Below are 57671 nucleotides of genomic sequence, written 5' to 3'. Positions count from 1 at the left end.
TATTTAAAAAAAGATTTCCTGATGAGATCCAGAAGATTTCAGGAAATAATGAACAAACACCTACTGGTCCTTTGGAAAGAGACCCTTCCGTCGCCATCCAAAAGGATGATCATATAAGTCTTTCCGCATTATTGGATTCCGGTTTACCTATTGATTATCTGGTTGAGGATACAAAGGTAAATCCGTTCGGTTTTAATATTTTACATGAATCATTTTACGGGCTTGGTGCAAAGTGCGGACTTCTTCTATTGGAGAAAGGGGCAAATCCGAACTTTTTGGATAAAAACGGAGAAACTCCTCTCTTTAAAATTTGCCAAAATAATGAAATGGCGCTCAAAGACAAAGTCTTACTTCTCGATGCGATATTGCCTTTACACGCCAATGTTGATCATCAGTCTAACAGTGGTATGACGTCACTACATTGGTGTTCTATGTTTTGTGAACCGACTATAGCAAAAAAACTCATCCAGTCAGGTGCGAACATTCATCTCCTGGATAACCAAGGTTTTGCTGCATTGCATGAAGCGTGCAGATATGGAAATACATCCGTACTAGCTTTATTATTGGAAGCGGGCGCTGATGCAAAACTTTTGGGAAAAAATGGAAAAAGCGGAAGGGACTTTGCCACTCACGAACTTGAAAACGCGGAATTGGAAGGGGATGAGGAAAAAAAAGCCAAGTTTCAAAGGATTCTTTCTTTACTTGCAGTTTATGGTGGTTAGTTGGTTTCGTTTCTGCATAGATGATGATAATATGACATAATCAGGGAAGCGGGTCTTTAAAGCCCCCACCCTGTTTAGGGTTGGGGGGTGAGGGTCGTGGGCTGCAAACTCCCACCTAACACAACCCCGCTAAATAGTCCTCCCTTTCCCCGAACTCCTACAAAATTTTTCAAATACATTCGCCTTTTTGCCTTAGCTTAGGCAAATGTATTACCTTGTTTGATATTTTTGGTAACCGCCAATCTTATCAGAAAATACAATAACAAACCGATCGGCCCGAATAGAAAGGTAAGGATTTGGCAAGGAAGAACGAACCATCTTGAGACACCGAGAGACTTTGCATTTTCGATTTCCCAGGTTCCTATAAACAGATCAAAAGACAGATAATGAATCCAACCGGCGAGTAGGGCCCGGTCATTCATAAATAACTTTCTTACGTCTGTAAGGCTGCTAAAGCCGCCTTCCGCTTCACCAAAACTGGTTCCGATAAAGAAAGCATACAGTCCTCCGAAAGCAAGGGTTGAGATTAGGATTGTAGTGATGTTCTTTGTATATTTCCAGTTCGGTGCAATGATCAATATAAGCCAACCGATCACTGCAACCTTGCTTGCTATTTGAAATACCGTTTCTGGATTCATAAAACTTCTCCTGGTTTTGAAATTTGTTTTTTTAGTTTAAAATTCGAGACAATCAAAATGATTCCTAAAATGGAAAGAGACAAAGATGTCGAGTATGCAATTTGGAATTTAAAACTAGGGACGAACAGAGATTCACCGGCTAATGCTTGTATCTGCATTAGGATTGTCGTTGAAAGATATGAAATTCCGAACAGTCGTAACGATACAATATCCGAGAGATTCTTTTTGTATCCTTCTCTCATGGAAAAAATCCAAGCCAGGACTGAAAAAAATTGCATAGCATGCATTCCGAAAAAGTGAGGAACCCGCATATCACCCGCTACTTTACTCCATCCGAAAAAACTGATCCCTTGTCCGCCGTCCGCCCCTCCGAATGTATGACCGCCGCTTGCGGTAAATATTCCTTTTTGCATTTCAGCAATTTGTTCCGGTCTGGGCTCCGTCATAACAAAACCTAAGATCATTCCGTAGGCTGCGATTCCCAGTCCCCAAACCAGACTTTCTCTTAATAAAGGATGGATTCCTGATTTACGGATTACAAGGACTGCAATCAAAAGATGAGCAATCCAGAATATAGTGATACTAATTCCCATTAAGGAAAAAATAAAACCGTTCAAAGGAGTGCTTACGTTGAAATGGCTTTCTATACCTCTACCGGATTGGAGGTAAATGCATACGATTTCAAGTAGGGAAGTGACCGTGAGTATCCAAGACAAACGATGCGCGGATTTGTTTGAAAGTCCGGAAATTTGTAAAATCCATACCAACGTGAAGGAATAGAGAGCCACTGAGATTGAAAACTTGATCGGCTTTGTCCAAATCGGGACGGAAAGTATCATTCGTTCATCTAAGAAATACAAAGGAAGAAGAAAGACCAATGCAATTCCCATAAGCATCCCGTTTGCATATAACGGGTTTTTTCCTTTTGAGGCGAGGTTTGAAATAAAAGACATGGTTGACTCCTCTGCGTTTTGAATTCAATTTGATGTTGACAGTGTATATATGTAAGTAGTCGATGTCAACATAAAAAGTAGACACTGCAAACATTTATGAAAAAAAAAGAAAACAAAACTTCCAAACAGACTTCCGAGTCATACCACCATGGTGACCTAAGAAACATGGTTCTCTTGCATTCTGAAGCGATTTTAGAGGAAAAAGGGGTACAAGCCTTGAGTCTCAGGGATGTCGCTTCAGATTTAGGTGTAAGCCATTCAGCGCCTTACCGGCACTTTCCAAGCAAACTGGATCTTCTCTTTGCTTTAGCTACCCGCGGGTTCTCCGATCTGCGTGATGCTATGGACCTCGCGTGGAAAGAAAATGAAGGTGCTATCCCGAAACTGAATGCCGCAGGTGCCGCTTATATCCATTTGGTTCTTCTTCATCCCAGAAGGACGGAATTGATGTTTGGTGGAGAGGTGAATTGCGATATGGAACCTCCTGATGACCTGCAACAAGTAGGCAAAGAAGCCTATATGGGTTTATATAGAATTGTAGAGATGGGCCAAGCCGACAATGTTTTCAGAAATGATTTCACCACGGAAACCCTTGCTATGAGCGTTTGGAGTGCTGTGCACGGGTTTGCGGTGATTAATGAAAGATACTGGCGTTTAACAAAAACAGAAGAAGAGAGGGAAATCATACAAAAACAAATGAATTCTCTTTTGGAGATAGTAGTGCATGGGATTCGGATCAATCCGTAAAATAAATCACCCTGCTTGTAACTTTTGAAATCTCTCCTTTGTTTTCTACAACGACTTCCATTTCGATCGGGTAATCTTTTAATATCATTACCAAACCTATGCCTGAATGGTGGGGATCATTTTCATTCAATTCTAATTTTTGAATATAAAGATCGTCCAGATTTTCCGACTCGAAGATTTCCTTTAAATTGACTTCATAAGTGTCCAGGCTTTTGTCATTTGTGTAATTGATGACAACCATTTCAAAACAGCTGGTTCGATACGCTAACTCGAGATCAATATCCGCTTTGTCATTGTAGGAATATTTTGCAGCATTTTCCAAAAGTTCGTTGAACACAGTTGAGATGGAATTCACAATTTCCGAACTTCTCATTGCTTCCGGAGTTGCCGTTTCATTGGGAATGAAAGAAAACCCGTAAAAATAAGCAACAAAGTCGGAAAGAATCCCAATCCGTCTCCAGTGGGACATTAAGTCTAACGGTTTCAAATGAACCGAGATCCTGGAATCTGCTTCTGTTTTTAAAATGTCTATTGATTTTAGATTACTGTACTTTCGCATAATGCTCGTGTATAACGAAAATAGGATATAGTATTATTTCAAAGCCGCAAGCGCTTTTTCTAATGCAAATCGCATTAATCGTCTTTCTTCCAGATCTGTACTGATTTTATCAAAATGTAGCGGTTTCAGCAAGAATCCGTTACTGTCAAATTTAAGGAATGGATTTTCCTTCTTCTCTTGGTTTTCTTTTAAACCTATCACTTGGTAGGTTTCTATGGGAGTGTGAACACCTTTAACTACAATTTCCCCTTTCGGTCTGGTCTCGATAAATTCGTCTATCAGGGACTTAGTTGCATTGGAGATCAGTACTCCGCCGGGTTCAGATGCATGTTCCAGTCGGGAAGCCACATTCACAGGACCGCCAATGATGGTGTAATCCATCCTTTCATTGGTTCCGAAGTTACCAACCGTAACATAACCTGTATTAATTCCAATTCGACAAGTCAAGCTGTGGTTGATCCCCGATTTTCTCCAATACTCATCCAAAGCAGGAAGACTATCTCTCATCTCAATTGCCATTTTTACACAATTCAATGCATGAGCAGTATCGTTTTCGAAAACCGGTGCCCCAAAGAAGATCATAATGGCATCGCCGATAAACTTATCAATAGTTCCACCGTATTTGATGGCAATGGAGGACATTACATCCAGGTACTTGTTCAAACAATCGGAAAGAATTTCCGGTTCGATGGAATCCGTGATGGTTGTGAAGCCGACAATGTCCGAGAAAAAGATAGTGAGTTTGCGCCGTTGGTAAGAATTGATTGATGATTCGTCTTCTTTGGAACCGGTGATCATCTCATGGAGCTGAGGAGAAAGATATTTCCTCATACGATCCATAAACATTTGGATCTTTTTATTATTTTCCAGAAGTTCGTTTTCCACTTCCGTGGAATGATCTATAATGTTTTGGTAAAGTACTTCCAGCTCGGCATACTTGGCCTGTTCTTCCTCCAGCAATGCTTTTAGATCTTCGCTGCTCACAGGAATCTTAGACCTTTCTTTTCATTACCATTACGGTAATATCATCATACAATTGCATTCCGTCGATAAATCCGTAGATGTCTTTGTAAATTGCTTCGATAATGGCATCCGTAGTGGGAAGACCGGAATGTTTTTCCAAGGACTCAACCAAACGTTTGGAACCGAATTGTTCTCTGTTTGCATTTTCCGCTTCTGTGGCACCGTCAGTATAAAGAAGCATAATGTCTTTCAGGCCGAGCTCGATTTTGTGCTCGTAAATGAATTCGTCAATGGATTCCGTCAAACCGACTAACATACCATGATCGGTCGTATCGATGATCTCTGTCTTCTTTGCCGCCTGTCTGTAAATCAGAATGGTCTCATGTTGGCCGGCTGTTGTAAAAACACCGTCTTTATAGGAAAACAAGGATAGAGTGAGATTTCTAATGTCTTTCATCCTTATGTGAATATTTGAAAATAAGATAGAGTTAATGGACTTTAGAGATTCGCGTAAAGATTTGGTTTTTGCCTGCAAAGTTGTGATAAATGCAGATTGAGTCATAAGCATTACAACACCGGAAGCCAAACCATGATCCGTTACATCTCCTATACCGATATAGATCGTGCCGTCTTCATGAGGAATGACATCGTAGTAATCTCCACCCACTTCGTTAGCCGAATCCATTCTTGCTGAAATTTCCAATTCTTTGATTTCAATTAATTCTTCCGTACGAGGGAGAACCATCGCTTGGATTTGTCTTGCTACATCCAACTCCATTCCCAAACGCATGTTCTCTTCCAGGATGGCTTGTTTTTCCGTATTGGAAATCAAGTCTGCCTGTTCTTGCGTTGTACGTGACGTGTTTACGATTGCGTATAAAATCAAACCGCCTGTAACAATCATATAGAGCAAGATAAGAAAAATTCCCATCGGTACTGCATTGACTATGAAGAAGGAACCTTGCTCTTCCAAAAAGTGAGGTTTCAAAATATCCGACATCTCCATCAATTTCTCATTGAATTGGGACATCTGCGGAAAAAATACGATCGTTAATGCGGCATATTCAATGAATAAAACGATCAATGCGAATATAATTGTTTTCGTATTATTACGAATTGATGCCAATGCAATGAGAATGAAATAGACATAGACCATCGGAGCGGCATAAACCAAACTCGGGTTCTTTTGTGTATAAGCGCTGTACCCTGTAACAAACGTTAGAAGTGAGATTTCTAAAAAAGAGGAAAGAAATTTAAAAATATTTAAGTAATTGCCTGATTTTTTTAGGGAGTAATAGACGATAAAATTATAAGCAAGTAAAACTAAAATAGCAGCCAGTTGAAAATAGAACTCGATAACGGGTCTGCCCGATACGAGGCCGAGGGTGGCAAAGATTACTAAGAAGCCAAGGAAGAAGAAACGGAATTTCGTAGCGAACGTTTCCGCACGAAATTCACCTTGGTAAGCAATCTCTTTGAGTTGTGTTTTGTAGTAATCGGAGAGGACGAATCGGTTTTCGGTAGCGGGGGCTTGCGACATAGGTTACAGGTTTCTTTCTTTATATTTCGATATTGAGAATGAGGAAAATTAGCTAATAACGTCATACATTTTGCATAAATTGCAAATGATTTTTCATTTTTTTAGGAGGAACCGCAAATGGGTCAAATTCGGGTTCGGTTGGCGCAAAATTCAGAAGATCGGGAAAAAATTTTCCAATTACGTTATGATATCTATGTTCAAGAAATGAACAGAAAACAATCCTTTGCTGACCATGAGAAAGCTAGAATTCATGAACCGTATGACGACACTGGTCATTTATTTCTTGCCGAAGATGATGACCAGGTCATAGGAACTGTTAGAATCAACTTCCGCAAGGATGGGGAGCTGGAATGTGAAAACCTCTATGACATGGGTCATTTTCAGCCTTTCTACCCCAATCAAGTATCCATGTCTACCAAGCTTATGGTGCGTCGGGAATACCGTTCCTCTGCCGCAGCAAGTATGCTTTGCATGAAGATTTATGAACATGCCCGGGAAAATGGTATACTGATCGACTTTATCGACACAAACCCGCATCTCGTGCGCTTGTACAGCCAAGTAGGATACAGATTGTACAAAAAAAATATAGATCATCCTGATTACGGGAATGTGATTCCTATGGTCTTTCTTCTGGATGATCATGAATATTTAAGACAGATTCATTCTCCTTTCTTAAGACTTGCCAAAAGATATCCGGCGGGAACGGAACTTGCCGATTTATTTAAGGAACGGTTTCCCGATTACAGAGACATTCGGCCTCTTTTCTCCATGGAAGGAGAAGAAGTCTGGAGCAATATCGTTACAGATATGGCCCTTCCTCCCAACCAAGCGCTTTCTTTCCTGTTCAATTTTACGGAACAGGAAGCTTCCAAACTTCTTTCCATGTTGGATTTAATCGTTTATGAGCCGGGGGCCGTAGTGTTCAAACAAAACCAGGAAAGCCAGGGTTTGTTTTGTGTTCTGGAAGGTGCCGTATCCGTGCTTGTGCAAAAAGAGGATGGTTCCTATTCAACGATTGCCGTTTTAAACCAAGGGGAGATTTTCGGTGAACTGGGGTTTGTTGCCAAAACACAAAGAAATGCAACGATTGTTGTCCGGGATAAGGCCAAACTGTTGATTTTAACCCCGAACGAGTTTCAAAAACTGGAACTACAAAGCCCGAGTCTTGCGATGAAATTGTTAACGAACTTGTTTGTGATTTTGGGACAGAGATTCAATGAAATGTCCCGCCGCATGCTCGATTATCGTAGATTGTACGAGATGGGCGGTGTAGAGACGTAGAAAATTAATAATTAAGCTATTTCCAAAACAACCTGGTCCCAAAGTTTCTTAAAATTGGAGAGAGACTTGGATTGCCAGGATACATTCAAAGAACCTAATATTTTAATTTGGTAAGAAGCACTCTTTCTGGAATCAATAATGAACATGGACAGTGTGGTAATCCCGGAACTGTTCACAAATTGAAGCTCTTTGAAATCCATCGTCAAAGATACGCCTTGGCATAGTTTGGCGACATCACGTAAAAAGTTTTTAATTGGTTCGTATGCTGGTAAGTTTTGAAGTCGAATGGAACCGACGAATTTCACCGTTCTCGTCGCCTCGTCAAATTGAATGTGGTAGTCTAAGTCTTTGATTTCCATGAATTTTGCGCCTGGTTATATCTCTTCTACGTTGATGATGGCTCGCACCGTTATTTCATGAGTATCGGCATCAATCTCATTGAAACTGTAACCGAACCGGACAGGATAGTCTTTCAACATCATGAGAAGTCCAAGTCCTGACTTTGTGTCGCCATCTTCTTTCGATTCTAAAGTAGAAAAATAAAGCTCTTCTACGTTTTCCGCTTGTAGTTTGCTCACGAATGCCTCAAAGGATTCGCGAAGGTTTTTGGAGGCGATGTTGGAAACATCCACCTTCAAAAGATTTCCGTAATGTTTTAGCTCGATTTGGATGCGTCCTTCTCTCGCTTTGGAAAACTTGGATGCGTTTTCCAATAGTTCATTGATAATTGTAGAAAGTGAATTCGCTTTGGTATCACTTGCTTCATAACAATAAGAATAAAAACCGGCAACAAAATTGGCAGTAAGACCGCATCGACGCCAGTAGGTAGTCATATCAATTGGCTGAAAGATCAATTTTAACTGCCCGTCAGCTGGCAAATTGTCTGGTATCGTTTGAAATTCACCGATTATTTTCGGTACTTTCTCGTTCAAATTCCGCCTCCGTTATTTCCGATACAAATGAGTTTCTAATTTCAATGAAAAACGTACACGATTGGACATGTACTCCGATTGGCAACGAGAGTATACATCCTGCATACCGTCCGGGTGCCCCATAAATGATAACATAGACCAACCTGTCATCATTCCTAAATGAATGGTCGGGTAATCTAATTTCGGTTTGTCGTCATTGCCATCGTTACTCGCAATGAAGTCGGTTCTGGCTTCCAAGGTCAGGCCCAGGTCTTTGGCAAAGCCCGGAACCTTTTCCATCACATACCTATCAGCAGGATGGATTTCTGCGTGTTTTGCAACCATTTCCAAAAGAACGGGAGGCCCTTCGAAAGTTTTATCATTGGGGCAGGTGATGAGTAACTTTCCACCAGGTTTGAGGACTCGGTAGAATTCTTTCATTACCTTTTCAGGCTCTTGAATATGGATGAGAACCATGGAGTTAAATATAAAATCAAAACTGTTGTCCGGGTAATCCAGATTATGCAGATCGCAAACCTTCCAATCTATTTTGGGGTAGGAGAGTTTGCAATATTGAACCATTTCTTCCGAAATATCGCATGCGGACCAAACTAGGTTCGGGTTTTTTTTGGTGAGAAAACTAGCTAAAATTCCCGGACCAGCCCCGGCGTCCAATCCCTTGCCTGACTCTTTTTCAAAATGTATAGAATCAAAGAAAGGATCCAGAAGCAAACGAAACAAGTTTGCTTGAGCGGAGAGTCTGGGCATCTCGTCATGGATGGAAATTTTTTGTGTATAAAAGTTTTCGCTCAAAGTTAAAATCTCAAATCAAACGCGATCTAGCTCTAGAAAAAGAATCCTTTTTTTTTAATTTGGTCAACTGAATTCTCAAAGTTTTTTCGCCAAATCGTTATAATTGTTAAGAATAGACCAATTCCCGTAAAAAGACAAGAAAAATTAGGAAATCGAACCCTGGAAGGCGTATCAAAAGGATCGTTTAGCAGTGGCTAAACTCTCTCCTTACGTTTTTCTAAAAACAAGGGAAGATTACATCCTTCTAAAGAGTTCCGAAAAAACCTGAATCCAGTATTTAAACGGCTCTTGTCTGAATATTTGTTATGTCTCATCTTATTTTGGCACAAATCGAAAGCATATCCTTTCAAAAATAGTCATTCCACCGATTTTGCGACGACTCCATCTATATCGGGTCCATTTGTATACGCGTGCGGGTACACATAGCCGGCAGAAGTAGCGGGGTTTGTAACTGCAGTTGCAGATATCATTTTAATATATTTGAATCCGTTCGTTTGGATATTGGTCTTTGCAGTGTTATTGCAAGCAGGGTTTACTGTGTCCGAGTCACTCAAATCGTCCAAATTGAATCCGTCACCGCCACCTGTAAGGAAACCGCTTCCACTAGCGGTAAACAGTTGGTCCAAAGTGAATAATTTCGAAGTCATGTTGTAAATTACAGGGCGAAGGCCGCCAAAACCGGGCCAGTAAGCGATTTTATTATTGTCGGAGCTCGGAAGACCTCCTCCGAATCCGCTTAAATTAAATCCGCAATATATAGAGCCATCGAAGGAAACTTGAACCACCATCGGGTCAAACGCATAACGATCGCTAGTGTCACTGATCTTGAACGGGTTTTCGTAGACGATGAAATCCGTTCCGGAAACATTTTTTACCGTTTTTCCTCCCCAAGAGAGGATCATTGTAGCACCTGCTCCCGTTAGGTTAAGTGAATACACATCGAGAGAGCCGGATGTTTCTCCACCACCGCAGATTCCGTTGATGGCTTTTGTAGGATCGTTGAATCCGCTCACTGTAGAATTTGCCGAAACTACGGTAGTTGCAATCGGGATATCGGAAGGTAAAGAGGAAGGCGGACAGGTACCGGTGGCAGAGCTGGTAGAGGATGTTTGGGTCAAAAGTAACAATGGTAGTAAATCGGTTTCATTATTCTTTTTTTCCCCCGAGCAAGACAGAAAGAGAATTAGTACAAGTAAATGAATTAATTCTTTAAAGAATGATTTGATTTTAAACTTCATTTTTTTTCTCCGAATGACCCTGTTTTACAAAACAGGGTCAAAAAATTTAGCTTAGTTCCAGCTTGTTGGATTGGAAGATACGAAGAGAGCTTTACTCCATCCGAATCCACTGCATCCGGTTTTAGTCGGATCTGTAGAACTATATGTCGACAGATTGGCATTTTGAGCTTCCGCTAAAGTTGCAAAGTTGGGAAACACAGTGCAATAGTAGAAACATTTTGTAGCAGAGTTTTCACAACCGGTAGAAGTAGGTTCGGTCCAAAGAACTTTCGTGTATTTACTCGGGCTGAATGAATCAGTCGGTGTATATTGATAAATCAGAGTTCGTGCAGAGCTATCAGCAGATATGATTCGCGTATAACTTGAACCAGACGCCCATACTCCGAAACCTGTCGGGTCCTGTGCGATGGAAACATTTGATGTGAAGCTTGTGCAAGTTCCACCGCTGCAAAATCCGCCTTTCCAATAGCCTCGGATTTCTATTAAGGAATTAAGAATTGAGGATTGACCTTGTGCTTGTCCTTGTTGTTGACCGATAAAAAGACCTGTTAGCAAATTCGAGTCTGCATCGGATTTGTTTACTTTTCCTGAATCACAGGCCGTAAAAAGAGAAATTGCCAACATAGCAATCGTTAGTTTTAAAATTGTTTTCATTTAGATTCTCCTAAATCTTTTTTTGAATTTAGGGGAACGCCATTTGGAAATAGGTATATCTTCGTTGTTAAACGAGGAGCCTTGACTTCTAAGTAAGAGAGAGTAAGTAACTTTTTTTCCATTCGGGTGCCCCGATTTAGCCTTCGGGGCCCCTTTACCTATGTCTCTAGAATAGAGTCATAGGTAAGTGTGCAAAGTTCCCATACCTCGGAGTGTTCTTTGCGGGGAAGATCTGGCTTACCATCTAACGAAGCATAGGCTTCATTGACGTATCACAGTTGCGGGTCAGCACAGGGATTGCACCTGTTTCCTCCCTGAAGGATAAGGCCAGATTCGTAACCATACAGTTTTCTGTCAATGTTCAAAATCTAATTAGATTTTGTTTTATCAGAAAGAGATTTTAAGAATGTTACGATGGAATCAATTTCCAAATCGGTCATCGGCCGGCTCATTTCATATTGATTCATTCTTGTTACCGCTTCTTTTAAAGTTCTAACGCTTCCGTCATGAAAATAAGGAGCGGTCAATGTTACGTTACGAAGGGGAGGAACTTTAAAAAAAGATTTATCGTCTTGATTTCCGGTAAACTCGAATCTGCCCAAATCACTCGGATTATAGGAATAAAAAGAATCCAATTTTTTAAACTGAGTGCCGCCTAACAGATATCCGTTATGGCAATTTGTGCAACCCAGATCCAAGAAGGTTTTTAATCCTTGTTTCTCTTCATTATTCAGTGCACGCAAATCCCACTCTATAAAATCATCAAATCTGGATTTGGAAATCAAAGATCTTTCGAAAGCAGAAATAGCTTTTCTCAAAGAATCGATACTGATTGCAGGTGAATCGGGAAAAGCGCTTTGAAATAAGGACGCATAATCGGAGTTATTTTGTAGTCTCAGTAATAATTCCGCTTCCGAAGGCAAAGCCATTTCCAATGAATCGAGAAAAGGCGCTACCGCCTGATCGAATAAACTTTGTTTTCTTCCGTCCCAAAAAATAATAGGAAGATACCCCACGTTGAGAATCGTCGGTGCATTTCGTCTTCCTTCCTGACCGAAGGTGCCACGGGATGTGGATTGACCGTCCATGCCCGCGGAATTTCCATTTAACGGGTGACAGGTGTGGCAGGATTGAACATGATTGAGAGACAAGGTATTGTCTCTGAAAATTTTGTTTCCTAATGTGATCTGTGCCTGAGTGTCCGATTCCGAGCCGGGAGTATTTGCCGGCAATAACCCGATTTTTGCCTTGGCTTCCGCTTGGATTTCCGCTCCGCCGGGCAGTTGGTGCAGATAGGCAATCAATAAGTTTGTACTGTCATTACCTTGATTTTTGCTTCGTGTCGGATCAGGGTTACATGCTGAAAATAAACAAACAAGAGTTAACGACAGAAATATTTTGCAAAACTCTTTGTTGGAATACAACTTCATTTCCAGAAACATAGTAACCAAACAGAGAAAACTACCTAAAATGGTCAAATCATCTTTCTGTCCAATTTTCGATCGTTTACACATTTTGGTGTAAGGATCAGTTTTTTTGTGGAAAAAATTTGCAACCAAGTCACTTTAATTCGTTCGAACGATAGTAATAGGAAGGATAGAGCTTTGTATTATTTAGGCAGATTTCTCGGATTGATATTTATGTGGGCGCTTGTCAAGCCTATGCGACAGATTTACGGACGTAAAAAATGTACGTATGAAAATGAGCATATTCTAAAAGATTTCAAGGGCAAGTCTGTGATTTTGGTTGCCAATCACATCAAACCAAGAAATAAATTTTTGCGTATGGTCACTATGCCTTATGATGCATTTATGATTCGTGCCATGTTAAAGAGACATGGTATTTATACTACAGCGCTTACTAGTTTTGACTCTGGCAAAAAGGGGAAAAAAACTCCTGCACAAATCAGAAAGGAACAATTGGTAAAAGGCATCGTTACTTCTCTTGACCTAATACCGATTAATCGGAATCAGAGCGATCCTGAAACTATCAAAGAGGTTAAGAGGCGCATCAACCTTGGCAATCTCGGCTTGGGTATCTTTCCCGAAGGGACTTGGTTTCGTGGTTTTCGTAAATCCAGACGTTTGCAAGGTGGAATGGCGGTTCTTAGCAAAAGATACAATCTTCCCATTTTGCCGATGTACATTGAGGCTTATAATTTAAATAAACCACTTCGCATCACAATTGGAAATCCGATTTGGGAACCGATGGATGCAAACTTGGTAATGGAATACATTGCCAAAGAGCTTTTGCGGCTGAAAGAAAGAAGAGCGATCGACGTTGGAGTTGATGTAGAGATTGCGGGGAAGGGGAAATAAGTGTGGATTTTGGTATCCCCGCCCTGAATTGGGAGGGGTGAACCACCCGCCACCCAATGGGTTTCATTTAGCATATATCAGGCGATGTTGCAATCTTCTTTTGTAACTTCGGAAATTTTTTGATTTTTAGTTCGCCTTTTTGCCTCTAACGAAGAATGGCTCGTTAGAATGTGTGGTACCTCCCACAAATTCTAACGAGGTGAAGTCCCTTCGAGCAGAGTTTTAAAATAAGAAATCCCTTCTTCTATTGGGTTGTCGCTTCCGCGTCTTTTCTTCAGCATCCCCGTCATATCCAAAACCAAAAGCCCGTACATCCAACCCCACATCATCCGGGCAATCGCAGGATATTCTTTTTTGGGATAACGAATCTCTCCCAATTCAAATCCTTCCCGAAGAGTTTCTAAAAAGAAACGATAACTTTTAGGAAGCTGAGGAAATGCCTTTCTATGTACTGTGTTGTAATCCGTATTGAACATAACTTTGTGAAGTTCTCTGTTTGTACTCGCAAAATAAAAATAAGCGCGGGCAATCGCCGCCAATTTTTGAAAAGTCGTATTTGCGTTTTCATCCGGGATGGATCTTCGTAACATTCCCAGTAGTTCGTCTTCACCGTGTTTGATGAGATCCTTGAGCAGGTCGACTTGGTTTTCGTAATAAGAGTAGGGACTCGCCACACTGCAACCGAGACGATGTGCAATCTTACGCATGGAAAGACCTTCCAATCCTTCTTCCCGAAGAATCAGAAGGGAAGTTTCGCGGATTTCTTCCCGCGAAAGGCTATTTCGAATACGACGTGTACGGTTACCTAATTTCACTAAGGAATCACTACTCTACTTAGATTTTATTTTAAATAGTGAAATGGGAACAAGCCTAATTTCTTATAAAACGGATTTGTGAATTATTATTCTATGAAATCGGAAATGGATATTTCTCGGAAGCACCCGCTAGTTTACATTAACATATGTTTGTATTTCAGGAAGAAAGGTCGAATATTGAATCACTTATATCCGCCCCTTCACTAAATCCCTTAAGATTTTGATTAAACTCCCAGAGCGGAAATCCTTTGAAGCAATCCGGAATCCGAGGAAACAAGACCCTCTTTGATAAACCGGATTGCTTTTTCGATCACATCAGGAGAACGCAGAATCATTTTATGGCCTAGTCCTTCCGTTGAGATGAGCTCTGCAGATTTCCATGACTTTACTACTTCTTCGCCCTTCGAATATGGAACTTCGGTATCATCTTTATCATGAATGACTAAAAGTTTTGTATTCAAATTTTTTCCAAGTTCGGCGGTATTCAAACGTTTTAAAGAAAAATTAAATCTTTTTTCTATTCTTACCCTCATGCTTTCCATAATATTGAAATCGAAATTCATATAATTGCAAAATTCATATCTGAAATCTTCCAATTGTAATGGCGGAGCAATATAAACAGCTCGTTTTACTTCAAGTCCCGTTTCCATCGCTAAGGTTGCGATCGCTCCTCCGAAAGAGTGAGTGAGAAAAGCATAAGGTACGCCTATAATCTGTGTAAGCTGAGTCAAAGCTCTAGCGGAAAGTGGCAAACTGCTATACCTTCCTTGGGAAGCACCATGACCGGGAATATCAAAACTGACTATGGAATAACCTCCAGCTAGCAATGGTTCAACGAACCTGGTTAAATTTCCGCTATGACCATTCCACCCGTGAATCAAAAAAATCAATTCACCCCCTTGGTCCCAATGCCAGTAATGAATTTCCCTGTTACCCATTTGAAAGGTTTTTTCCATTCCGGTGGCTAGAACGTCTTTTTCTTTTCGGGAAGGAAACGATCTTGTAGGTGTAAAGAAGAGGTTCTCAGCTACTGCGCCAAAAAATTCAGGTCTTCTTTTTGCAAAATCCAATTTCCTCTGAACTTGATTTGGAAAAGATCGAACGTTCGTGCTTATTTCTAATTCCATAATTTACTCCTTATATTTGAAATTGCATCTGTAATGTTTTAATTTATTTTTTTGATTTTCATTGTGCCAAAGATCTCTGAATCAGTTCTTCGAAACTTGCTTTGGCCCTTGCTTTTGATTTCGCATCTTGGAAAAACCGATGGTAGAGTTGAAAGCCCAGTACGATTCCCCATAGTTCTTGGATAAATAAATCGGATTTGAATCCGGGTTTTAGGATTTTGCTCTCTTTGACTTCGGATAAAAATCTTTCGATTAACCTCAACAATTCCAATTCCACTTTCAGCAGATAATCTCTTACGACTCCCGGTTTGTCATCGTAGTTGGAAAGACTTCCCAAAACCACGCAACCTCCCGGCAATGCATCTCCTCCGACCCAATCCAACCAGGCAGCAAATAAGGTTCTGATTCTTTTGAGACCGGGCTCCGACTTCAGTGCAGGATAGATAACGTTTCTTCGAAACATTTCCGATCCGACTTTTAGCACTTCGATTTGAAGGGTTTCTTTGGATTGGAATTTACCGAAAATCCCGCTTTTGGACATATTCAGATCTTCCGCAAGAGTTCCTATGGTAAGCCCATCCAAACCTTCCTTGCTTGCGATTTGGACGGCACGGTTCAAAATGACGGATTTTGTTTCTTCGCCCTTGCCCATATTTCAATACGAACGATCGTTCTTTTTTTGTCAAACAATTTTCACATTTCCCGATCGGATTTCTCCTTTTGATAAAAAAACGCCCTTTTGGTTCTCTGGGGAGGGAACCAAAAGGGCATCCAGTGATGAGTCAAAATATGATTCTATTCAGTTACGAATATAATCCAAAGTTGTTAGAAGGCGCCGTTGACTTGCAGATAAGCCATCCCTCCGTCGGTTGCCGCCTTATGTTTTCCCAATATATAGTTGGGGTTGATCCCGAAGCTATTGCTGTTCGCATCATAAGTGAAAAGAGCATTTCGGTAGTTGGTAATTGCACTGCCTGCACGGAGATAGCCTACACCCATCCATATGGATACGTTATCGTTGATTTTACCCATCCAGGTTAAGTCGATCTCGGTATAGATATGTTTTCCCAAAGAATAACTTTGAGTGTATACGTTGTTGGTATAACTTTCCGTACTTCCTTTTGCTGTATCAACGGGTGAAGAATTTGCGGATCCGATCGTTGATACGGAGTTAGCTGCACCGCTGACTGCATACCAAGCATCTTGTTTTTGCGCTTTGTCATTGGCAAAATAGGAAACCTGAAATGTTCCGTATTCGTCGGTTTTATAAGAGATACTTGCACCTTTTGAGATCAGGTTTTTGGTATCTATGTTTTCCGAAATCCCCGCGACAGTATTGAAATAAGGAATCACACCGAATCTTGGGTTGGATAAAGTTTGGAACGTAGAAGCACTGCCATCGGAACGGTTTGCATCTCCGGAAGCATATTGAATCTGGCCGCCAATTCGAAGTTTTTCGAAGAAGGTATAACCTGTTTGAGCGAAATGAAATTGCCCCGTATATTTTTCCCTTTCCGTTTTTAAGTTTTGGTAAGCGGTAGGTAGGTCATAGCCTAACATTTTTTCCCGGATTCTTTTTCCTGTAAAACCTGATTGCCAGGCACTTTCCAAAGTCCAATCCCAGGAAGATCCTTTGGGCAAATTGTTGTTTTCAGTTCGATTGGTTAAACGAAATCCCGCAGTGTACAATTCTTCATTTTGTTTGGAACGATTCATGGCAAGAGGATCGTCTGCGGATGCATTGGGGAGATTGGTCGTGGTGTTGTATGTATTGGGTTTCCATTTGCGAACTACATTGATGCTGTAGACATCCGCAGTCACTGCATCCAGAATTTTGACCGAGCTATAAGTTCCGAATAATGTGGTATCTGTTCCTTTGGATGCGGAATTGAGAGTGGGATCGTTTGCGGAAATAACTCCGTTCGTTCCGCTTTGGGTCCAAAAAGGTCTGGCTGCAAACAGATGGACTTTGAAATCTGAACGTTCCAACATGATCCTTGCACCGTCATAGGACAATCCGTTGATCGTCCAGTTACCACCACCTATCATCCGTTGGTCGCCATAGGCCCAAATCTGGCGGCCTACTTGAACTTTGATATCCAGAGGAAGTTTTTTCAGCATGAGAAACGCTTCTCTGATATCAGTGCTATTCAGAGCTGCATTGCTCTGTCCTGCGGCAATTTGAGTCGGAGTGTTATTGAAAAAATTGGCCCGGATGTCTCCGGAGGAGGCGGGAGCTTCCCCTCCCCAAACTCTTGCATCCTGCACTGTTACTTTTGCAGATACATAAGGACTAGGATCAAATAGAAAGAAAATGGAAGTGGTTTGAACGGCTCTATCTATCACTTCTTTATTGGATTTATCAAAATTGAGATTGTTTCTGGATTCGAAACGGGGACGAAGATAAGCACCCACTCTCAGAACATCGTTGATCCAGAGAGATTCGGATTTGTTGACCGACTTGGCAAGTTCAGGCTCCACAAACATATGTCTGGCAAATTCCGGGTCGATTCCTTTCTCTATCATGGGGGATTTGTATTTTTCTTTCGCAGGCGGCGCTGTTGTTGCCGGTTCTTCTGCGCCCAAGGAAAGAGTGCAAATCAGTAATGCACATAGAATAATGCCGGGAAAAGAGAGCGGGGAAGGAATTTGTTTAAGATTCATTGTATCTCCAGAATTATAAAATTAGACAATCTGTTTTGTCCAAAAATATAAACTTAGACAAAGTTATTGTACTTGTATAATTTTGCCAAACTTTAAAATCAGTCGATATGGGATGGCTCGGAACAAAATGAATTGGCGAAATAGGATTTCACTTTCCTTATTTGCAATTTTCTCCATGAGCTGTGGGGACTTGGGACCAAGCGGGGAGTTTGATCAAAATATATCCAAGCAGGTTGAATATCGTTACGATGGTCACCTGAGCCTTAAGTCCTGTTCCTTGGATTCCATCGAGGAATTGAAGCGGGTTGAATGGCACAAGAACTTGGGTAGCTCCGTTCGTTCCAGAAGAAACCCCAGGGGAAATTGGCTTCGTTTTACTTTATCAAATCCTTCCGAATTGGTTTTGAAAAGAACCATTTTGGTTCAGTGGATCAATGTCCCTGTAGCCGAACTTTGCTCCGAGTCTAGAACAGGGGAAACAGAGGATTCCTTCAGCGGGTATTCTACCGAGTCAGGCCTTTTTGGATTATTATCCCCTTATCCTCATTTCAATATTGATCTTTTACCAAAAGAAACCAGAACATTCTATCTACGAATTGAATCGAATGAAGACTTAAATTATCCGATTCGGTTGATGTCAGGAACCGGTTATTATTGGTTTAAGCAGTTTCGCTGGACTGGTTTTATACTTTTATTCATTATGATGGCTGTCTTTCTGGTTTGGGCAGGGATCAATTTTCGCAAGAAACAAAGATTTGTTTATATCGGTTTAAGCATTCATTATAGTTTATTCACTCTGCTTGTTTATTTCATCCACGGCAAAGAGTTTGCGGATGTTTTCGGGAATGAAAACAATCTGTTTCGTCATGCTTATTTTATTTTACTTTGTCTGAATCATTTTGCTTTTTCCGCTTATCTACTGTTATGGGATCATTTTCAATCGGGAAATTTGACTAGCTCCAAGACATTTTGGCTTACTTCTTTATCCGGTCTCGCTTACCTATTGGTTCCCGTTTCTCAGTTTTGGTACGAACATCGTATCTTGTTACTGTCCTTCGTATTCGGATGGATGATTTTTTATTTTGTAAAAAGCCATTTTGCGTTAATGATTTCCAATCATCGGAATAAACTGGGTTACGTAACTTCTTGGGGAATATTTCTGTTTTTCTTTTTTCTGATGACTCTTTTTCATTTTGATTTTTATCCTTATCATTTTTTCACAAACTTCGGTGCAATCTTCTATCTTCCTTTTTTCACATCATTTGCATTTTTACAGGTGGACAAAATGGAAACAGATACTTCACAAATCATTAAAAAATCGAATTTAACCCAGATCGATGTGGTTCAGGTTACTTCCGATTTGAAAGAGATGTTGGAAAAGGATAAGATTTTCCTTTCGGAAGATTGCAACGAGGAACAAATTGCTCAATCTTTAGGAATCGGATATCACCAGTTAAGTGAACTTGTAAATTCGGAATTCAAAATGAATTTTCCTTCTCTGCTGAATTATTACAGAGTTTTGGAATCGAAACAATTATTATTACAAGAACAAGGTAAGAATATTTCGGATATAGGGAGAGAGGCTGGGTTTGGATCTCGGTCTGCTTTTTATTTGGAGTTTAAAAAACAAACCGGTATCAATCCAAATGAATACCGCAAACAAGAATTAGGGCAAAAGACAAAAGTTAAGCGAATTAATTAAGAAAAAGTAAGTAATCAAGGATTGTTTATGACAAGTACATCTATACCTGATGATGGTCTACAAGGTTTAAGGAAAAACTGGAAATCGGATTTAATATCCGGCTTCATTATTTTTTTAATCGCATTGCCGCTCTGTTTGGGAATCTCTCTTGCTTCCGGAGCTCCTCCGATGGCAGGACTTTTCTCCGGAATCGTGGGGGGACTCATCGTTTCTCTCTTCAGTGGTTCTTATGTTACGATCAACGGACCTGCAGCAGGTCTCATTGCCGTTGTTCTTCATTCCATTACCGTGCTTGGTGGTGGCGACAACCGATTGGGATTTGAATACACTCTTGCGGTGATTGTGATCGCCGGTGCCATTCAAATCGTTTTGGGACTACTGAGAGCGGGGAACCTAACGGTTTTCTTTCCCATCTCCGTTGTTCACGGAATGATGTCTGCTATCGGTATCATCATTATATCCAAGCAGTTCTATGTTGCTTTGGGAATCACTCCTGTGGCAAAAACGATCAGTGGATTGATTTTGGAAATGCCGTTCAGTCTGAGTAAAATAAATCCGAAAGTTGCGATCATAGGGATTTCGACGATTCTTGTTTTGGTCTTACTCGGTAGAATCAAAAATGCTTTTATTAAAAAACTTCCGGCTCCTCTGATTGCAGTAGTTATAGGAGTGGTGCTCGGGATTGTATTCGATTTGGAAGACGAACATTCGTATTCTCTTATGGATCAAATCTACAAAATCGGCCCTACAAGCCTCGTTACTCTTCCTGCACATATCACTGACGGAATCATTCACCCTAACTTTGATAAGATCGGAACCGGGGTTTTCTGGCTGATGGTAGTTACGATCGGACTCATTGCAAGTATCGAATCTCTTTTGACTGCATCCGCCATTGACAAAGTAGATCCATATCGCAGACGTTCCAATATGAATAAGGAACTCGTAGCGAAAGGTATCGGTAACTTTTTTCTAGGATGGATCGGTGGTTTGCCGATCATTGCGGAAGTCGTCAGATCATCGGCTAATATCAATAACGGGGCAAAAACAAGATGGTCCAATTTTTTCCACGGTGTGTTCTTGCTCGTGTTCATTGTTCTGCTGCCCGGACTGATTCATAAGATCCCTTTGGCATCTCTTGCCGGGGTTTTGATTATGGTCGGGGTAAGACTTGCTTCACCGGCTGAGTTCATTCATGCTTATAAAAAAGGTTGGGATCAAATCGTTGTATTTCTCGTCACTGTTTTCTTTACGGTTTTTGAAGACTTGCTCGTGGGTGTAGGTGCCGGTATTGTTACAAAATTGATCATCCAACTGATATTAGGTGTTCCTTTGCGCAATATGTTTGTTTCCGATGTGGAGATAAATGAAAAGGCAGATTCTTATACTTTGCATATTCGCAAAGCATTGATTTTTTCAAATATGCTGAGTGTGAAAAGAACCCTAAACAAACTGCCGAGAGGAAAGTCGATTGAAATCAAATGCGAGTCATTGAAATTTGCAGGGTATTCCGCACTGGATTTTTTGAACGATTTCAAAAACGATTATGAATCCGATGGCGGAAAGGTAATCATTTCCGGAGTGGACGATCTGAAACCGATTTCCAATCACCCTCAGTCATCCAGAAGGTTGGTCTGAGTCGATAAAGATTTTACAGATCAAAAATAGATTGTCAAAAATCTAAGTTTTGCATAGGATTAGCCCGGCTCTAACCTATGCAAAACCTTCGAGTAGCATTTTTCCGATTCAGGATTCTTTTTTTCTTATTACCGATCTTTCTTTTTTCTCCGAACCTTCTGATTTCAAAAGAAGTTCCGAAACTTTCCTCCCATATCATTGACGAAACCTGGACTTTAACACCCGGATTTGAAAAAGAAATTAACGATCTCCTAGTTCAACATGAAAAAGAGACTTCCAATCAAGTCGTGGTCTTACTTACCTCTTCTTTAGAAGACGAAAATCTGGAAGAATACTCTCTTCGGGTCGCGGAGACTTGGAAGCTAGGCCAGAAAGGAAAGGACAACGGTGTTTTGTTATTCATCGCCAAGGATGATAGAAAACTCAGAATAGAAGTCGGTTACGGATTGGAAGGTACTTTAACGGATGTTTTGTGCCATAGAATCATCGAACAGGAAATCAAACCATCTTTCAAAGCAGGTGATTTTGAAGAAGGGATCCGAAATGGTGTTCATAAAATATTAGATGCTATTGCGGGAACTTATACGATTCCTCCTCCCAAGGACTATTCTTATTTGGGACCGTTTGCTTTTTTGGGAGAGATGGACGGAGGTGGGGAAAACATACCTATTACCGTAAGAATTTTCGGTAGCATTTTCGTTTTTGGGATCTTGGGAATATTCACTTATCTTGCTGCCAACATTCCTTTTTTCGGTTGGGTTCTTTATTTTTTTCTATTTCCTTTTTGGAGTCTTTTTCCCATCGCCTTACACGGACCAGATATCGGCATTAGCATTTTTCTGATTTATGCAATCGGTATAGGTTTATGGAAACTTTATCATCTGCTTACACCACATGGTAGAAAGCGAATGAAAGAAAAGGAAAGTTCATTCGGCAGTTCCGGTGGGGGAAGTAGTTCTTCTTCTGGTGGCGGTTGGAGCAGCAGTAGCAGCGGCAGTAGTAGTTTCGGAGGAGGCGGTGGTAGCTTTGGAGGTGGCGGAAGTTCGGGAAGCTGGTAATATCTATCAACACTATCGACCGATTCCGAGTGATAATTTTAAGATGGATTCTTTCCCATGTTTTAAAATTCTAGAAAGGGACTAAAAATAACGGATTGTCTTCTTTCGTTATTTGGGAACCTCCCTTCCTAAACTTGGGTAAATAACATAGTGAATCTTTTCTTATTTCGAAAATCAGTATATATTGGTATTTCTTTATTCGGCTTTGTCTCGTTGCAGGCGGAAGCAATCACGCTTGTATCTCTTTGGAAAGACGCACTTCGCGGAAATCCCGATCTGGCTTTTTCCAAAGCGGAATTGGAGAAAGCGGTCTTTCAATATGAAAAAAGTTATGCCGGGTACTTACCTACGCTTACGGCACAAGCATCTGCAAGACAATTGACAAACAACTTCAGCGGATCGGGAACTTTGGTTGATCCGAATGTCACTGCAAACCAATCGCAAGGAAACTCTTCAAGTAGCACTGGAACTCAATCAAACAACAGCTCCACAGGAGCATCAAACAGATATTCTGTGGGGTTGACTGCCAACCAAAATCTTTTTGCAGGGTTTAAGGACAAAAGTTCCGTCGATCAGGCAGATGCTCTGGTGCAGGCCGCAAAACAAACATTAGAAGATACAAAGATCAGAATCTCATATGAATTGAGAAATGCATACGCGCAAGTCTTATATGCAAAAAGTTTGGCCTCTTTAAGCACCGAAATTCTGGAACGCCGCCAGAGAAACCGTAACTTGGTCAAACTTCGTTACGAAGGCGGAAGAGAGCACAAAGGATCTTATCTGATGAGCGAAGCCGCAACAAAGCAGGCGGAATTCGAATTGGAACAATCCAAAAGAACGGAGTCCGTCAATTTTGCGGAACTGAAACGTATTCTTTCCGTAGAAGACGATAAAATGAAATACCAGTTAGCTGGTGATTTAATGACACCATCCGTGCCTAAATTGGAAAACTGGGAAGAATTTGTTGCAGGTCATCCTCAGTTGATGGCGGAACAGGCGAAGGTAAGAGCGGCACTTGCGGGAGTTTCCGTAGCGGAAAGCAAGTTTTATCCAGATATAAGTATGAGCGCAACGATCACCCGCCAAGACGATGTTTGGTTGCCAAAACCGAAAACATATTCTTTCGGATTGAATTTCAGCTATCCTATATTTAACGGAGGCAGGGATTATTATGATGTGAAGATTGCACGAACGGAACATGAAAAGTCAGTTCATCAAAGGGATAGCAAAAGAAATTCGCTTACATTCTCCTTGCAACAGTCCTATCAGAATTTAAGAAATGCGATTGATAATGTGGAAGTATTGGAAAATTACTTTCATGCGGCGGAGACTCGGGCAAAGATCGCCCGTTCGCAATATTCAAACGGGTTACTCAATTTTGAAAACTGGGACATCATCGAAAATGATTTGATCAACCGGGAGAAGACCTTGCTCACCGGCAAAAGGGAAGCAGAGCTTGCCAATGCAACCTGGCTTCGTAATATTGGTAAGAGTATTTCCAATGAATAAAAAATGGATTTTCCTAATTTCTATTTTAACTATTGCTTTTTCTACATTCGTTTATTTTAAATTCTTTGACGGAAAAAAATCCGGAGTCAGTTACCAACGTCATACTGTTAAACGGGGGGATCTGAAAGTATTTGTGCGGGCTTCGGGAACTGTACAACCGCAAAATCGTTTGGAAATCAAACCGCCGATCGCAGGAAGAATCGAATCCGTTTTGTTGGAAGAAGGAAATACAGTTTCCAAAGGTAGAATTCTTGCCTGGATGAGCTCCACGGAGAGGGCGGCACTACTTGATGCGGCAAGGGCCAAAGGGGCCAGTGAGTTGAAAGAATGGGAAGATCTGTACAAACCCACGCCTGTGATGGCACCACTTTCAGGCCTTGTCATTGCAAACAATATCCGCACCGGTCAAACTGTAACACAACAGGATATTTTATTTGTACTGTCTGACGCTTTACTTGTACAAGCAAAAGTGGATGAAACGGACTTGGCTCGTGTTAAAAAAGGACAGAAAGCGTTACTTACCATTGATTCTTTCCCCGGCGAACCGGTGCTAGGCTTTGTTTCCCATATCGCTTATGAAGCCATCACTGAAAATAATGTGACTGTCTACACTGTGGAAGTGAAACCTTCCCGCGTTCCCGACTTTTTTAGAAGTGGAATGTCATCCACAGTCGATTTTATTTTTGCGGAAGAATCAAACATTCTCCTGATCCCGAACGAATCCATTTTAAAAGAGAATGGAAAATCTTTTGTGTATTCCCCTGACCATGAGAAAGAATCTTCCCCGTTGAAAAAAAAGATTGAGATCGGTCTGTCGGATGAAGGTTTTACCCAGGTGAAAGAAGGTTTGTCAGAGGGAGAGGTGATATTGATTCAAAAGATAGCACCTAAAACCAAACAACCGCAAAGCGGTGGTCCTTTTCAGGGACCGCGCATGCCTTCCAGGAGATGACCTTTTGGATGTCATCAAAATCACCAATCTCGTAAAGACATATAACGCCGGTTCGATTCCATTTTCCGTATTGGACAATGTTTCCCTTTCCATCCAGGAAGGAGAATTTGTCGCTATCATGGGAGCCTCCGGTTCCGGAAAATCCACCCTTCTGCAAATCTTAGGCTTGTTAGACGGATTTGATTCCGGCTCGTATGTGCTTTTCGGAGAAGAGGTTTCCAAAAAGACCGGGGACGAACTTTCTTTTCTCCGTTCCAGTCGGATCGGATTTATTTTCCAACAATTTCATTTACTCGCAAGGACTACTGCTTTGGAGAATGTCGGTTTGCCCGGATTGTATTCGGGTTCGGATCAAGGACAAGAAAGAGCTTTTTCTCTTTTGGACAAGGTGGGTTTGGGAGACCGAGCACACCATAAACCGAATGAACTTTCGGGGGGACAGCAACAGAGGGTAGCGATCGCAAGATCTTTGTTCAACGGTCCAGGACTTATTTTTGCGGATGAACCGACGGGAAATCTGGATTCCAAAAGCAAATTGGATATCATGATGGAACTGTCCAAACTCCACAAAGAGGGCAAAACGATCGTTATGGTAACTCACGAACACGAAATGGCGGAGTACTGCGATCGTTTGATTCATTTTTCCGACGGAAAGATTGTCAAAGAGGAAAAAAGGAATCGAACCAAAAAAACAGATTCCTTTTTCAGTTTTCCTCATTCCCAAAGAAAGATTTCTTCCATTTTATTCGGATCCCTCCGCTCTGCCGTAAAAACACTGATTGCGAACAGAGCCCGATCCTTTTTGTCCGCGCTTGGAATTTTATTCGGAGTGGCAGCTGTTATCGCAGTGATTGCATTAGGTGAAGGTGCCAAAAAAAGTATCGAAGACCAGTTCAATTCCATGGGTTCCAATTTGCTTATCGTAAGAACAGGCGGCTCCAGGTCAGGCGGAGTTTCTTTGGAAGCAGGAAGCGTGGCAAAGATTGATTTGGGAGATGTGGAAGCCATTAAACGAAAATTAGTTGGTGTCCTGAATATCAGCGGTACGATCACGGGCCGTGGTCAGTCAGTGCATCAGAATCGCAACTGGAATACTATGATTATGGGAGTTCAGCCTTCCTATGGAGTATTGCGCAATTCATTGCCTACTGTGGGAAGATTCTTTACGGAAGAGGAAAACAATCAGAGAAGTTTGGTCGCTTTGATCGGAGCCACAGTGTTACGGGAATTGTTCGGAGAAGCGGATCCTCTTGGAAAATACATTAAAATCAATCGGATTCATTTTAAGGTGATTGGAATCCTTCCTGAAAAAGGAAACGGTGGGTTTAGGGACCAGGATGATGTGGTTTTGATTCCCATGCAAACGGCACTTCGCAGAGTGATGAACCGGGACAGTATCGATTCGATTGAAATGGAATTGGATCCGAATATCGATCGTGATATTTTTTCGTCCGATCTAAGAACGTTATTGCACCAGAGGCATAATACAAATGAAACCATGGGGAATTTATTTCAAATCATGAGTATGGCCGATATCCAAGCTGCTGTTTCGGAAACAAGCCAGACCATGTCTTCTCTTCTTATGGGAATCGCAGGAATTTCTCTTGTAGTCGGTGGAATCGGAATTATGAATATTATGCTTGTTTCCGTCAAAGAAAGGACACGTGAAATAGGTTTGCGTAAGGCACTAGGCGCCCGCAACAACGATATTAGGATTCAATTTTTAATTGAATCCGTCTTAGTAAGTCTCATTGGTGGAGGAGTCGGGGTTTTTATAGGGGTGTTTACCATTAGCATGTTACAAGAGTTCGCCGGTTGGACTGCGATGATTACCTCTTCTTCCATTGGAATTTCTCTTTTATTTTCCACGACAATCGGAGTTTTGTTCGGTTGGTGGCCTGCTGAACTTGCTGCAAAACTAAATCCTATCACTGCATTAAGATACGAATAGATGAAATACAAAGCCTTACCCAGAAGAGAACCGAAACAAGTTCGTTCCAAAGAACGTGTCCAAAAAATTTTGGATTCCACCATTCGATTATTGCAGGATGTGGGTTACGATTCGATTACCACGGACGCGATTGCTTTGGAATGTGGGATCTCTGTGGGTTCTTTGTATCAGTTTTTTCCAAACAAAGAAGCCATACTGTATTCTTTGGCGGATGCAAGTTATATCAACATACACGATTATTTTTTCTCTTTGGTAAGAGAAGAAATGAAAACTAGGAAAAAATTCGATGAAAAACTGATCGAACAATTGTTACTGATGTTTGAAAAGTCGCTTGTAGAAGTGAAATGGTATCATACGATTGAATCTATCGTTCACACCCATCCTGAACTGCAGAAGCTGGATCAAGAGAGCAATATTAGATTTGCGAGCTCGCTTGTAAACGAACTGCTTTTACCTCTTTTTCCCAAATTGAAAAAGCAGAAAGCTATGGATGTTGCTTTTATTTCAGTAGAAGCGGTGGATTCCGTATTCAAATCTTTGTTGCGGGAATCGAAAATTTCCAAGATGAGAAAGAAACAAATCCTCGCGGAACTCGGCCGATTCTTATATTCCTATTTCAGCCAGCTAAAATAACCTTCCCGATCCGAAACTTATAAAAAGCTCCAATTTTTCATTGACTTAATTGCAGGAGAGTTTTAAATTCTGATAAATGTGAGGGATACCTCATATTTGGGGAAAGCCTGTATGAAACTCTATTTTCTTTTACCTGCAAAGTTTCTACTATTTATCCTTCTCGTAGGCACAGTTGCTTGTAAATCGGATGAATCCGGGAACGTTCCTTTTGTTCATGTCACAATGATGGACAACACGTTTTATCCACCGGTGATTCGGACTTCGAAAGGAAGTAAGATTCGATTTGTAAATGAAGGGAACAACCCTCATAATGCTGTGGCATTGGATAAATCTTGGACAACGGAAACTACTTATGGTCAGTCCGCGATGTTTCGCGGCGCACAGACGGACGTATATTACCCGGAAGAAGGAGTGTTTCCTTATTTCTGTACTTTTCATGCATCTCCGGACGGTAAGGTGGGAATGACAGGGGTTGCCGTTGTAGGGAATGCGGTTTATTCTTCACAAACTAATGCAAGTAAGTCGAAAATTTCCAAAACCTGGTCCGGTGTAACTCGTAAGGTCCCAAGCCAATATCCTACGATTCAAAATGCTGTTGATGCGGCCCTTCCGGGAGATTTGATCCTGATTGCAAAGGGAATTTATAAAGAAGAAGTTGTGGTAACTACGCCTTCCCTGGTGATCCGGGGAGAAGATCGTGCAGAGACCATCATCGACGGTGAGTTTTTGCGCGGCAACGGAGTCATGGTGGTAGGTGCGGATGGAGTGGCTGTAGAGAACCTAACGGCACGTAATGCTACATTGAACGGAGTGTATTGGACCGGCGTAAAAGGATACCGCGGATCTTACCTTACCGCTTATAACAACGGTGACTACGGACTCTATGCTTTTGATTCCGTGGATGGACTTTTGGAACATTCATTCGCTTCGGGATCTCCTGATTCGGGCATCTACATCGGACAGTGTAATCCATGTAAGTCGATTATCTACGATGTGATTTCGGAAAATAATGCTCTTGGGTATTCAGGTACCAATTCCAGCGGAGACCTTTATCTGTTATCTTCCATTTGGAGAAGAAACCAGTTGGGAATCGGACCGAATACATTGGATCGGGAATTGCTTCCTCCTCAAAAAAGTATTGTAGTGAAAAAGAATTTGGTCTATGATAATAATAATTATAATGCACCTTCCAAAAGGCTGGAAGTTCCTTCCATCGGAAACGGAATTGGTGTGTTAGGTGGTCTGGAAAATCTGGTTGAGGGAAACGTAGTGTTCAATCATAAAAACTACGGAATCCTGGTGACTCCGAATATCGATGAGAACATTTGGATTTCCAATAATAATAAGATTAAAAATAACATAGTTCTGTCTTCAGGAAGAGGGGATATCACCATGAGCGGGCCTGTGAGTGTTGGAAATTGTTTTGAAAACAATACCATTTCCCAGTCGAGTCCTCCTTTTTTGGATACCTTGCAACCTTGCACGGGGATTCGATACCCACTAACGGGCGATATGTCCTCTACGATCGGTCTACTTGCACTTTTCGTTCAGGCAAATATGGGAGATTTTGAACTTGCTTCCTATAAAAATCAACCCATACCTCCGAAACAAAAAGAAATGCCAAAAGACCTATTGGCAAAAATCGAACCGGCAAACGATGTATTCGAAAAGAACAAGTATCTGATTGATAAGGCGGAACTTCCTCCGGAGACCAAACAAGAATTAGAAGCTTTTGAAAAATCTTCCAAATTTCATGTTTCCGCATTCCGAGTGCATTATCCTGCAACTTTCAAAACATGGTTCTTCCATATTTTCGGATATCTATTGCCGTTTGGAATTTTTGCTTCTTGGACAGGTCTTGCCCTCTTGGACAAATTGAATCGAAAAGGTTCCTCGGGATTGAAAGCGGATCTGTCATTTTGGGTGATTTTACTTCTGCCTTTTATTGGCGCTTTATTCATTCTTTTTTCCAAGGAAAGCCTGGTATCCAAAAAAGTACGAAATACTGTCGTCTTCGGAGGAATCGGTTTGTTTTTATCAATTTTAGTTATGACCATCTATGCAATGTTTGCTGTGACTGGACCTGCGGTATAATAAGGAGATTCAATATGGAAACTACAATTTCAACACCCGGAGCTTGGACTTATTTTATAGGTTCTTATGCTTACTATTTACCTTTCGTTTTAACATCCATTTGGGCACCGATCGCACTTTTTGATCTTTCCGGAAAAAAAGATCTCTCAAGTTCCAAGATTTATCTTTGGGCTCTTGCGATACTCATTGTTCCTATTTTCGGAGGTGGCGCCTATCTTTTATTCGGCGAATCTGGCTTTGATAAAAAATTTCGTCTGACTGCGGTGCTTGGCGGACTTGCGGTTTTACTTGTTGTTTGGATTTTAAGTATTTTATCTCAAATATAATTCGGATTTTATACTAGGGAAACGGTCTTGGATCGTAAAAGTTTTTTAACCACTCTCGGTTTCGGTCTTTCCGGGTTCATAGGGGCTTTGTTCGGCTCCTATTCCCGGAAAGACGGATCAAGCTATGGCGGGAACGGAGAAATCTGTTCTTCCCCGACTGCTAATGTCAGTAATGCGGCGAACCTACAACCGACCTCGAACCTCTATGGTGGAGGCACGGGAGGTGGAATAGGAGCGAATGGAAGTTTGAGAGCCACCAATTCCTACGGGAGTATGGCTCACCCTCCTTTTCATATTACAAATGAGTATACGGAAAGGTTTTATTTTCCTCCTAATTTTAAAACTTCCAATTTAAAGACAAAAAACTTTGAATTGAATGTCTTTCCTTTGAATGTGGATATTGCACATAACGTATCTTATTCGGCATGGACGTTTGACGGATTGGTTCCGGGTCCGATTCTTCGTGCCAGATTGGGAGATGATCTGATCATCAAGGTTAAAAATTCAAGCCCCGACCCTCACTCACTTCATTTTCACGGAACTCATGATCCCGGAGAAGACGGTTGGGAACCGATTGTTTCCTTTGGGGAGAAGACTTATAAAATCAAAGCAGGTCCCGTTGGGCTTCATCCGTATCATTGTCATGTTCCTCCTCTGACGATACATACAGCCAAAGGTTTGTTTGGTGCTTTGCTTGTCGATCCTCCGACTCCGAGGCCAGCAGCCCATGAATTTGTACTTACTTTTTCAGGTTGGGATACGAGAGGAGCGGGTAAAAACGATTTTTATACCTGGAATGGGGTGTCCGGACTTTACGACCGTTATCCGATAAAAGTTCCTGCGGGAGAAAGAGTTCGGTTTTATATTCAAAATCTTTTGGAATTGGAACCGGTTTTTACATTCCACCTGCATGCCCAAACTTTCGATATCATTCGGAATTTAGGAAGCACAAAACCGGACGGACATTCGGATGTGATCACTCTAGGTCCTACGGAAAGAGCTGTGATCGAATTCACTTTGCCGAAAAAAGGTCGTTATATGTTTCATCCTCATCAAACTCATATGGCTGAAAATGGAGGAATGGGTTGGATCGTCGCTATATGAGTTTTTTTTCGAAACCAACACTGTGGAAATATTCCGCTTTGCTACTTGCTTTTATATCTGTCTTTCACTGTAAAAATCAGTTTTCTACCGGCAATAAACTTCCAGATTCTTTTTTAAATTTAAAATTGGTAAATCCCGAAGGACAATCTTTAGATCCGAAGTTTTGGACTAATAAAAAATCCGTATTGTATTTCGGATTTTCCCATTGCCCGGATATGTGTCCGATGGCACTTACCAATTTAGGAAGAGCATCACAAATATTAGGTGATAAAAATAAGGAATATCAATTTGTTTTTATCACTCTTGACCCAGATCGGGATGCTCCCGGGGTTCTTAAAAATTATATCAACCGATTTCCCGGCAAAAATCTGACTGCCCTTTCTCCCGATTTGGAAAGCCTGAATAAAATTGCAGATCTATTCGGTATAATCCGTAAAAAAATAAAAACAAGCGGATCTTATGCGATAGATCATTCCAATTTGATTTATGTAATCGATGAAAATCTGAACCAAATTGTGAAAATGCCAGGGGGAACCTCGGCTACCGGGATCGCTACGAGTTTAAGAGAATCGGGCTCTCCGAAATAATATCTTCTATTTCCAAACTGATCCTGACTCCGCTCGGGAAATTTTGCACAATTTCGAAATGGGTTTTCTCATACAAATGTTCGATTCTCTCTTTGATATTTCCTAATGATCTTTCCCAAAGTTTATTCGGGTTGGATAGAATTTCTTTGCTCAGTCCCGCTCCGTTATCATAAACCAATAATTGAAATTTTCCTTCGGGAGTCAGACTTGCTTTGATGTGGATCAACCAATTAGACTTGGCTGAAGTTCTAAAACCGTGTTTGAAAGAGTTTTCAACTATCGGCTGTAATACGAGAGGAGGAAGAAATACGTTTTTGAAATCCCCTTCTTTCCGAAATTCAATCCGAACCGTATCATAAAACCGTAATTTTTGCAAGTGAAGGTAATCGTCCGTGAATTCCCATTCTTCCTCAAAAGGAATCAGATCCCTATCCGTTTTGTCCATGAAGTATCTGTAATTATTTGCCAGTCGGAGAATCGCATCACCGATTAACTCCGGTTTAGTTTTATGAAGTGCATGGATTGTGTTTAACGAATTGAATAAATAATGAGGACTCATCTTCGATTGCAAAGTCTTTAGTTGCGCTTCCTTCAGGGATTTTTCCGCCTTTAAAAGAGTCGCTTTATATTCTTGGATTTGTTGCCCATTGGAAAAGATTGATTTTTCGAGAGATAGTCCTTGTGCAAAAACACCTATCAGGATTCCCCAATATGTAACCGGAATTCTGCTGGAGTCATTACTCAAAGTAATATAAATTTCTATAATCACTAAAAATAGCACGATGATAAAACTGATACAATGTCCGAGACCCAACTCGTCTCCTTTCCTCCAAGCATGATAGGAGACAATGATCGGTCCGAGTATATTAATGATTGTTAAAGAAATGAAAAAAAAGCGAACTTGGATGAAAAACTGAAGTAATTCCGGTGAGCGATCAATTTGAAGACCTAAGATAGAATTGAAAATAGCCATCGCAAGATTGATATAAATGAGTATATTGAGAATATTCCATTTCCCGGCTCCGAAAAGTCTACGTAGACCGGAGTGCATCGAAATAAATACGAAATTCGGTACGATCATGGAAATCAAAATCAAGGCTTCACTATTATCCAATATGAATCTGATAAAATGATTTCTCGTTATCTCGGTTAAACCCACTAGGAATGAAAAAATGGCTAGATCGATCAGTTTGTAATATTTTTTTTTGTATTCAATAAAATAAACTAATGCACATAAGGTGCCGACTACAATGAAAAAACTGGAAAATATAATGGGAAGCAGATTGATTTTTGCAAAATTTTTATAAATGGAACTTTGCGAATCGATACGATTATCGAAGGCGGTAAAACCGAATAAAAATCCTTCTCTATGTAAAAATCGAACATAATAATATTCGGTTGGAATGTGGTTCAGTTTGATCCAGCTGAACTCACCTTGCAATTGCGAAGGCAACTTTTCGCTAAAATCCATCTTTCCGCTTTGAAACAAAAGTTCGCCCGAATCATTGAAAACTTGAAAATTGGCTCCTACATGTTCGACTAAACAGTAGGGATCAGGTATTTGATCGATATTCTTGGCTTCGAATCTCATCCAGATATACGAATTTTGGGCGATCTCCTGCAAATCGTTTGTGTCTGCCCAGAGTTTGAGTGTTCTCCAATTCAGGTATTTGATTTTTTTAAAATCATAGGAATCTCCGGTCGCTTCCAGATCATGCGCTATGTATTCCGAGTCCGCAGTGATGTTGATATAATGATGAGAAGTTTCTTTGGGAGTTCTATGTTCAAACCACAAATTAACATTGAAATAGGTTTGAGCTACAAATAAAAGTATGCCTATTAAACTGATGAAAAGTGCAAAAATAGACAGATATGGCTTGTCTAATAAATAAGATCGAAGCCAATCCGTTATTTTTTCCAAATTCAATTAATCCTCTAATGAGAATACTATCGGCATACGATGGGACATTTTTCTCGGTTGTCCTTGCACATAACCAGGGCTAAATCTTACTCGATGGATGATTTTCATCGCAGCGTCTTCAAATCCGTATCCTTGTTTGCCGGAAACGATTTTTGCAGATTGCAATGTTCCGTCCTCATTCACCTGCACAAGAACTATGACGGTTTTTTCCGTAATATTCGCTGCTTTTGCCTGGGGAGGAAAATAATCACGAAGATTAAAATCAATAATGGCAGTTGGCGTCTTGTCTCCGTTATATGAAAATAGGTATCCGTCTTTGTCGGTTCCGTTTCCTGCAAGTTGATTCGGGTTGATGTCCGAGTCATCGGGTGCGTCGTTCTTATCTTTGCTTGTGCCTTCCACCCATTCCTGTTTTTCCACGGGAGCCGGTGAAGAAGTTCCTCCTATCAATTCGGGAGGAATTTCTTCAAAGTTAACATCCACATCTTCAAACTCCGATGTTTCCAAAGGTTCTTCCGTCTGCATCTGGCTGATTTTATAACCTGCATACGTCCCCGTATGAACAAACAAACTGAATGCTAGACATAGATGAAACAGTCTTTCCTTATTGTCCTTTAAGGACTGGAGGAATTGGGAAATATAATCCTTGTAAGTTTTCATTTTTTTACACTAAGTGCAATTTTCGTAACGCCTGCTTTGCGAATCACTCCCATCAGATCAGTAATTTTTCCATAGGGAAGATTTTCGTCGGCGGAAAGAGTGAGACGCATATTTGGTCTGATTTTAGAGTCTCTCTCCAGGTTTTTTACAAGAGAGGAAATTGTACTTTCCTTTCCTTCTAAAAAGATAACACCTGTTTTTGTGATGGCTACTTGGACTGATTCGGCAACATTCGGGTCAGCTGCTTGTACTTTCGGTAGATTGATATTCAAACTTTCCTTTTTCAGAAAATTTGCCGTTACCATAAATATAACCAGGAGAACCAATATCACATCCACCATCGGTGTGATATTTATGCTTCCGATTTCTTCTTCTTGTGAACTTGATGCAGCCATGGATTTATCCTTTTGTTTTGTTCAACAAAAACGAATGAAATTCCGTTTTTAGAATTTCAAGATTTTGTAGTATAACCTTTGCTTTGCGGGAAAAGTAGTTATTGGCCATTACCACCGGAATCGCTACAGCAAGACCTGCAGCAGTTGCGAGTAAGGCAGTCGAGATGGATCGCATAACAACTTCGGCACCGGAACTTCCCAATGTTCCCAAACCGTAGAATGCTTTAATCACTCCGAGTACGGTTCCCAATAGTCCGATGAAGGGCGCGTTGTTTCCCAAAGTATTCAAGATGGGCAGTCTTTTTTCCAACTCCAATTTTTCCGATAGGATTTGGCCTTCCAGGCTTTCATCCAAACCTTTTCTACCGAGGCTCAATTGTCTGAGTGCAAATTTAACGAACCTGGAGTAGATGGAATCTGCGTTCGTTTCCGTTTTCCAATTCACTTCCGAAGCTTCTTGTAAAGATGTTCTTACTTCCGATAAAAAACTATCGTTTGTTTTGCCTAAAGACTTTCTGAAATATAAAAGTCTTTCCAAGAAGACAGCGAGTGCCAGGATGCTGGCAAATCCCATCGCTAAAAAAATAAACTGTTCACCTAATTCTACGTACTCTTGCATATTATTCTCCTATTTGAATAAAATTATATAATAAAAGGTTATTGATTTCAGAATCGTTTACCAGGTTGTCAGTTGTTTGGATACAGGAACGTATGCATGTTTTCAAATCCGCACTGGTTGAAACCGAAGCGAGCAATGCAGTTGTTGTTTGTGTTTTGCAGGAACCGGAATTGATCTTGCTTCCCCAATCTTTTTCCTGACAGTCGAAGAGGCATGCTTGTGCACGCTCCGACATATTATTAAAAGTAGTTTGTCTTAAGTTTTTACATTGCGCTTCTATCGCAGCATCGGAAAGAGCGATGCTAGTAGTAGGAACTCCCATGGAGAGTGCAAAACATTCCGTATTTCTCGTAATTGCCGCGGAGCATGAAGCGGTAGCAGACGGATTTGACATCGCCAATTGCAATAAGATGACTCTCGCATAATCATCGTCATACTTGCTCTCTTCCTTGCAAAATGCGAAACCGGATAGTATTGCTGTTAGATAAAGTAGTTTGGTAAATTTCATTAGAAATGAACCTCCATACCGATATTAAAAAACGGAATGACCGTGCCACCAGGCAATTCCAATGTTCCGAAGGTCTGGCTTGGAGTCGGGTTGGTGGCGGAGAAAGGTCTGGAGTTGTCGAATCCTTCTCCGTTCGTATTTTTTCTCAGGTATAAATTCACGATTTCCACATACCAATTCACATAACCCCAGGAATAATTTTCAAACTTGTCGATACGAACATCTAATCTATGATAGTCGGCACCTCGTTTTACGTTTCCGTAATCGGATGAATACGGATTGTTGGAATAAGTGGGGTTCCAATAAGTTAGACCGTTCAAAGGATTTGAATATCTACCTCCGTCGTCTCCGGTAATCGGTTGGTAAGGAACGGATGTAAGATAACTCCATCTTCCTCCGATTTGGTATTCTTCCGTAAATCTCCAACCGTAGATCACATTGACAACATGGGTTCTATCCCAAGTGGCCAGCTGTTCCTTCGAGTTGGGAAAGTATTCCGCGATAACTTTTTTCTCTATTGTCGAGTATTGAAAATTGTCTCCATCATATGTTTTGTTGATATTATCATTCACAAAAGACTGAGACCATGTATAAGAGATCCAACCGAACCAGTCTCGTATTCCGGGTTTTGAATTTTTTCGAATCATTACTTCGTAACCATGGGACCAACCGTTCTGTCTGTTGGAATAGTTCAAAGATCTGTTCGTTACCAATGGTTGGGCGAGTAACCTTGATTTGTCGGGGTTCATTCCGAGAGGAGTTGAAATATAAGGATCACTTACGATTGTATCCCGAAATTCGTTCTTGAATGCTTCGAACGTAACCTGCCACACCGAATTGAACTTTTGCTCGAAACCTGCACTTACCTTTCTTACTTTCTCAAATCTTAAATCGGGGTTTCCCGTTTCTTTATTGAATACTGTGGTCTGAGGAAAGCGTGCAAGATCACCGCCGCTTCCGAAGATAGTTAAACCTTTTCCGATTTCGGGAAAAGTATAGGAAGCGGTGGCTCTGGGAGCCAATGCCCCGTTGTTTGTGATTTCCAAATGGTCGTAACGGACTCCCGGTTCGATTAAAAAGTTCCCGAACTTGAAGTGTAATGTAGTATAACCGTTGTAATATCCAGATAAACCTTTTACACTGAGAGGCTGGGAAATAAAATCCGGATCGGCAGTGTTATATGGGTTTGGCGATACATTCGTCGGATCTTTCAGTTTTACCTGATCTCCGTAATCTCTAAATGATAATCTTCTGTATTCCGATCCGAAATCTATTTTTAGAAAATCGGTGGCTTGCCAGTTTGCATCCTGTCTTACCCCTACATAAGTAGGTCGCACGTATTGTTTTCCCTGAATGCTTCCCACTCCGACATTATACTGAGTGATCGGGTCAAAGTTAATCAATGTAATGCGGTTTTGGAATTTGTCTCCCGGAACCCAAGTGTAACGTAACGCAGTAGTTCTGAAACTCTGTCCGAAATTCGCTCTTGCTCCGGAAAAAGTGGAGATGGGATCTTTTGTAGGATCATTCACGGCTTTGTTAGGAATGTCGATTGCGAAATTATCCTGAGCAGTCAAGTTATAAAGTGCTACCTGGTGTTCGGGAGTGAAATTATAAACCAGTTTGATCTGGGAATCGTTGTATCTGGGAAGTCGGATTCCTTCCGGCAAAAGCCCGGAAGCTCCCAATGTTTTGTCCAAGTAGCCTAATTTTCCCGCTATGGCAACATAACCTTTTCCATTGGCAAAAGGAGTCGCACTGTAAGCGGTAGTATTCCAAAGGGAAACTTGAAACGCACCTTTTGCCTTTTGAATCGTATCGACAGTTTCGATCTCGATTACCCCACCTGTCGCGTTGTTAAAGTTAGCTGGAAATGCTCCTCGATACAAGTCGATCGACTTGATCAAGTCGTTATGAATGACTGATGTCAATCCGTCCAAGTGGTAAGGATAAAGAATAGGAAGGTCGTCGTATAAATACGTATTGGATTGCGGATCAGCACCTCGGATGATGATTCCGTTGGCTCCCCCTCCGAATCCGATATTGGGAATGACTCCTGGTAAAGTTTCCAAAGACCGCAATGCTTCCCCGAATGTTCCCGGCATCCTTTTGATTTCTTCATAGCGGACTTTGGTTCTGGATGAGACAGTTTTTTCCCTTTCCCCTTCCACTACGATACCACCTTTAGGAACTACTTTTTTTTCCGTATAAACGGTTCTTTCTTCGTCCGTCGCACCTACGGAAAGTTTCATTTCCTGCATACCGGTATCTCTGAGTAGTCTTAAAGTATACTCTCCGGGTGCGGGAAATTCCAAAGTAACGTTACCTTCTCCGTCGGTTTGAAAAAACTTTTTCGTTTCAAAAACCATAATGGATAGATTTTTCTCACCCTCTTCTTTCTTCTGGTTATACAATTTTATTTTTACACTGACCGCTAACAAGGGGGATCCCATTAGCATGAATGTAAATATTAGAATAATATATTTATTTAATTTGTTGTTTGCTGAGTTCATTGAAGTTTGCATACCAAGGGATATTTCCGGGGTCTTTTTGAAGGTAGATCAAAGTACAGGCGATCGGAAAACCGACAAAAGGACAGCCGACTCTGGTAATGGATATCGAACATAAATCCAAATTTCTTTGCAAAGGAGGATTTACGATGATAAGCGGAGGATTGGGAATGGGGGTTCCACATTTTTCGGCAGCAAATTTTGCAGCCGCATAAACTTGGCTTTGTGCTTCGTTTACAGGAACCGTATCTTCCTGGGAGGCGCATTGCATAAAAGTCCCCAGAAAAAACAATAAAATTAGAATTTTGATATATTTTAATATCATTGTTTTCATTTTCCTTTGGGAGTCTCAACGACTTCTTCTAGTTTGGGACTGCCGACCACATCGGCGCTCACCGACACTATGGTCACGAGTCCCAGAGGGAAATAGGGTTTGTCTATTCTTTGGATTTGAATATTGATCAGGGTTTTGCCTTCGGGATATTTTTCGAGGACTTGACTCAAAGCCAATTCCACGTTCGGCTCCCGTGTAACAGGGATCATTCCCAGGATGTAGAATGCGGAATCCTGTCCGAATCCTCTGCCTAGAATCACATAATCATTGCTTCTTATGATGGTGGCAGAATCAAAAAGATGGATTTCTTTTTGCAATTTTGCCCCCAAACATGCATTAAAGACTGTAAGGCAGAATAAAAGAAAAAGTATATTGATGCGAAGTTTCATACTCTCTGGCCTAAATGTTATTTTTTACCTTTGGTTGTGGCGGGAGACTGCTGTGCGGTGAATTTCACCAAATCTCCTTTGATTCCGAATCGATGTCTTGTCACGGGTCCGAAGACGGATTTGTCATTCCAATATCGGATATTCACCACAGCGTCGGCATCTTCTCCTTCCATAAGGGATTGAATCACATGATCTGCGGGAGGAGTTGTCGTCGGGATTCCGAAGATTCCTATATCAAATGAAAACCATGAAAAATTTTTCTCTACGGATTTGACCGTTTCATAAGGAATATTTGGCAACGGGCGATTGCTTGCTGCGATTCCTATGGTAGAGGATGCGCAATTTGTGAAAAATAAATAAGAGGCGAATAGGCACAATAGTAGAGAGGTTTTTTTCATTTTTAATAACTCCGATCTGAAGGAAAATTCCTCCGATAGGAATGACTGTCAATGGTTAAAATCAGATAACCGTCATTAACTACTTGAAAGGGAATGAACGCTACGTACTTAGGAATAAACGAAAATTAAATCACAATCCGAGGGTTTCTTTCAGTTGTCCCGCGAATGCGCGGCCAACCGGTAGAACGGTTTCGTCTTCGTTTTTCAGTTGGAGAAGGTAGGCTCCACCTTTATCATATCTCAAATTTGTAATATATTTTATATTTACAAGATATCCTTTGTGAATCCGTATAAAAAGTTTTGATGGTAGCTTTTCTTCCAGATCTTTCAATAATTTGGGAGTTTCGTAGTCTCTTGCATTCGTATGGATGATGGAGGATTTGTTGTTTGCGGAGATAAAATGGATTTCTGTATAAGACACCAAATGGGTCGCTGATTCGGATGTAAATGTTAGGTGGTCATTTGTGTCGGAATCTTCTTTGGTGAAAGGCATTTCCTTCCAGTATTTCAACGCCTTGTCCACCGCTTTTCTGAATCTGGCGAAAGAGAATGGTTTTAATAGATAATCAAGTGCTTCCAAATCGAATGCTTGAACTGCAAATTCGCTATAGGCAGTCGTTAGTATGAAAAACGTTTTGGGCTTTTTGATTGATTTCAGAATTTCTATCCCTGATTTTGCAGGTAAGTTGATATCTAAAAAAACCAAATCGAATTCTTTCTCTTCCAAAAGTTTGAAAGCTTTCTCTCCGTCTTCTGCAATGCCGGCAAGTTTGAGCTCGGGGCAACCCAGTATATAATCCATCATCAGCATACGGGCAGGATATTCATCTTCTATGATTAAAACCGAATAGGATGATTCCTCGCCCATATGATGATCATATAATTAACTTAGTCCGTAGACTGCAATTTTTTCTTTTCTTCCCCGAAGTTCCAATTCTCCCAAGGATTTCAAACTTGCTTTTGATTCGGAGGAAAGTTTGTTGTATGCGGTTTCACTGAGTAAGACGGTGGTTCCCAATTCTTTTGTTTTCCCTTCCAAACGGGATGCAGTATTGACCGTATCTCCGATCAAAGTTCCGTCCATTCTGCTTTCCTGGCCGATGGTTCCGATCAGAACCTTGCCATAATGAATTCCGATTCCTATTTTCACAGGGGTTTCTTTTGTTTCTTCCCGTTTGCGATTGAATTCTTCCAAACCGAGCATCATATCTTTTGCGGCTGCGAGTGCGTTTTCGGAAGAGTTTGGGAAAAAGGCCATAATCGAATCACCGATGTACTTATCAATATAACCTGACTTGCGTTCGATGGAAGGCGCTGTGAATCTCATAAACGCGTTTAGAAAATCAAATGTAAGTCTTGGGTTTAATTTTTCGGAAATGGATGTAAAACCTCTGATATCCAAAAACAAAACGGCGACTTCTCCATCTACGGCATCACCTAGAGAAACATCCCGCACATCCGATTTGTTCAACAAGGGAATGATTTGGGAAGGAAAGAATCTGGAAAATGCTTCGGCGAGGCTTTTTTGTTCTTCCAAAGACCGCGTTTGGATTTCCACTTTTTCCCTTTGAACGATATTGATTCGATCTGCTAGGGAAAGGGAAAGAAAAATCGCTTCCAATACCGAGCCTATCTGCAAAGAATAATTGGTGAGAAAATGATAAGGAAGGATTCCGAAATTGCGAAGTCCCACAACAATTGCTCCCACTAGAACCACGGAAGAACCTAACAGAAAAAAGCGAGCTTGCGTATAACCTTTTGCCCACGCATACGAGGAGACTCCGAATAAGGTCAGAGAATTCAACACTGCAAAGAAAAGGGTCAGAGTCACTGCAAGTCGGTAATATCCGAAAAAAGAAGGGAGGATCACCAAAGCGGAAAGACATGCCAAAATGGTAAGATAGATATTCAATTTCGGCATTTTGCTTTTTGCTTCCACGAATTTTCGAGCAAATAACAAACTAAAGGTGCAAGAAAGTCCGATCGAAACGGGAAAAGTCTGATCCGCCCATGCGGGCAAATCGGGAAAAACATAAGCGTGAGTGAATCCCCAGATTCCCGATTGGATCAAGGTCAGAAATAAAATATAAAAAATATAATAAAGATAACTTCTGTCTTTTATGCTGAAGAATAAAAACAAATTGTAAAAAAATACAACTCCCATGACTCCGAAGTATGCTCCGAATAAAATGGTTTTGGCTTCCTCTTCCTCCAGATAGGTTTCTTTTTCCCAAAGTGTAAGTGGCAACAGGACCGAGCCCTGGCTTTCAAACCGCATAACAAGATCATAATGGCCCGGCTTTGTAAAAGGAAGTTGGAATAAAAAATTTCTATGTTCAATCAGCCTGGAAGAGAACGGTAGAATTCTTCCCGTATGTTTTGAGAGAATTTCCTTTCCGTTGTAAAAAAAATGCAAATCAATCGAATCGATCAGGGAAACCAGTTCCAGCCATAGTTCTTCTTCATCTCCTTCTGCAACTTGGAAAGACCAATGAAGCCAGTAGGCGGAAGAAGAATAACCGAAACCGAGTGATTTTCCGTCTGCGGATTTTGCATCTTTACCTGTTTTGGCTTTTTCTAATATACTGGATAAGGTTTCCGTTTTATTCCGATCTTCCCAATATGTTGCCCGGGGACTGAGAGGAAGTGTTTTTAAATTTTTTTTCCATTCGATGGAAGCGGTGGATTCCGCAAATACTCGCGTTGTAAATAAAATGACAAAAGCGAAGAACAAGGTTTGAAAAGATTTTGACAAAAAAAAATTCATAGAGGCGATACTCTATCTCATTTTATATTGTACTCAATTCTTTTTTTCATTGTTCTTTTTGGAGAACTTCTTTCAATCAGAATAGATGTTTCGTTCAAGTATTGGAACTTTTCGATTTCAATTTGCCGATCTTAAGACACTGCTTGCAAAAGCGACTCCCCTTCGGTCAGGAGATCAGCTGGCGGGAGTTGCCGCTGAATCCGGCAGAGAGAGAGTTGCTGCACAATTCTGTTTGGCCGATCTGCCGTTAGACCAATTTTTAAAAGAAGAAATCCTTCCCAGTGAAAAAGACGACGTTTCCGCACTCATCCAAAAACAATTCGATCCGGTCGCATTCAAAAAAATAAATCATCTTACCGTCGGTGGCTTACGGGATTTTATCCTATCGGAAGATTGTGATTCGGATTTTATTGCTAGCATTCGTTATGCGCTCACCCCGGAGATGGTGGCGGCAGTTTCAAAGATCATGTCTTTACAGGATTTGGTTTTGGGTGCGCAAAAATGCAGAGTGGTCACAAAATTCAGAAACACAATCGGAGAAAAAGGAAGGATCTCCGTCCGACTGCAACCGAATCATCCTACCGATGATCTTACCGGAGTCGCCGCAAGCATTCTGGACGGTCTTCTCTTGGGAGCGGGAGACGCAGTAATCGGTATCAATCCCGCTACGGACAATCTTCCTACTGCGCGAAAGCTTCTCCACCTAATGGACTCCATTCGAACCAAATATGAAATTCCCACTCAATCCTGCGTACTCTGTCATGTCACTACTTCCATGGAACTCATGTCGGAAAATGCTCCTTTGGATCTGGTGTTTCAATCCATAGGAGGCACTCAAAAACTAAATGAAAGTTTCGGAGTGAGCCTTGGTATTTTAAAAGAAGCAAGAGAACAAGCATTGTCTATGAACCGTTATACGGTTGGAAACGATGTAATGTATTTTGAAACGGGACAAGGCAGCGCTCTTTCGGCAAATGCCCATTTCGGAATCGACCAACAGACTCTGGAAACCCGTGCCTATGCTGTGGCCCGCGAATTTTCTCCCTTACTTGTCAATACGGTCGTAGGTTTCATCGGCCCCGAATATCTTTTTAACGGAAAACAAATCATTCGTGCTGGTCTTGAAGATCATTTTTGCGGGAAAATCATGGGTCTTCCCATGGGAGTTGACATCTGTTATACGAATCATGCGGATGCCGATTCCGACGATATGGATTTGCTTTTAACCATGCTTGGCGTCGCCGGATGCAATTATATTATGGGAATCCCCGGCTCGGACGATGTGATGTTGTCTTATCAAAGCACATCGTTTCATGATGCTTTGTACCTCAGACAAAGTTTGAATTTAAAACCAGCGCCTGAGTTTGAAGCATGGCTTCAAAAGATGGGAGTGGTGGGAAAAAACCAATTGCCAACTTGGAAAGAGGACTCTATGCGACTCCTTCCCGGGTTTGCGGGAGAATTTCATGGGTAACGATTCTTTATCCTGGGAAAAAATCAAACAGCACACTTCTGCAAGAATCGGTCTAGGTCGTGCAGGCGGTTCACTTCCCACAAAAGAGATGTTAAAGCTAAGATGGGATCATGCCGGTGCAAGAGATGCCGTATGGGAAACTTGCAATTGGAAGGAAATCATCGAAGGTTTGCAGGAGCAGGACTGGCCCGGGATCATTGAAGTGAATTCCTGTGCAGCTACCAGACAGGATTATTTGCTCCGCCCGGATCAGGGAAGACGTTTGAGCGAAGATTCCGTTGGAAAACTCAAATCCCATTCCTTGCAGAAAAAGAATTATGATCTATCCATTTGCATCATAGACGGTTTGTCTCCTTTGGCGATCCGCAAAAATATAATTCCTTTTTTAAATCTCTTGGGGCCAGAGCTGAAAGTATTATTTAAAAAAATCGCTCCTATTGTTTGTGTCACGAACGGGAGAGTGGCTGTCGGAGACGAGGTGGCCGAAGTTTTCGGAGCAAAGATGCTCATCGTTTTCATCGGGGAAAGACCGGGACTGACATCTGCGGACAGTTTGGGAATTTATATGACTTATGAACCGACGATCGGCTCGACCGATGAAAGACGAAACTGCATTTCCAACGTTCGTAAGGAAGGTCTGTCTTATGAAAAAGCTTCGGAAAAGTTATCGTATCTGTTAAAGGAAGGACTGGATCAAAAAAGATCGGGAGTTTTGTTGAAAGACAGAATGACGGATGCGATAGAAGGGTTCACCGGCTCTTCGGAAAAGCAGTTACCTAAATAATTTCGATAATAACATACGTTACATCATCTTTCAGTTCTTTGTCCGAATATTTTGTAATTTCTTCCTGTACTACTTCGGCAACCGCTTGAATGTCTTTTGATTTTGTTTTTTTGAGAAGGCGGAGTAGATTGGATTCTCCGAACAATTTTCCGTCGGCTCTCGCTTCGGTCACTCCATCGGTATAAAAGAAATATCTGTCACCTTTTGTAATCGTTTGAGTCCAGTTTTGGAATTGGAACGATTCCCTCCAGCCGAGTATGGAACCTTTTAGATTGAGAAAACTGAATTTGGAATCATCTCCGTTATAAATCAAAGGATTCGGATGTCCTGCAGAAGATATGATGACCTGGTTTTTTTTTGTATCAAATAATGCACATGAGGCGGTAATGAAATATTTGCTCACCAAAAAAACCAAAGCTTGGTTCATTTTGAGAAGAACTTTTGCAGGGTTTTGGGTTTCTTTGGCAATTTCCCTGAATTGGACCTTTACCATGGAAGATACAAGTGCTGCAGGTACACCGTGGCCTGCCACATCCGCAATTAAAAACAATAACTGATGTTCATCGACTTCCACCCAGTCGTATAAATCTCCTCCTACCTGTTCCATGGGAAGGTAAGTGGCGAATAAGTTCAGACCTTTGACGGAAGGAGAATCTTTTGGTAGTAAGTGGCCTTGCAATTGCGAGGCAAAAAACAGATCCTGTTCCAGATTGTTATTTTTTTTACGCAATTCTTCAGTGCGGATTTGCACTCTTGCTTCCAGATCTTTGGTAAGTAAGGAAAGTTCTTTTTCGTTTTTTGCATTTCGAAATGAAATCGTTACAGCGGAAAGAATCATCAGAACCAAAAATCCGTATTGGCTTAAGTAAATATTTTTTCCCGTAGTGATATCAATTGTGATGTCCGTTACACCACCGATACATAGAAATAAAAAACCGATTCCCAGAATACTTGCTTCTTTTTTCTTTTGTTTTGCTGCACGGATTACGCCTGTTATTACAAAGGCGACCAAAAAGAGCAGGGAAAACTCCCAAATCCTGAGACAAATAATCCTGGTTGAATATTCTATATTGAACACTTGAATTAATGCAAGAATGACAACGAGTCCGACCACTGCTATTTCCTTGTTACGCAAAGGATCCCGGAAGATAGAATAACTAAACAGTAGTAATGCGGCAGGAAGTAATGTTTGGAAAATAAAAAAGACCCGGATCAGAGTGTTGAATTCCAGTCCTGAAAAATTGTGAGTTACATTTAAAAGAGGGAGTCTCCACAAAACAAAACACATACTGGAACAAAGCAGATATAAATTGGCTTTCGGTTGTCTTCGAAGCAGAATGGAAAATATCTGATAAGCTCCGATCCCGAAAAACAACATGATGATGCAAAAATCCCTTCCGTCCTCTTTGATGATATGGGAATACAACATATCCAAATTTCCGATTTCAGGGATTGTGCGGAATAATCCTCCGGGGAAAGTTTGGTTCTGGTAGTAGATCTCCACTTCCAATGTATTGAGCTCTCCTTTTTTAAGAAGGGAGTCGGGGAGATAATACAATCTCTTCAAATACCAGTTAGGTGAATACTTTTCCCCTGGGGGAAAACTTCCAGTTTTTCCGATCAACGTTCCGTTTAAAAAGATTTTATCCGCTTCCTGAACCCGGTTTAAGTAAATGCCTTGTGCAAGAATCGTTTCAGTTTTCGGAAAAAAAAATGTAAAGTGGTACTTACCATGAGTGGGGGGTTTGAAGCCTTGTGACGCTAGACTTTTCCCCACTTGGATCGGCACAGGTTCTAGTCCCTCTGCTGCGAATGTCCAGCCGTCCGGTGCTGAAGTAGTTCCAGCCGGCTTGATTACCAAAGGATTTGCCTCTATCGCCATAATAAAACCGGTAAAAATTGTCAGAATGGCAATATAAAACATAGGGGTACTTCGTTCCAAGACGCTATTCCAATTTGGGAAAATAGCAAGACCAAATTCACAAAGTTTTTTTAAAGACCGCAAAACATCGTCGAGTGGGTACGATTCGAAAGGTAGCATTATTTGCGGAGAATTACTTAAAATCGGAGCCTTTTTGCTATAGCCGGATTTTAATTCGAATTGATCTTCTCAATTTATCGATAACTTATAGTAAATAAGCGTATCTACTATGTCCTTTTTCTCCTTTACTAAAAAAATATTTAAGTCTCTATTCGAGTTGGATGAAGATCGTAAAAAATATGCAAAAGAATATTTGGACGACTTACACAGGCAGGCGAGACTTTTGCATCTCCCCGGTTCCGTCATAGGACTCTTTGTTTGGTTGGGTTTTGCTTTTGATACGGATCAAAAATTGCATCCTGAATTTCCGGAATTGTTCTATTTCCGAATCGGACTCTCTCTTATCTGTTTGTTTTTTTTAATGCTCTATTTTGTTGATAAGTATTTTAAAATCAGAGTGAGGGGAAAAGGACTCGGCTGGGCGTATTTTTTATTTTTTTATCTCCTTAATGCCACTGCGTTTCTCACAGGCAGAATTGCGGATGATCCGACTTACGTTTCCGGGCTTCAGATTGCGGTTATGACCCTCGTCTTTATGCCTTTTCAAAGACGAACCATCATTTTGTTTTATATCGGATCTATTTTTTGTTTTTTAACATCCGTTCTGATTTTTCATCCCGATCTTTCCACTGACTCCGCCTCCTATTCGATGCAAAATCTTGCGATCAGTTATCTTGTGGGTTTTTTTAGCGGATTCATCATAGAAAGGTTTCGTTTTACCACTTTCATCAGCCGTCATAGGATTTTGGAAAAAAACAAAGAGATATCTTTGTCTATGGCGCAGATTCAGGATTTAAAAACGAAACAGGATGGGGATTATTTTCTGACTACGCTCTTATTCGATCCTTTGATCGGGAAGGAAATGGAAAGCGGGTTCGTTAAGATCGATTATACGATCCGCCAGCATAAAAAGTTTTCATTCCGCGACAAGGAATACGAATTAGGCGGCGATTATGTCAGCGTATACAATTTGATCCTGCAGGGGAAAAAATACAAAGCGTTTGTCAATGGAGACGCCATGGGCAAATCCATTCAGGGAGCCGGAGGAGCTATCGTACTCGGCGCGGTTTATAATTCCATCATCATTCGTTCCAAAATGGATCCCAATTCCTCCAACCGAAGCCCTGAACGCTGGTTAAAGGATTGTTTTATGGATTTGCAGAAAGTATTCGAGACATTTGACGGAGGAATGCTTGTATCCGCTATTTTCGGGCTACTGGAAGAAACTTCGGGCGCATTGTATTATATCAATCTGGAACACCCCTGGATGATTTTATTCCGCGACGGCAAAGCGGGCTTTATAGACAACGAACATCATTTTTATAAGTTAGGTGTAACCGGAATTCGGACTCAGGTCTCCATCAGCGTTTTTAAGTTGAAACAAGGTGATAAAATATTTTGCGGCTCGGACGGAAAAGACGATATCGTCATAGAAGAAACTTCCGGCGGAAAGAGAGTTATCAATGAAGACGAGACTCAATTTTTGCAAAGATTGGAGGAAGCAAACGGAAATCTTTATGAGATGGAGTCCAGATTGAAATCATACGGTTCTTTTTCAGATGACTTCAGTTTGATTTCATTGGAATATACCGGTGAAAATCATTTTAAACTGAGTAAAAATTATTTTGAAGCAAAGGATGCAATGCTTGCTCACGATTTCGAAAAAGCATTGAGTCTGCTGAACGAAAGTTTCAATCCTATCGCCGCTTCTCCGAAAGAATTGAAACTTCTTGCACGATTGTATGAAAAAAAGGAAAATTTACTCCAAGCTTTGGAATATGCCGGCATGGTTCCGGAAATAGATCCTTCGGATACGGCTTGGTTGCTCCATACTTCCTTACTGTTCAAAAGAGTTTTCGCCCAAACAAAATCCATGACTTATCTGGGGGAGGCACAGGAATTAAGCGAGAGAGTCCGATTGCGCGATCCGAGGAATGTTAAAAACCTAATTCACCTAGCAGATGTTTATCGATTGCAGGGAGATAAGGAAAGGGCGAACTACCTTTTGGGCAAAGTGGGCGTGGAAGAAGAAAACCATCCCATTTTAAAAAGACTTGTAAATAAAATCATCTGATGGCAAATCTTCGATTTGTCAGATAATATTCATTACTATGCCGGAGGCTGATATTTTCCCGAATAAGGCGGATATGATCTCAGGATTCAAATGAAAACAGGCAGCCGTTTTTTCCAAAGAAACTCCGATCAGGTCGCCTTTTCGTAGTAAGTCGATAAAAAAATATTCCACAGGTTCCAGAGAAAGAACGTATAAATCCGAATTTTGTTTGTAAAGCAGCAAATATTCCTGATTTTCAATTTTGGAAAAATCGGGAGGTTGAGTTGATTTTCTGTTTTTCCAAATCGGATAAATCGAAAATTGATTTCGGATGAGCTTTATGTTTTTGCCGAATACGAAGATTGAATTTTCCAAATCGATTTGATTTCCGATTTTCGAAAAGTCGAAACTTTGGTGCTCTTCCTTATGAAAACTGTCCATAAAGTCCGCTTCAAACTTAGCCAAATCCTTCAGATAAGGTAATTCGGGATAAGTTTCTATCAGAAAATCTGGAAAATTTTCTCCGTAGTCGGATAGATCGTAAGACTTATGATGGGTCTTTTTTATAAATGTTTCCGCAACGAAAGTAAACAATTCATCACCTAATACATATTTTACGGCTTCGAAATTATCCGCCAATACCTCCTTCATCCGGTAAAAGTATGCATTTTTATAAACGGATATTGCTTCTTTCGGAGATAGATTACCGCAAGCGGTAATTTGATTTTGAAAAGGAATATCCCTGTCATACAAAATACTGTCAGAGTACAGATTCTGAAGTTTTTTCAGCTTCATTTTTATGTCCTCTTTTTACAATCTTCCGCGCTTTGTTCAGCTCTTCTTCCAACCGATAAAACTCGGGAACATCTTCGTCCCATTCAATCATGATAGGAACATTCTCCGGGATATATGCTAAAGATGTTTCAAATAAATTCCAGACTTCCTGATGTACAGGTTCCGCATGAGTATCGAAGAGGAAATTTCCCATGTCGGTAAAACCCGCCAAATGGATCTGAGCTATACTTTCTTTTGGAATGGATCTGACGAAATCCATGGGATCAAAATGAAAGTTTTTTGCATTTACATAAATATTATTGATGTCCAGGAGCAATAAACATCCGGTTCTTCGGACCAATTGACTTACAAACTCGCATTCACTCATCGAAGAAGATGTATAGTTAAAGTATGCGGAAATATTTTCGACTGCGATCTGTCTATGCAGTTCATTTTGTACATTATCTATATTCTTTGTTATTGCCTCCAGACACTCTTCATGATAAGGAACGGGAATCAGTTCATGCAATCTGATTCCGTTCCGGTCATTCCAAGCCAAATGATCCGATACCAGGAAAGGTTCCACTCTTTCGATAAGCCGTTTTAAATCTTTCAGATACTTACGATCGATTCCTGTCGCGCTTCCCAAAGACATGCCGACTCCGTGACATGCTACCGGATAATCCTTACGAATGGATTCCAATACGGACATAGGTCTTCCTTCAGTGTTCATATAATTTTCACTGATGACTTCAAACCAATCTATATCCGTATCCGGTTTTTCCAATAGATAAGGATAATGCTCTCGTCTGAGACCAACACCGTATATGGAAGTTAGATGCTCCAAGGGTTTTAAGATTTTACGAACTTTCCACCTTTCGATGCACAATCTTTTTCGGAAGTTCCCTTCCAACCTTGTCCTTTGCATGAATTTTTTCCCGCACACGAATGTCCCTTTCCTCCGCAATCTCCCTGACCTTTGCAGGCATTGATTCCGTGACATTCTCCTTCCGCTTTTTCCGCAACTTGTGTTTTCGCGCTCATACAAGACGTGAAAGTAAGTCCGGCTAAGGCTGCGCCAATAAGGATTCCTGATTTGTAATTCATAATAAACTCCCGCGTTCGATTTGCATTTTCTTTCGTTTGAAAGATGAAAAAGTTACAGCGATGAAAAAATAATTTGGTTTCTATAAATAAATTGATTTATGAACTGAACTTTCAGGTGAATGAAGAGTGTTGAAATTATCTCAGAATAGGATTGCTCCGGAAGAATTATCCGGTTTGATGCGTTCTTCTCAGAAAGGCGACTCATCTTCTTATCGGAAACTTCTGGAAGAAACAAGCGAAATTCTAAGAAAGGCACTTTCAATAAAAATTTACGATCCGAATGACAGAGAAGACGTTCTTCAGGAAATTCTCATTGCCATCCATCTTTCCAAACATACTTTCTTACCCGATAAATCGTTTTTGCCATGGTTGTCCGCTATCGCCAAATATAAGATAGTCGACTATATCAGAAAAAAAGAGCGGATGAAAAAAAGAGAAATCATTCGGTCTAACGAGTATCTGCCGGAAAAGGAATATTTTGATTCGGAAGAGGATATCAAGGAATATATTGAGGAAATTTTGGACAAACTTTCCGAAAAACAGAGATTGATCATTCGTCTTTTAAAGCTGGAAAGGATGTCCGTCGCTGAAACGGCGAAGGTAATGTCTATGTCCCAATCTGCGGTAAAAACGGCGGCGCATAGAATTTATAAAATCATTCGTATTCAACCGGGAGGCAGATTATGAAAACCTTAGAATTAATTGAGATACTTACACAAGATAATAAGAAAATACGTGTTTTGAAAAGCCCATTCCTTCGATTTTTGACTTGGGCATTATTTTCCGTTTTGAGTATATTTGTTATTTTGGTCATCTCTACAGTGATACGCGGGCAATATCATATTCCCAAGCTTTGGGAGTCCATTCTTACTTTGGCGGTCGTTTTTGTTTCTTGCGGTCTTGTTTTGTACGAAAGAAACATTCCCGGAAAACAATTCGATTATGGTTATCTATTTCACAATCTAATTCTACTTAGTTGGTTTTGTTTTTTGATTATCACAGCCACATTTACGGAGAAAGGTTTGTTTGCGGGTCTTTCCGAGAATTGGAAAAGTCACGGGCCTGGTTGTGCGGAAGTGGTCCTGTTAATGACAATCATTCCTGTGATTTTACTGAATTTGCATTTAAGAAAAGGTTTTGTCGAACCTACCTTTTTATTTCAATTTTCCGCATTCGTGCTGCCTTTTACATTGGCTCAAATGGCGATCTCATTCTTGTGCGCCGATGAAACTGCGGCTCATATACTCGTCTGGCATACTCTTGTGTCGCTTCCGTTTTATAGTTTGATTTTTTTTCCGATATTTAAACTGATTCAACCAAAGGTTTTATATTAGTTTTGATCAAAAGCTTTCTATTATGAAATTACCCTTCTTTCAAAAATATGATTTTATTATTGTTCCTGGGATAGGAAATTCAGGCGAAACCCATTGGCAATCCAAATGGGAAAATTTTTTACCGAACGCATATCGTATTTCCGTTTCCGATTGGGATCGGCCTGATCTTAAGGAATGGGAGTCTGCGTTAGGTGAGCTGTTGGGTGGATTGGGCAACAATCGGAAAAAAATAATCATTGCCCATAGCCTGGGATGCCTTTTGGTGCATCATTATTTTTTTGAAAATCAAATTCACCAAAATTATGTTGCTTCCATTCTGCTTGTTGCTCCGCCTAATCCGAAATCATCGGTCTTTCCTTCCCAAGCGGTGGAATTTTCCAAACTAACGAGAATTAGATTGGTTCCTCCTTCCCTGATTTTGGCCAGTGAAAATGATCCTTATGCGGAGATTTCCTTTTCCGAACAGCTTGCCTTTGACTGGGGCGCTGAATTTAAAAATATAGGAAAAAAAGGACATGTGAATTCCGAAAGCAATTTAGGCATGTGGTTCGGAGGAATCACAAACCTAATATTGTTTTTGTGGAGATTATAAAAAGTTTCGTTTTTCTACAGATTTTTGACAAATCGTACTTGCCATTTCGAATCGGAAGCTATGTTTTTATTCCATGTCCTCTTTACCGAAACAAACTCTCTTTCATCGTTTTTTGGGTTTTTATTTTCGCATACTTTGCATACTTGCAGTCGATCTGATTGTAACAAACATCAACGGGCGGGTCTTAACTCTTACCTCTCTTTATGAAAAGCCGATCGTGACTTTGATCGGTATGGGAGTGATCCTTTTGCTTTTCTGGTTTTTGTTTTCCATCATTGACAAATTGACAAAGATTGTTTTGAAGATTGCCGTGGAAATGGGAAATCTATTGGTATTTCGCAAAACCGCGATCTTTTTAATCTTATGTGGGTTGTTATTCGGTATCTATGTACTTTACTATCATACTTGGTTCGGAGCTTGGCCTAGTTTTAAACTCGGTTCCTTGATTTGATCTTTTAGAATTCACTGGCAGTTCCTCCGATCAGATCCAGAAAATCGGATTCGATGGACTCCAGATAGAATTTGTTTCCTGTAATCAGGAAGAGTTGGATATTGCCTTCGTAAATCACCAATGATTTTTTTGCACAGACCGATGAGTTTAAGTTAGGTGAAATATATTTTTTCTCTTTCCATCGGTCGAAGTTTGTTTCGAACATAAGAATCCATTCTTTGATCACGGTTTGCAATTGCTCTTGGAAGATATTTTTTTCTTCCAGACTTTGTGCTGAAAAATTGGCAAAAGGGCATCCGAAAAAATCGTCCTTTCTTGCCTGTCGCTTCAACACGTTTACCCAAGCAGCAATCCATTCTCTGGGATTTTCTTTTTTTTCCGAAAGACCTTGGAGAAAGTTTAGTAGATCTAACCTTTGTTCTTCGATATACGCCTTTCCCAGTTCTTGTTTGGAAGGAAAATACTGGTACAAACTTTGTTTATGGGAATTGGACTCTTCCAGAATTTGGTTGATTCCCGTCCGATCATACCCTTGCCGGTAGAAAAGGGATTTTGTAGTGGCGAGTATCCTTTCTTTTGGCTTTTGTTTGCTCATAAAATCGATTCTTTTGAATTAGACAATACTGTCTAATTTTTTCTCGACAAAAATTTCACAGTCTTTAAAATTTAGACAAATCTGTCTAGTGGTAAATTCTATGCAACACTTAGTATTTCGGAAAAAAAGAATCTTGGAATGGGAAGAGGTTTCTAGTCCCAAAATCACAGGTAAAAATCAGGCTTTGGTCCGACCCATCGCCATCGCTCGTTGTGATTTGGACATCGGGATTGTTACAGGAAAAACCTTATTTCGCCCTCCGTTTCCCTTGGGGCATGAGTTCGTGGGAGAAGTCATTTCCGTCTCCGACGATTTGACCGGACAGTTTACCGCCAAACAGAGAGTTGCTGTATCTTTTCAGATTTCCTGCGGAACCTGCCCCAGTTGTATCGCAGCGGACTCGAAATCCTGCACTACTTTGCCCCCGATCACTAGTTTTGGAATGGCTCCCGGTGCGCAAATCTATGGAGGTGCCGTTGCCGAATCGGTTCTAGTTCCCTACGCATCACAGATGTTACTTCCTATGAAAGAGTCTACCGATCCTGTAGCAGTTGCCAGTTTGTCCGATAATATCGCAGAGGCTTGGAAGCTTGCGGGAAAATATTTGGAAACAAGGCCGGACTCCCGGGTTTTGGTAGTCGGAGGACAGGCCGCAAGCATCGGTTTATATACTGCACTACTTGCCCACAGAATGGGCCGAGGAACAGTCGTTTATTGGGACACTGACAGAGCGCGGATCGACCTTGCAAGCTCGCTCGGAATTCCTTGCGAGTATACTGAAACTTTTCCCAAGTCTGCCGGAAGATTCGATTTGGTTTGCGAATGTGCTTCTACCAAAGAAGGCTGGGACATGGCAATGCGATCCATTGCACCGAACGGAGTGTTCACTTCCGCATCTATTTTTTGGACCAATAAATGGGAGATTCCCTATTTGGAACTTTATAATCTCGGGGCCAAACTGCATATTACCCGTGTGGATTCAAGAGAATATATGACAAAGATTTTGTCGCTCATTGAATCCGGGATCTATGATCCGGGTCCGATTGTAACGAAGGTGGCATCTTTTTCGGATGCAAAAGAAGCTTGGATCGAACCGAGTACGAAACTTGTGATCACTCAAGCGGCAATAAATTGATGAGATCGTAAATGCTTTCTTTGACAGATGGGGAAAGATAGATATTCTTTTCCCATGTCTTGCCTCTATTGTCTCAAAAAATCAGAATCTTTTTCACGCTCCGTTCCTTTGAGCGGAGAAGATTACTACCATGATTTTCCGATCGATGATTTGGTAGAAAACGCAATTCAGGTTTTTTCGGAAATCTTTCGCTGTCCCGATTGCGATTCCATTTGGAAAATCCAATCTCGCGGTACCGGAGATCCCCGTTCCACCTATCCGGAGTATTACGAACAAACGGCAACTTTATTGAAAGGAATGGAAAGGGAAGTCGTAGCTCAACCTACATTAGACAACATACTTAAGTTAGGTGATATTCCCATGCCTTATGACTTTCGGACATCGGTTTTGGACAGTTTGAAAGAAAAGGAAAAACAAAACCTCATTCAACTTTATAGAGAACAAAAACCGGACTTGGACAGCGGCATCAAACATTGGTTGGAAAAATGGTATGAAAACATTGCCCCGGAAGAATTTCGCAGATTCAAAGAAGACGGTTTTCATACTGACGCAAAATCCATTTATTCCTTACCCAAGGATTCTAAGATCATCTCTTCCGAGTTTTATACTTTGGAAGACCTTGTGATTTGGATAGAAGAAGGCGAGGATGGTCGGTCGTATTTGCAGTCATTGAATCAGAAGACTGGTAAGGCCGGTTGGAAAACGGATTTGCCGACATCCTTTTCCAGAGGTATGAAGCTACCTGTTTTATTTTACCAACGCGGTTATATTTGTACTTTGCATGGATTGCAAATTGGATCGGAACACTATTCTCGATTGAACCGTCCGGATCGACTCCTGGTTCATTCCAAAGACGGCGAACTTTTGTTAGAAGAACATCTTTCCTGGAAAGCCTACGAAGTGATTTCACCGGAAGAAAGGGATTATTCCGAAAATAGAACCGTTCATAATTTTAGGATCACGATTTGGGACGATATTCTCTACTTACCGAGCGGTTTTTCTTTAAAAGCTTTCGATTTAAAAAATGGAAAAGAGGTTGTGAATCTTTCTCTTCCTGACGGCCATGTATTTTCCGGCAAGCTACAGATAGATGAAGATGGGAAGATCATCATCTATACCATGAAAGGTTTTATTCTCTACGATAAAGATTGGAAAATTCTCTCCCGTTGGAAGTCTCGGTATCATCCGGTATTTATGGATTCGAATATGAATGTATTCTACTATTATGCGCATGTTGAAAATCCCAGAACCCATCTAATAAAAGAGTTTCAGAAAAAAATGGAGAGCGGAGTGAGTTTGACTCATTTCCTAATGGCAACTCCCGTGCTATTGCCAAACGGATATTTTGTTCCTTTCGCTTATGACGAATCTTATATTTTGAATTTTGATTTGGAGATCGTAAGAAAAATTCCATATACTTCCACGGATATTTTAGGCTCTCGTGCTTTGGATGATAAGCCGGAACCTACTCTTGTTACGGAAAACAGACTTGTCTTTTGCGAAGACTACAAACAGATCCGTCTCTTTTCTTTGGAAGGAGAAGAAATTCGAGTCTTGCCTTCGGATGTTCCTTTTACCAACTTATTTACGTTTGATGGTAAGAACATTTGTTTCATTCAGTCTAATTATACCGGCTATGGAGTTAACGATAATTATCTGGTAACTCTCTGGAGTCCGGAGGGAAAAGAAATAAACCAAGTGAGACTTCGCTCCATCGAAGGATTTGCCGTCAGCTTTCACGGATATCTTGTTTTCAAATACCAATCCGAATTGTTGTGCATTGATTTGTTCAAAGGGATTTGATATTTACATTACAGGTGTTAATCGAACGACGTATCTTTTTGTTTTGCGGGCGCCCACCCCGAAGCCTTTCGCTTCGGGGCCCGAGCTACTACGGGCTCGCGGAAAACCGCTCGGTCGCGCCTTGCGCGGACCAGGCCCTTCGTATCTCTGGTCGGGGGTAACCTTCTAAAATGATGATAAGATCGGGTATTTACCGGAGAATAATGGTAAAAAGGCGAACTTTTTTGTAGAAAATTTTCAGAACCAAGGGTAATAAGTGTAGGCGGAATCTTGAATCTGTATTAGGTGGAATTTTGTAAGCCCGTGAACCTCACCCCCCAACCCCTTCTTCGCGCCAATAGAAGCGAAGAAGTATTCGAAGAATCATCAGCGAAGCTGATCTCAAGGTCGGGGGCTTTCAGGATTATCTGAATATTCTGTCACTTTGGCCCCTGATGAGATGTTCCGTTTGTAGAAGTTTATGGGGTAGGTCCCTGGCATGAAAAGTAAGTTATTTCGAAGCGAAACATATCCCAGCCGGAAAATCCCTTTTTGCCAAATCCATCCCCTCCAAAAAGGGAATTTTTTTTCTAAAAAACGAAAAAACTCCAATAAAAAATGATCGCCGCCATTCCATAATTTTTTGACTTCTCGCTTTAATGCGGCTTAGCTGACCAAATCGTAGGTCCCCCATGCAAACAGAAAACCCATCTGAACAAAGGTTCACAGGATTCACAAAAACACAAGGCGCGCTCGCGCTTTTTTCCTTTGTATTCTCACTGTTTTTTGCAGGAGCGATCTTCTCCCAGGCAACGATCCCTCAGTTGCAGATGGATCCTTACAATTCGAATATGATGAACCAGGTCTACGCTCAGTCGTATTTTCTGAATTCCACGCAAGCCTGGATGGATCAGGTGCTGCGTCAGAAAGGTTTATTCCGCGCCCAGTGGGAAGCCGAGGCAGACAGGACCATTTACGATTACGTCTCGGGCATAAACACAAGCGATGCGTATAACGATCTAAATGCGCATAAGGACTCTGCGCTAAAACACCTGATCTCTCAGAAAACAGAGGCTTTGCAGACCTGGGAAAGCCGGGCGAATCTGGACTTTCTTAGGAACAGAGACGAGTTTGTATTGAAGCTGAATACAAACAGAGTGGACACGACCTACCTGAACCGGATCGGAGTGCAAACCACTCTTTCCGGGCAGGACACATATACCCAAGCTTTCGTGCTCCAACAACAAATTGCAAATGCAAGCAACCAGTGGAGTCAGAACTTCAACCAGAATGAGCAACAGGGATTCAACGACTTTGCAACCTCCTTGCAAACGATAGAAAGCAATTACAGCAAATTTCTCGAGTCTATGGACGAATCGGAAACTACTTTCCAAACCAATCTGAACGCAATCGATTCCTATAAATCAGTCGTTAAAAGTGGAATTCAAGGCATAGTGGATCAGTTCAAAACAATGCTCGCTGATACTTGCAACAAAACCGATGACTGCGTGTATAAAAAAGCCAACCAGGGAGGTTTGAATGATGCAGGCATCA

At 41.0% G+C, this 57671-nt stretch carries 55 protein-coding genes and 1 pseudogene (1 of these 56 running past the window's edge); 25 read left to right on the top strand and 31 right to left on the bottom strand.

The features are described from left to right. On the top strand, positions 1–722 hold the end of the coding sequence (locus EHS11_RS04470) for an ankyrin repeat domain-containing protein (RefSeq protein WP_167884349.1). Its footprint begins 754 nt before the window's first position; only the last 722 of its 1476 coding nucleotides appear in the window; the start codon falls outside the window, past its left edge; its stop codon occupies positions 720–722. A gap of 197 nt (positions 723–919) precedes the next feature. Here the strand turns inward: EHS11_RS04470 and EHS11_RS04465 are convergent, their stop codons facing one another. Together EHS11_RS04465 and EHS11_RS04460 are read right to left on the bottom strand one after the other, a co-directional pair. After that, positions 920–1360 carry an ABA4-like family protein gene (locus EHS11_RS04465; protein ID WP_135763211.1) on the bottom strand — a complete coding sequence of 147 codons (441 nt, stop codon included), beginning with the start codon at positions 1358–1360 and terminating at the stop codon, positions 920–922. Continuing rightward, a complete protein-coding gene (locus EHS11_RS04460) occupies positions 1357–2313 on the bottom strand; it encodes a hypothetical protein (protein ID WP_135763210.1) in 957 nt (318 codons plus the stop codon). The genes EHS11_RS04465 and EHS11_RS04460 overlap by 4 nt, the downstream gene beginning before the upstream one ends. Positions 2314–2409: 96 nt before the next feature. Between EHS11_RS04460 and EHS11_RS04455 the strand changes: the two genes are divergently transcribed. Further along, on the top strand, positions 2410–3060 hold the full coding sequence (locus EHS11_RS04455; RefSeq protein WP_246047592.1) for a TetR/AcrR family transcriptional regulator: 651 nt from the start codon (positions 2410–2412) through the stop codon (positions 3058–3060). Here the strand turns inward: EHS11_RS04455 and EHS11_RS04450 are convergent. Genes EHS11_RS04450 through EHS11_RS04440 form a run of 3 tightly spaced genes read right to left on the bottom strand, consistent with a single transcriptional unit; the run spans position 3050 to position 6122 of the window. Next, on the bottom strand, positions 3050–3619 hold the full coding sequence (locus EHS11_RS04450) for a slr1658 superfamily regulator (RefSeq protein WP_135763209.1): 570 nt from the start codon (positions 3617–3619) through the stop codon (positions 3050–3052). The two genes, EHS11_RS04455 and EHS11_RS04450, sit on opposite strands and share 11 nt — an antisense overlap. Before the next feature lie 33 nt (positions 3620–3652). Beyond that, entirely contained in the window at positions 3653–4603 is a 951-nt protein-coding gene (locus EHS11_RS04445; RefSeq protein ID WP_135763208.1) for an adenylate/guanylate cyclase domain-containing protein, read from the bottom strand. 7 nt (positions 4604–4610) lie between these two features. Next, complete coding sequence (locus EHS11_RS04440; protein WP_135763207.1) at positions 4611–6122, bottom strand: PP2C family protein-serine/threonine phosphatase; 1512 nt, start codon at positions 6120–6122, stop codon at positions 4611–4613. Between the two features lie 117 nt (positions 6123–6239). Between EHS11_RS04440 and EHS11_RS04435 the strand changes: the two genes are divergently transcribed. After that, the gene (locus EHS11_RS04435) at positions 6240–7403 is read left to right on the top strand and encodes a GNAT family N-acetyltransferase (RefSeq protein WP_135763206.1); all 1164 of its coding nucleotides are present in this window, start codon (positions 6240–6242) and stop codon (positions 7401–7403) included. A gap of 11 nt (positions 7404–7414) precedes the next feature. Here the strand turns inward: EHS11_RS04435 and EHS11_RS04430 are convergent, their stop codons facing one another. The 6 genes from EHS11_RS04430 to EHS11_RS04405 all read right to left on the bottom strand — a co-directional run bounded on the left by EHS11_RS04430 (position 7415) and on the right by EHS11_RS04405 (position 12533). Continuing rightward, positions 7415–7762: a slr1659 superfamily regulator gene (locus EHS11_RS04430; protein WP_109022073.1), complete on the bottom strand. Its 348-nt coding sequence runs from the start codon at positions 7760–7762 to the stop codon at positions 7415–7417. A gap of 15 nt (positions 7763–7777) precedes the next feature. Beyond that, on the bottom strand, positions 7778–8335 hold the full coding sequence (locus EHS11_RS04425) for a slr1658 superfamily regulator (protein WP_135763205.1): 558 nt from the start codon (positions 8333–8335) through the stop codon (positions 7778–7780). A gap of 12 nt (positions 8336–8347) precedes the next feature. Next, positions 8348–9127, bottom strand: a complete 780-nt coding sequence (locus EHS11_RS04420; protein WP_246047590.1) for a class I SAM-dependent methyltransferase — start codon at positions 9125–9127, stop codon at positions 8348–8350. A gap of 356 nt (positions 9128–9483) precedes the next feature. After that, complete coding sequence (locus EHS11_RS04415; RefSeq protein WP_135763204.1) at positions 9484–10365, bottom strand: LIC_13355 family lipoprotein; 882 nt, start codon at positions 10363–10365, stop codon at positions 9484–9486. A 51-nt stretch (positions 10366–10416) separates the two neighbouring features. Next, a complete protein-coding gene (locus EHS11_RS04410) occupies positions 10417–11019 on the bottom strand; it encodes a hypothetical protein (RefSeq protein WP_135763203.1) in 603 nt (200 codons plus the stop codon). Positions 11020–11387: 368 nt separating this feature from the next. Next, a complete protein-coding gene (locus EHS11_RS04405) occupies positions 11388–12533 on the bottom strand; it encodes a cytochrome-c peroxidase (protein ID WP_246047589.1) in 1146 nt (381 codons plus the stop codon). 24 nt (positions 12534–12557) lie between these two features. Between EHS11_RS04405 and EHS11_RS04400 the strand changes: the two genes are divergently transcribed. Beyond that, positions 12558–13337 carry a lysophospholipid acyltransferase family protein gene (locus EHS11_RS04400; protein ID WP_342775414.1) on the top strand — a complete coding sequence of 260 codons (780 nt, stop codon included), beginning with the start codon at positions 12558–12560 and terminating at the stop codon, positions 13335–13337. A gap of 191 nt (positions 13338–13528) precedes the next feature. Here EHS11_RS04400 and EHS11_RS04395 read toward each other — a convergent pair whose 3' ends face one another. The 4 genes from EHS11_RS04395 to EHS11_RS04380 form a co-directional block, all read right to left on the bottom strand. Beyond that, entirely contained in the window at positions 13529–14152 is a 624-nt protein-coding gene (locus EHS11_RS04395) for a TetR/AcrR family transcriptional regulator (RefSeq protein WP_135763201.1), read from the bottom strand. Between the two features lie 224 nt (positions 14153–14376). Further along, complete coding sequence (locus EHS11_RS04390; protein WP_135763200.1) at positions 14377–15279, bottom strand: alpha/beta hydrolase; 903 nt, start codon at positions 15277–15279, stop codon at positions 14377–14379. Between the two features lie 58 nt (positions 15280–15337). After that, the gene (locus tag EHS11_RS04385; protein WP_135763199.1) at positions 15338–15931 is read right to left on the bottom strand and encodes a TetR/AcrR family transcriptional regulator; all 594 of its coding nucleotides are present in this window, start codon (positions 15929–15931) and stop codon (positions 15338–15340) included. Between the two features lie 173 nt (positions 15932–16104). Then, on the bottom strand, positions 16105–17943 hold the full coding sequence (locus EHS11_RS04380; RefSeq protein ID WP_135763198.1) for an alginate export family protein: 1839 nt from the start codon (positions 17941–17943) through the stop codon (positions 16105–16107). Between the two features lie 127 nt (positions 17944–18070). Here EHS11_RS04380 and EHS11_RS04375 point away from each other — a divergent pair, with 127 nt between their 5' ends. The 11 genes and pseudogenes from EHS11_RS04375 (at position 18071) to EHS11_RS04325 (ending at position 31494) form a co-directional block, all read left to right on the top strand. Continuing rightward, positions 18071–19645, top strand: coding sequence for a helix-turn-helix domain-containing protein (locus EHS11_RS04375; protein ID WP_167884348.1), 1575 nt, complete (start codon positions 18071–18073; stop codon positions 19643–19645). Positions 19646–19672: 27 nt separating this feature from the next. Further along, on the top strand, positions 19673–21280 hold the full coding sequence (locus EHS11_RS04370; protein ID WP_135763196.1) for a SulP family inorganic anion transporter: 1608 nt from the start codon (positions 19673–19675) through the stop codon (positions 21278–21280). Between the two features lie 77 nt (positions 21281–21357). Next, positions 21358–22338 (top strand): TPM domain-containing protein, encoded by a 981-nt coding sequence (locus EHS11_RS04365; protein ID WP_210413626.1) that lies wholly within the window; start codon positions 21358–21360, stop codon positions 22336–22338. A gap of 150 nt (positions 22339–22488) precedes the next feature. Next, positions 22489–23847, top strand: a complete 1359-nt coding sequence (locus EHS11_RS04360; protein WP_246047587.1) for a TolC family protein — start codon at positions 22489–22491, stop codon at positions 23845–23847. Next, a complete protein-coding gene (locus tag EHS11_RS04355) occupies positions 23840–24799 on the top strand; it encodes an efflux RND transporter periplasmic adaptor subunit (protein ID WP_135763195.1) in 960 nt (319 codons plus the stop codon). Before EHS11_RS04360 ends, EHS11_RS04355 begins: the two co-directional genes overlap by 8 nt. Positions 24800–24803: 4 nt before the next feature. Next, positions 24804–26750 (top strand): ABC transporter permease, encoded by a 1947-nt coding sequence (locus tag EHS11_RS04350; RefSeq protein WP_135763194.1) that lies wholly within the window; start codon positions 24804–24806, stop codon positions 26748–26750. Then, complete coding sequence (locus tag EHS11_RS04345) at positions 26751–27383, top strand: TetR/AcrR family transcriptional regulator (protein ID WP_135763193.1); 633 nt, start codon at positions 26751–26753, stop codon at positions 27381–27383. A gap of 111 nt (positions 27384–27494) precedes the next feature. Beyond that, a complete protein-coding gene (locus EHS11_RS04340; protein WP_135763192.1) occupies positions 27495–29477 on the top strand; it encodes a right-handed parallel beta-helix repeat-containing protein in 1983 nt (660 codons plus the stop codon). 14 nt (positions 29478–29491) lie between these two features. Next, positions 29492–29803, top strand: coding sequence for a PLDc N-terminal domain-containing protein (locus EHS11_RS04335; protein ID WP_135763191.1), 312 nt, complete (start codon positions 29492–29494; stop codon positions 29801–29803). A 399-nt stretch (positions 29804–30202) separates the two neighbouring features. Beyond that, positions 30203–30907 (top strand): annotated as a pseudogene (locus tag EHS11_RS04330) (multicopper oxidase domain-containing protein); the annotation flags it as partial. Next, positions 30904–31494: an SCO family protein gene (locus EHS11_RS04325; RefSeq protein ID WP_135763189.1), complete on the top strand. Its 591-nt coding sequence runs from the start codon at positions 30904–30906 to the stop codon at positions 31492–31494. The pseudogene EHS11_RS04330 and the gene EHS11_RS04325, both read left to right, overlap by 4 nt. Here EHS11_RS04325 and EHS11_RS04320 read toward each other — a convergent pair. The 11 genes from EHS11_RS04320 to EHS11_RS04270 all read right to left on the bottom strand — a co-directional run bounded on the left by EHS11_RS04320 (position 31460) and on the right by EHS11_RS04270 (position 41995). Continuing rightward, entirely contained in the window at positions 31460–33415 is a 1956-nt protein-coding gene (locus tag EHS11_RS04320; RefSeq protein ID WP_210413625.1) for a sensor histidine kinase, read from the bottom strand. The two genes, EHS11_RS04325 and EHS11_RS04320, sit on opposite strands and share 35 nt — an antisense overlap. Positions 33416–33421: 6 nt before the next feature. Next, positions 33422–34075 carry an energy transducer TonB gene (locus tag EHS11_RS04315; RefSeq protein WP_135763187.1) on the bottom strand — a complete coding sequence of 218 codons (654 nt, stop codon included), beginning with the start codon at positions 34073–34075 and terminating at the stop codon, positions 33422–33424. Then, positions 34072–34470 (bottom strand): ExbD/TolR family protein, encoded by a 399-nt coding sequence (locus EHS11_RS04310; RefSeq protein ID WP_109022092.1) that lies wholly within the window; start codon positions 34468–34470, stop codon positions 34072–34074. Before EHS11_RS04310 ends, EHS11_RS04315 begins: the two co-directional genes overlap by 4 nt. A 4-nt stretch (positions 34471–34474) precedes the next feature. Further along, positions 34475–35089: a MotA/TolQ/ExbB proton channel family protein gene (locus EHS11_RS04305; protein ID WP_135763186.1), complete on the bottom strand. Its 615-nt coding sequence runs from the start codon at positions 35087–35089 to the stop codon at positions 34475–34477. A gap of 1 nt (position 35090) precedes the next feature. Beyond that, positions 35091–35597 carry a hypothetical protein gene (locus tag EHS11_RS04300; protein ID WP_135763185.1) on the bottom strand — a complete coding sequence of 169 codons (507 nt, stop codon included), beginning with the start codon at positions 35595–35597 and terminating at the stop codon, positions 35091–35093. Next, positions 35597–38110 carry a TonB-dependent receptor plug domain-containing protein gene (locus EHS11_RS04295; RefSeq protein WP_135763267.1) on the bottom strand — a complete coding sequence of 838 codons (2514 nt, stop codon included), beginning with the start codon at positions 38108–38110 and terminating at the stop codon, positions 35597–35599. Before EHS11_RS04295 ends, EHS11_RS04300 begins: the two co-directional genes overlap by 1 nt. Continuing rightward, a complete protein-coding gene (locus EHS11_RS04290) occupies positions 38082–38441 on the bottom strand; it encodes a hypothetical protein (protein WP_425460540.1) in 360 nt (119 codons plus the stop codon). The genes EHS11_RS04295 and EHS11_RS04290 overlap by 29 nt, the downstream gene beginning before the upstream one ends. Beyond that, complete coding sequence (locus EHS11_RS04285; RefSeq protein ID WP_135763183.1) at positions 38438–38830, bottom strand: hypothetical protein; 393 nt, start codon at positions 38828–38830, stop codon at positions 38438–38440. Before EHS11_RS04285 ends, EHS11_RS04290 begins: the two co-directional genes overlap by 4 nt. Positions 38831–38847: 17 nt before the next feature. Beyond that, positions 38848–39228 (bottom strand): LIC20211 family lipoprotein, encoded by a 381-nt coding sequence (locus tag EHS11_RS04280; protein ID WP_135763182.1) that lies wholly within the window; start codon positions 39226–39228, stop codon positions 38848–38850. A 130-nt stretch (positions 39229–39358) separates the two neighbouring features. Further along, positions 39359–40096 (bottom strand): LytR/AlgR family response regulator transcription factor, encoded by a 738-nt coding sequence (locus EHS11_RS04275; protein ID WP_135763181.1) that lies wholly within the window; start codon positions 40094–40096, stop codon positions 39359–39361. A gap of 15 nt (positions 40097–40111) precedes the next feature. Beyond that, positions 40112–41995, bottom strand: coding sequence for a 7TM diverse intracellular signaling domain-containing protein (locus EHS11_RS04270; RefSeq protein ID WP_135763180.1), 1884 nt, complete (start codon positions 41993–41995; stop codon positions 40112–40114). An 85-nt stretch (positions 41996–42080) separates the two neighbouring features. Here EHS11_RS04270 and EHS11_RS04265 point away from each other — a divergent pair, with 85 nt between their 5' ends. Together EHS11_RS04265 and eutC are read left to right on the top strand one after the other, a co-directional pair. Next, on the top strand, positions 42081–43469 hold the full coding sequence (locus tag EHS11_RS04265) for an ethanolamine ammonia-lyase subunit EutB (protein WP_135763179.1): 1389 nt from the start codon (positions 42081–42083) through the stop codon (positions 43467–43469). After that, positions 43462–44253 carry an ethanolamine ammonia-lyase subunit EutC gene (eutC, locus tag EHS11_RS04260; protein ID WP_135763178.1) on the top strand — a complete coding sequence of 264 codons (792 nt, stop codon included), beginning with the start codon at positions 43462–43464 and terminating at the stop codon, positions 44251–44253. Before EHS11_RS04265 ends, eutC begins: the two co-directional genes overlap by 8 nt. On the opposite strand, the gene EHS11_RS04255 is transcribed toward eutC, so the two are convergent. Continuing rightward, positions 44246–46195 carry a PP2C family protein-serine/threonine phosphatase gene (locus EHS11_RS04255; protein ID WP_246047585.1) on the bottom strand — a complete coding sequence of 650 codons (1950 nt, stop codon included), beginning with the start codon at positions 46193–46195 and terminating at the stop codon, positions 44246–44248. The two genes, eutC and EHS11_RS04255, sit on opposite strands and share 8 nt — an antisense overlap. Positions 46196–46403: 208 nt before the next feature. On the opposite strand from EHS11_RS04255, the gene EHS11_RS04250 reads away from it, so the two are divergent. Beyond that, on the top strand, positions 46404–48368 hold the full coding sequence (locus EHS11_RS04250) for a PP2C family protein-serine/threonine phosphatase (RefSeq protein WP_135763177.1): 1965 nt from the start codon (positions 46404–46406) through the stop codon (positions 48366–48368). A gap of 18 nt (positions 48369–48386) precedes the next feature. Here EHS11_RS04250 and EHS11_RS04245 read toward each other — a convergent pair whose 3' ends face one another. The 3 genes from EHS11_RS04245 to bufA2 are packed head-to-tail and all read right to left on the bottom strand — an operon-like array spanning position 48387 to position 50228. Continuing rightward, the gene (locus EHS11_RS04245) at positions 48387–49142 is read right to left on the bottom strand and encodes an HvfC/BufC N-terminal domain-containing protein (RefSeq protein ID WP_135763176.1); all 756 of its coding nucleotides are present in this window, start codon (positions 49140–49142) and stop codon (positions 48387–48389) included. Further along, positions 49108–49968, bottom strand: coding sequence for an MNIO family bufferin maturase (gene bufB / locus EHS11_RS04240; RefSeq protein ID WP_246047583.1), 861 nt, complete (start codon positions 49966–49968; stop codon positions 49108–49110). The genes EHS11_RS04245 and bufB overlap by 35 nt, the downstream gene beginning before the upstream one ends. Before the next feature lie 5 nt (positions 49969–49973). Next, complete coding sequence (gene bufA2, locus EHS11_RS04235; protein WP_109022106.1) at positions 49974–50228, bottom strand: BufA2 family periplasmic bufferin-type metallophore; 255 nt, start codon at positions 50226–50228, stop codon at positions 49974–49976. A 129-nt stretch (positions 50229–50357) separates the two neighbouring features. Here bufA2 and EHS11_RS04230 point away from each other — a divergent pair, with 129 nt between their 5' ends. The 4 genes from EHS11_RS04230 to EHS11_RS04215 all read left to right on the top strand — a co-directional run bounded on the left by EHS11_RS04230 (position 50358) and on the right by EHS11_RS04215 (position 52605). Further along, positions 50358–50915, top strand: coding sequence for a sigma-70 family RNA polymerase sigma factor (locus tag EHS11_RS04230; protein ID WP_246047581.1), 558 nt, complete (start codon positions 50358–50360; stop codon positions 50913–50915). Next, entirely contained in the window at positions 50912–51562 is a 651-nt protein-coding gene (locus EHS11_RS04225; RefSeq protein WP_135763174.1) for an NrsF family protein, read from the top strand. Before EHS11_RS04230 ends, EHS11_RS04225 begins: the two co-directional genes overlap by 4 nt. Positions 51563–51584: 22 nt before the next feature. After that, entirely contained in the window at positions 51585–52154 is a 570-nt protein-coding gene (locus EHS11_RS04220; protein WP_135763173.1) for an RBBP9/YdeN family alpha/beta hydrolase, read from the top strand. A 73-nt stretch (positions 52155–52227) separates the two neighbouring features. Next, on the top strand, positions 52228–52605 hold the full coding sequence (locus EHS11_RS04215; RefSeq protein ID WP_135763172.1) for a hypothetical protein: 378 nt from the start codon (positions 52228–52230) through the stop codon (positions 52603–52605). A 4-nt stretch (positions 52606–52609) separates the two neighbouring features. Here EHS11_RS04215 and EHS11_RS04210 read toward each other — a convergent pair whose 3' ends face one another. Next, positions 52610–53200: a TetR/AcrR family transcriptional regulator gene (locus tag EHS11_RS04210; protein ID WP_135763171.1), complete on the bottom strand. Its 591-nt coding sequence runs from the start codon at positions 53198–53200 to the stop codon at positions 52610–52612. Between the two features lie 100 nt (positions 53201–53300). Here EHS11_RS04210 and EHS11_RS04205 point away from each other — a divergent pair, with 100 nt between their 5' ends. The 3 genes from EHS11_RS04205 to EHS11_RS04195 all read left to right on the top strand — a co-directional run. After that, positions 53301–54335 (top strand): zinc-dependent alcohol dehydrogenase, encoded by a 1035-nt coding sequence (locus EHS11_RS04205; RefSeq protein WP_135763170.1) that lies wholly within the window; start codon positions 53301–53303, stop codon positions 54333–54335. Positions 54336–54389: 54 nt separating this feature from the next. Continuing rightward, a complete protein-coding gene (locus EHS11_RS04200) occupies positions 54390–56138 on the top strand; it encodes a hypothetical protein (protein WP_135763169.1) in 1749 nt (582 codons plus the stop codon). 671 nt (positions 56139–56809) lie between these two features. Continuing rightward, the coding region (locus EHS11_RS04195) for a TIGR04388 family protein (protein ID WP_135763168.1) at positions 56810–57671 on the top strand (862 nt) is incomplete at its 3' end.

The sequence above is a fragment of the Leptospira ilyithenensis genome (assembly GCF_004771005.1).
Lineage (GTDB): Bacteria > Spirochaetota > Leptospiria > Leptospirales > Leptospiraceae > Leptospira_A > Leptospira_A ilyithenensis.
The sequence above is the reverse complement of the archived record's forward strand: the minus strand, read 5'-3'. Positions and strand labels throughout refer to the sequence as shown.

Coding starts and splice junctions, on each gene's coding strand:
- EHS11_RS04465 (WP_135763211.1), bottom strand. CDS start 1,360: ATGAATCCAGAAACGGTATTTCAAATAGCAAGCAAGGTTGCAGTGATC.
- EHS11_RS04460 (WP_135763210.1), bottom strand. CDS start 2,313: ATGTCTTTTATTTCAAACCTCGCCTCAAAAGGAAAAAACCCGTTATAT.
- EHS11_RS04455 (WP_246047592.1), top strand. CDS start 2,410: ATGAAAAAAAAAGAAAACAAAACTTCCAAACAGACTTCCGAGTCATAC.
- EHS11_RS04450 (WP_135763209.1), bottom strand. CDS start 3,619: ATGCGAAAGTACAGTAATCTAAAATCAATAGACATTTTAAAAACAGAA.
- EHS11_RS04440 (WP_135763207.1), bottom strand. CDS start 6,122: ATGTCGCAAGCCCCCGCTACCGAAAACCGATTCGTCCTCTCCGATTAC.
- EHS11_RS04435 (WP_135763206.1), top strand. CDS start 6,240: ATGGGTCAAATTCGGGTTCGGTTGGCGCAAAATTCAGAAGATCGGGAA.
- EHS11_RS04430 (WP_109022073.1), bottom strand. CDS start 7,762: ATGGAAATCAAAGACTTAGACTACCACATTCAATTTGACGAGGCGACG.
- EHS11_RS04415 (WP_135763204.1), bottom strand. CDS start 10,365: ATGAAGTTTAAAATCAAATCATTCTTTAAAGAATTAATTCATTTACTT.
- EHS11_RS04410 (WP_135763203.1), bottom strand. CDS start 11,019: ATGAAAACAATTTTAAAACTAACGATTGCTATGTTGGCAATTTCTCTT.
- EHS11_RS04405 (WP_246047589.1), bottom strand. CDS start 12,533: ATGTGTAAACGATCGAAAATTGGACAGAAAGATGATTTGACCATTTTA.
- EHS11_RS04390 (WP_135763200.1), bottom strand. CDS start 15,279: ATGGAATTAGAAATAAGCACGAACGTTCGATCTTTTCCAAATCAAGTT.
- EHS11_RS04385 (WP_135763199.1), bottom strand. CDS start 15,931: ATGGGCAAGGGCGAAGAAACAAAATCCGTCATTTTGAACCGTGCCGTC.
- EHS11_RS04380 (WP_135763198.1), bottom strand. CDS start 17,943: ATGAATCTTAAACAAATTCCTTCCCCGCTCTCTTTTCCCGGCATTATT.
- EHS11_RS04375 (WP_167884348.1), top strand. CDS start 18,071: ATGAATTGGCGAAATAGGATTTCACTTTCCTTATTTGCAATTTTCTCC.
- EHS11_RS04370 (WP_135763196.1), top strand. CDS start 19,673: ATGACAAGTACATCTATACCTGATGATGGTCTACAAGGTTTAAGGAAA.
- EHS11_RS04365 (WP_210413626.1), top strand. CDS start 21,358: ATGCAAAACCTTCGAGTAGCATTTTTCCGATTCAGGATTCTTTTTTTC.
- EHS11_RS04355 (WP_135763195.1), top strand. CDS start 23,840: ATGAATAAAAAATGGATTTTCCTAATTTCTATTTTAACTATTGCTTTT.
- EHS11_RS04345 (WP_135763193.1), top strand. CDS start 26,751: ATGAAATACAAAGCCTTACCCAGAAGAGAACCGAAACAAGTTCGTTCC.
- EHS11_RS04340 (WP_135763192.1), top strand. CDS start 27,495: ATGAAACTCTATTTTCTTTTACCTGCAAAGTTTCTACTATTTATCCTT.
- EHS11_RS04335 (WP_135763191.1), top strand. CDS start 29,492: ATGGAAACTACAATTTCAACACCCGGAGCTTGGACTTATTTTATAGGT.
- EHS11_RS04325 (WP_135763189.1), top strand. CDS start 30,904: ATGAGTTTTTTTTCGAAACCAACACTGTGGAAATATTCCGCTTTGCTA.
- EHS11_RS04315 (WP_135763187.1), bottom strand. CDS start 34,075: ATGAAAACTTACAAGGATTATATTTCCCAATTCCTCCAGTCCTTAAAG.
- EHS11_RS04310 (WP_109022092.1), bottom strand. CDS start 34,470: ATGGCTGCATCAAGTTCACAAGAAGAAGAAATCGGAAGCATAAATATC.
- EHS11_RS04305 (WP_135763186.1), bottom strand. CDS start 35,089: ATGCAAGAGTACGTAGAATTAGGTGAACAGTTTATTTTTTTAGCGATG.
- EHS11_RS04300 (WP_135763185.1), bottom strand. CDS start 35,597: ATGAAATTTACCAAACTACTTTATCTAACAGCAATACTATCCGGTTTC.
- EHS11_RS04295 (WP_135763267.1), bottom strand. CDS start 38,110: ATGAACTCAGCAAACAACAAATTAAATAAATATATTATTCTAATATTT.
- EHS11_RS04290 (WP_425460540.1), bottom strand. CDS start 38,441: ATGAAAACAATGATATTAAAATATATCAAAATTCTAATTTTATTGTTT.
- EHS11_RS04285 (WP_135763183.1), bottom strand. CDS start 38,830: ATGAAACTTCGCATCAATATACTTTTTCTTTTATTCTGCCTTACAGTC.
- EHS11_RS04280 (WP_135763182.1), bottom strand. CDS start 39,228: ATGAAAAAAACCTCTCTACTATTGTGCCTATTCGCCTCTTATTTATTT.
- EHS11_RS04275 (WP_135763181.1), bottom strand. CDS start 40,096: ATGGGCGAGGAATCATCCTATTCGGTTTTAATCATAGAAGATGAATAT.
- EHS11_RS04270 (WP_135763180.1), bottom strand. CDS start 41,995: ATGAATTTTTTTTTGTCAAAATCTTTTCAAACCTTGTTCTTCGCTTTT.
- EHS11_RS04265 (WP_135763179.1), top strand. CDS start 42,081: ATGTTTCGTTCAAGTATTGGAACTTTTCGATTTCAATTTGCCGATCTT.
- eutC (WP_135763178.1), top strand. CDS start 43,462: ATGGGTAACGATTCTTTATCCTGGGAAAAAATCAAACAGCACACTTCT.
- EHS11_RS04250 (WP_135763177.1), top strand. CDS start 46,404: ATGTCCTTTTTCTCCTTTACTAAAAAAATATTTAAGTCTCTATTCGAG.
- EHS11_RS04245 (WP_135763176.1), bottom strand. CDS start 49,142: ATGAAGCTGAAAAAACTTCAGAATCTGTACTCTGACAGTATTTTGTAT.
- bufA2 (WP_109022106.1), bottom strand. CDS start 50,228: ATGAATTACAAATCAGGAATCCTTATTGGCGCAGCCTTAGCCGGACTT.
- EHS11_RS04225 (WP_135763174.1), top strand. CDS start 50,912: ATGAAAACCTTAGAATTAATTGAGATACTTACACAAGATAATAAGAAA.
- EHS11_RS04220 (WP_135763173.1), top strand. CDS start 51,585: ATGAAATTACCCTTCTTTCAAAAATATGATTTTATTATTGTTCCTGGG.
- EHS11_RS04215 (WP_135763172.1), top strand. CDS start 52,228: ATGTCCTCTTTACCGAAACAAACTCTCTTTCATCGTTTTTTGGGTTTT.
- EHS11_RS04210 (WP_135763171.1), bottom strand. CDS start 53,200: ATGAGCAAACAAAAGCCAAAAGAAAGGATACTCGCCACTACAAAATCC.
- EHS11_RS04205 (WP_135763170.1), top strand. CDS start 53,301: ATGCAACACTTAGTATTTCGGAAAAAAAGAATCTTGGAATGGGAAGAG.
- EHS11_RS04200 (WP_135763169.1), top strand. CDS start 54,390: ATGTCTTGCCTCTATTGTCTCAAAAAATCAGAATCTTTTTCACGCTCC.